Origin of the sequence: Cucumibacter marinus DSM 18995 (assembly GCF_000429865.1) — a bacterium.
GTDB lineage: Bacteria > Pseudomonadota > Alphaproteobacteria > Rhizobiales > Devosiaceae > Cucumibacter > Cucumibacter marinus.
Window position 1 is genome coordinate 56,485 of record NZ_KE386977.1, and the last position, 57,671, is coordinate 114,155.

Here is a 57,671-nt window from a genome sequence, read left to right on the forward strand (position 1 = left end):
ATGCCCGTACGGCCTGGTATCATCACTGGCTGAAACTCGGTTTCGATGCCGTCGAGACCCTTTTGAAGCGGCAAAAGGATCATGGCGGCGAAGGACCTTTTGCCCTCGGTGATACGGTCAGCATCGCCGATGTCTGCCTGATCCCGCAGGTCTACAACGCCGAACGCTTCAATTTCGATCTGACGCCCTATCCGTTGATCAGGGCGGTCAATGACCATTGTCTCGGCCTGCCGGCCTTCTCGGACACATCGCCCGACGCCGGCTGACCGGACACAACAGGGAGGAAATACACCATGAAGACCATGAAACGCCTGATCCTCGGCGCGACCGCGCTTGCGGGCCTGATGGCCGCAACGACAGCCGGTCACGCCCAGGAAATCACACTCAAGATCAGCCAGTATCTGCCTGCCGTTCACGGCTTCCAGGCCGACTTTCTCGAACCCTGGGCCGCCGAGCTCGAAGAGCGCAGCGAAGGCCGGGTCGCGGTCGAGATCTTCGACGCCTCGTCCGCCTTCGGCAAGGTCGAGCGTCAGGCCGACCAGGTCCGCGCCGGGGTGATGGACATCGCCATCGGCCTCAACGGCATTCCGCGCGACCGTTACCCGTCTGCCGCCATCATCGAAATGCCATTCCTTGTCGACCATGCCGACAGCGGCAGCCGTACCCTGTGGCAGCTCTACAAGGAAGGTGCGCTCGGCTCCGATTATGAAGGCTTCAAGGTGCTGGCGCTGTTCACCCATCATGGCGGGCTGTTCCACACCGTCGACAAGCCGGTGCGCGATCTCGGCGATCTGCAGGGGCTGCGCATGCGCACACCGAGCCCGGCGGTCTCCGCCATGCTCGAATATCTCGGCGCCTCGCCGGTCGGCATGCCCCCGGCAAATATCTATGAGAACCTCGAAAAGGGTGTCCTCGACGGCGTGGTCACCACCTGGGATCTGGTCGGCGCCATCAAGGCCAACGAAGTCCTCAAATACCACACCGATGCCGGGGCCTATGTTGCCGGGTTCCATGTCCTGATGAACCAGGCCAAATACGATTCCCTGCCCGACGATATCAAGGCGATCATCGACGACATGTCGGGCGACAATCTCGTCGCCAAGTTCGGCGACTGGTGGGACAAGTGGGAAGCACGTGGCTATGAGGACGCGGTTGCCCGCGGCAATGAGATCATCGAGATCGATGATGAAACCCGCGCCGCCTGGGAAGAGGCACTGCAGCCCATGATCGAGGCCTATCTCGACTCAATGGCCGAGCAGGGCGTTGAAAACCCGCCCGCGCTTTATGCCCGCGCCAAGGAACTGGTGGCGCAGTATGACGCCGAACGCGAAGAATAGGCGCTGATGACGCCTGCTTCCGCCAATGATCATGACGCATCGCCGCTGCGCGCAGCGGTGCGTCGGTTTGCCCGCTGGGTCAACCGGCTCACAGAGGCGCTGGCGCTGTTGGGGATCACCGCCCTGGTCGGCGCCATTGTGGTCGTCGTGCTCGATATCGTCTTGCGGCGGCTGGGCGGGCGTTCCTTCATCGGCACCGTCGATCTGACGCAGCTTTGCCTTGTCGCGGCCGCTTCCTGGTCGATCCCCTACGCCTTCTCGCGCGGGGCCCATGTGACCGTCGACCTGATCTCCGGCTGGTTGCCTCGTGGTATGCCGCAGGTACTCGATGCTATTGCGCTGGTGACGGGCGCCGCCCTCCTTGCCTTCCTTTTCTATCTTTCCTGGGGCCGCGCCATGGAACAGCTCGCCTATGGCGACGTCTCCCAGGATCTTGCCATCCCGATGATCTGGTACTGGGTGTTTCTGCTCAGCGGATTGGCTGTTTCCGTGCTCGCCGCGCTGACCGTGGCTTTCGAACACGCCACGGGTCTGAGGCACGAACCATGAGCCACCCATCATGAGTCTTGAATGGGCCGGGGTTGCCGGCTTCCTCGTCACACTGGTGCTGGCGCTGTTGCGCGTGCCGGTTGCCCTCGCCATGGCGCTGGTTGGCACTGTGGGAACATTGCTGATCATGGACTGGACCTCGGCAACCTATGTCATGGCCAGCCTGCCCTTCGAGGCGATCTATCCCTATTCGCTGTCGGTGGTGCCGCTCTTCATCTTCATGGGCGTCTTCGCCGCCCATTCCGGCCTGTCGGGCAATCTCTATCGCGGCATTGTCGCCTTTGCCGGGCATCGGCCAGGCGGGCTGGCTGTCGCCACCGTCGGCGCCTGCGCCGTGTTCGGCGCGATTTCGGGCTCATCGCTGGCAACGGCCGCTACCATGGGCCGGGTCTCCCTGCCCGAAATGCAGTCGCGCGGCTATGCCCCGAGCCTTGCCGGCGCGTCGGTCGCGGCCGGGGGCACGCTCGGTGTGCTGATCCCGCCCTCGATCATGCTGGTCATCTACGGGCTGATGACCGAGCAATCGATCGGCGCCCTGTTCGCCGGGGCCATGCTGCCCGGCCTTTTGGCGACGGCCCTTTATGTGCTCGCTATCGTCATCCAGGTGGTGCGCAAGCCCGACCTTGCCCCGCCTTCCGACCGGGTGCCCTGGCGCGAGCGGCTGGTCGCGCTCGGCGGCATGTGGGACGCCGCATTGCTGATCATTCTGGTGATTGGCGGCATCTATGCCGGCATCTTCTCGCCCACCGAGGCGGCGGCGGTCGGGGCAGGGGCCTCGATCCTGTTCACGGCCCTGCGCGGCAAGCTGAGCTTCAAGGTACTGCGCTCGGGCATGACCGAAACCGCCTCGATGACCGGAATGATCTTCCTCATCCTGATCGGCGCGGCGCTGTTCAATTTCTTCATCGAGGCCAGCGGTCTGACCCAGGCGCTCGTCGCCATGATTACCGAGGCGAACCTGTCGCCCCTGATGGTGATCGTGGTCTTGCTGATTTTCTATCTGGTGCTGGGTTGCTTCATGGACAGCCTGTCGATGATCCTTTTGACGGTGACCCCCGCCTTCGGCATCGTCACCGGGCTGGGCTATGATCCGATCTGGTTCGGCGTGCTGCTGGTCTCGGTTGCTGAAATCGGACTGATCACCCCGCCCATCGGCATGAATCTGTTCGTCATCCAGGGCGTATCGAAGGGGCTGACATTGGGCACGATTTCGCGCGGCATCCTGCCCTTCATGGCCGCCGATATCGTGCGCATCGTCATCCTCGTCGCCGCCCCGGCGCTGGTGCTGTGGCTGCCCGGCGTGCTCGGCCTCGGGCAATAGGACACCGATAAAGCCCTTGTGCCGATTGCCGAATCCCCGCTTATTGGCGGGCGATGGTTCCCGCTTGTCCGAAAAGGGCTGCGGGATGAAAAGGGAACACGGTGAGGCGTACCCAAAAGGGACCGAAACCGTGGCTGCCCCCGCAACTGTGAGCGGAGAGCCAACCCCGTTTTGACCACTGGCCGAAAGGCCGGGAAGGTCGGGCAAGGCGACGACCCGCAAGCCAGGAGACCTGCCATCGCATTTCAACTCAACCGGCCGGGGTGTGCCGAGGAGACGACGATGGCATTGATCCATTTCGGGTCACATACGACCGACATCGCTGTTCCATGCCTGTCCCGCCAAACGGGGGACGGACGCCATGGATATGGCCCTTTCGGCAGGCACAGCGCAGACCGGACTTGAAGACCTGACGGGATCGCGCCCGGCCGCCCTGACCATCGACAGCCTTGACTGGGGACCCGCACGGGACCGGCTGCTGCTGCGCGGCATCGGCGTCGATGTGAAACCCGGCGAGATGCTGGCGATCGTCGGCCCCAATGGCGCGGGCAAATCGAGCCTGTTGCGCTGCCTTTACCGGTTCCAGCGCCCGCTCTCCGGCCGGGTCTGTCTCGATGGCGAGGACATCTGGGGTCTGAACCCGCGCGCCTGCGCCAAACGCATCGCAACGGTTGTGCAGGAACCGGCCTCGGATATGGGGCTGAGCGTTGCCGAAGTCGTCGAGATGGGTCTCACCCCGCATGCGGAACGCTGGGGCAGCCGGCCCGATGACTATCGCCGGATCGAGCAGGCCCTCGATCTGATGGGGCTTGAGGTGCTGGCGCCGCGCAATTTCGCTTCGCTTTCGGGGGGCGAGAAACAGCGCGTGTTGATCGCAAGAGCACTGGCGCAAAAGCCGGACCTGTTGATCCTCGATGAGCCCACCAACCACCTCGACATCCGCCATCAGCTCGAACTGCTCGAAATGCTGTCGGCCCTGCCCGCAACCGTGATCGTCACTCTTCACGACCTCGCACTTGCCACCGCTCATGCTGACCGGGTGCTGCTGCTCGATGGCGGCGAGGCGGTGGCCCTTGGCTCGCCGAAAGAGGTGCTGACCGCCGCCCGCATCCGTCAAAGCTTTGCTGTCGAGACCACCACCGACTGCCATCCGGTCACCGGGCGGCCCCGTTTTTCATTCCACCTATCGCGCTAATCCAAAAAGGACTCCGCCATGCGACACCTTTCAATTGCCGCCATTCTTCTGGCTGCCAGTACCGCCGCTGCCGCCGGCCATGAGAGCGGCGAACATGAGAACGCCGACCACTACCCGGTCACCGTCACGAGCTGCGACCGCGAGGTCACGTTCGATGCGGCGCCGGGCCGAGCCGTCTCCAATGACGTCAATCTGACCGAGATGATGCTGGCGCTCGGTCTTGCCGACCACATGGTTGGCTATACCGGGATCTCCGACAGGCGGTCGATCGATCCGACGCTTCGCGATGCGCTCGGAGATTTGCCTGACCTCTCTCCGGACTATCCCGGCAAGGAAGTGCTGCTGGGCGCCGACGCCGATTTCTATTTCGCCGGCTGGAATTACGGCCTGCGCGTGGGTGGGGACGTCACCCCCGAGACCCTCGGTGAATTCGGCATCGCGGTCTATGAACTGACCGAGAGCTGCATCCACATCATGGAGAAGTCGAAATCCACCATCGACGACATGTATGCGGATCTTTTCAATCTCGGCGCCATCTTCGGCGTACCCGAGCGGGCCGAGGAACTCGTCGCGGGCTACAAGGCGGACCTCGCCGATTTCCAGGCGACGCTGCCGGCGCGCGAGGAGCCGGTAAAAGTCTTTGTCTATGATTCCGGCGACCAACAGCCCTATACCGCGGGCCGCTATGCCATGCCGACCGCGATGATAGAGGCCGCAGGCGGCAACAACATTCTCGACGATGTCGCGTCAAGCTGGGTGCAAATCGGCTGGGAGCCGGTCATTGAGCGCAACCCGGAAGTGATCGTCATCGTCAATTATGGCGAGGTCACCGCCGAGCAGAAGGCGGACTTCATGCGCAACAACCCCGCCTTCGCCGATATCCCGGCGGTCAAGAACAACCGTTTCGTGACCCTTCAATATGTCGAGGCCACCCCCGGTCCACGCAATATTGCGGCCATCAAGCGGCTCGCCGCTGCCTTCGCAGCCGAATAGACAGGATCAGACCGCATGTCGCACCGGCATCTCGTTTCCGGCCCCCAGCACATCATCCTGCATCACATGCCTGCCGTGATGGCGGGGCTTGGACTGGTGCTCGGTGCGGTCATGCTGATCTCGGTGGGGGTGGGCGCCGTTGCCATCCCCATCGACACGGTCTGGGGCGTCATCCAGTCAAAACTCTTGCCCGGCAGCATCGAAGGTGACTGGTCCGCCGGGCGGGAGAACATCGTCTGGGAGGTGCGCGCGCCACGCATCATCCTTGGGGCGCTGGTCGGCGCCAGTCTCGCCATTGTCGGCGCGGCCCTTCAATCGGTCACCCGCAACCCGCTTGCCGACCCCCACCTACTCGGGGTTTCGGCTGGCGCCGCCTTTGGTGCCATTCTGGCGCTCCTGCATGTGGGCATGGTGCTCGGCCCGCTTACCCTGCCGGTCTTCGCCTTTGCCGGTGCGCTCGGGGCGACAGCGCTTGTGTTGATGGCAGCCAACCTCACCCGCGCTCAATCCGCCGACCGGCTGATCCTTGCCGGCGTCGCTGTCGGCTTCATCATCACCGCGCTCGGCAATCTCTTCATCTTCCTCGGCGATCCACGCGCAACCCATACGGTCATCTTCTGGATGCTCGGCGGGCTCGGGCTGGCGAGCTGGGACCAGCTCATCTTCCCCCTCCTGGCGCTGGGGGTCGGCTCGGCTTATCTGATCGTGCGGGCGCGGGCCTTCAACGCCATGATCCTTGGTGATGAAAGCGCCACGGCCATGGGCATTCCCGCCCGCCGGTTCCGTCTCGCGGTCTTCATCGTCTGCGCGCTGCTGACCGGCTGCGCCGTCGCCTTTTCCGGCGTTATCGGCTTTGTCGGGCTGATGATCCCGCACATCGTGCGGCTGGTCGTCGGCGGCGATTATCGTCGGGTGCTGCCGCTTTCTGCCATTGGGGGCGCATTGTTCCTCGTTTTGACCGATATGGCGGCTCGCTCGCTGATGCCGCCTCAGGACATGCCGCTCGGCATCCTGACCGGGCTGATCGGCGGCGGCGCGTTCATTGTGCTGATGCGCAGGCGGGCTGGCGCGGGATCGTGATCAGGCGGTGCCGGTCTCGAGCCATTTCGCCACCCCGTCGCGCACCATTTCGCGCAGCCGGGTAAGCTTGTCGGCGAGCGCGTCACGGTCTCCGGCATCCCCGTCATCCTCGCCGGTTTCCGCCAGCACGAACTCGCCGGTGCGGATCACATCGCGCCAGCGCGGGTTGGCGGGCAAGGTGTCGACCAGCATGTATTTGTCGAGCGTGCGGGTCTGTAGCGAAGACCGGTCGAGACTGACCCGCCAGACCCCGGAGCGTTCTGCGAGATCGAACTTGTTCTTGCCCTTGGCGTGCCGCCAGATTTCGAGCGAGAGATTGACCACATCGACAACTGTCTGGCGATAGGCCTCGCGGTCGTCGCCGCTGGGCATGTCGTCGGTCAGCACGTCTGCGTCGCCCGTCTCGGGTTCGGAAAGCGGCCCGACACTGTCGAGTGCCCCGCGCACCGATTGAACCAGCTGCTCACCCTGTCCAGTAGCCTCGAGTTCCGCCCCGGCGATGATGACGGCGATGCCGCCCCCTGCCTCCGGCTCGAGTTCGAAAGCCGACAGGCTCACCTCCGGCAGACCCTCGCCAAGCGATAGCCGTTCGCCGTGATAATCGCCATCCGCCTCACAGGCTGCCAGCATCCGCTTGAACAGATCGCCCGGCAGCAGGGTGGCGATGGCCTGACCGGTTTCGACCGGCTGGCCCAGTACGGTTTCTGCCTGTTTGTTGGCGTAGCTCACCCGGCCCGAAGGCTGGACACACACAAGGCCGACCGCCAGCGTGTCGAGGAGGCTGGCCATACGGCGCTGGGACAGCCGCAAGGCATCCTCGATCTGGATGCGGCGGTCGATCTCTTCCTGCAATTCGGTGTTCTCGATGGCCTGTCGGCGCCCGCGCGCGGCTTCCAACAGCGTGGAGATGCGCGCCAGCAATTCGTCCTTGATGAAGGGTTTGACCACATAGTCGTTTGCCCCCGCCTCGAGCCCGGCGATCACGTCTCGGGTGCGCGAGCGCGCGGTGACCATGACGATCGGGAGGGAGAGCCGGTCGTGGTGTTGGCGCAGCCGGCGGGCGACATCGAGCCCGCTCATATCCGGCATCATCACATCGAGAATGATCAGGTCGGGGGCGTGCTTGTCGACCGCATCGAGAGCCGCACCGCCATTCTCCGCCACATGCACGGTATAGCCCTGCGGGATCAGCACATTGCGCAAGACCTGGATGTTGATCGGTTCATCGTCGACCACCAGAATGACCGGCGCGCTGCCATCGTCACTGGCGATCGCGGGGCGGGTATCGACTTCGAGTGTGTTGAGCGTCTCGTGATAGCCCTCATCGGTGACTTCCATCCGGCGATGGGTCTTGATCATCCCGTCCGCCCCGGTCTCGGCGACCGGCAGGGTGAGGGTGAAGCGCGAACCTTCCCCGAGCGCGCTCCTGGCGCTCAGCTTGCCGTCGAGCGCGGTGGTCAACTGCCGGGCAATGGTCAGCCCGAGCCCCGAACTGCCCGACTTGCCCGAACTGTCGATATTGTCGCCCTGTTCGAGCGGCTGGAACATGCGTTCGAGCGCATCCGGGGCGATGCCCGGCCCGGTGTCGGAAATGACGATGTCGACGAGGTCGTCATGCCGTTCGGCGAAGATCTGGATCGAGCCCTGCTCGGTATATTTGATGGCGTTGCCAACAAGGTTGTAGAGGATCTGCTCGAACCTGACGGGATCGGCCAGTACCAGCGGAATGTCCTGGGGGATATCGACCCTGAGGGTGATCGGTTCACCGCGCAGGAGCGGTTCGGCGAGCTGCAGAACGTTGCGAAGGCTGGTGGCCACATGCACCGCCTGCATGTCGAGCCGGAGCCGGCCCTGACGGATGCGGTAAAGATCGAGCAGATCGTCGACCAGCCGTGACAGCCGGCGGGCGGAGAAGGTGATGAGCTGGAGCTGGCTGCGCTGTGCCTGGCTCAACTCCCCCGCGGCACCGGCGGACAGCGTTTCGGCAATGCCGACAATGCCGTTGAGCGGGGTCCTCAGCTCATGCGAGGTGTTGGCGAGGAAAGTGTCCTTCAGCCGGTCGGCCTCTTCGAGCTGCTGGTTCTTCTCGGCAATCGCCTTGACGTTTTTTTCGAGTTCCGCCGAGTTCATCGAGATCAGGGCAAGCTGGTCGCGCACCGCATCGCGCATACGGCGGAAACTGCCTGCCAGCCGCTTGAGTTCGATAGGGCCCTGAATGTCGGGCATCGAGCGGTCGAGATCGCCGTCAGCAATGGCCTCGGCGGCATCCGTCAGGCGCACCACCGGGGCCGTCGTCGAGCGGGCGAGCGTGGCTGCCAGCAGCAGAAGCAGCGGGACGGAGACGACGGCCAGCGTCAACACGGTAACAAACAGGGCCATCGAGCTGGCATAGGCGATGGCGGCGGGCACTTCGGACACCAGCAGCCAGGGCACGCCCCAGGCATCGATCCCCGCCGTCGCCATCAGCGCCGCTTCTCCGCCCATGCCTTTTTCGGGGCGGGACATGCCCGGCCGCAAATCGTCCGGTCCGGCATGGGGGGAGGCATCGCCGGGCATTAGCCCCGAGCCTTCCGGCGCGGCGATGATCAACCCGGCCGATGACATGAGATAAATTTGCCCGGTCGATCCCGCCTCGGATTGCGAGAGGGCGTTGAGCCCGCCCGGCGGCAGCCGGAAAACGATCACCCCGCCGGCACGCCGGTAATACTGCACCCGGATCGCGACATAGGCGGCGAATTCACCGGTGACCGGGTCGCGCTCGAAATCGCGAAAATAGACGCCGGTGTCCTGCGGCGCGTCCTGCAGCGCCGCCTGGATCTGGCCGAGTGGAGACCCGGCAAGTTCTCCGGTCAGCGAGCGGGCGAAATAGGCGTCTTTGCCGACCGAATAGACCACCCGGCCCGAAGACCCGATCAGATAGAGATTGTCGAACTCGGAGGATTCGACAAAGGCTGAATAATCGTCGTGAAACTGGCCATGCATATTGGCATAGACCACGGCCTGCCTGAGCAGCGCATCGCGGTCGGCCTGGCTCGCTTCCGCATCGTCGGCGCCATAGCCCTGGCGCAGGATCGCCTCGGCCGCATCGGGCTCGGCCTCGATCTGGCGAAAGCCGTAGCTGAACCCGTAGAACTCGCCGATCGAATAGCGCACCGTGCTGGTCTGGCTGAGATTGCCCGCCTGCCGTCCCGCAAAGGTGAGATATTGCCGGATTTCGGAGCGCTTGGCCTCGGTGACGAAACCGAGCCGCGCGAAGGTTTCGCTCTCCACATTGGAGACAAGAAAGTAAAGAAAGGTCGCCCCGACAATGAAAAGCGGCGCCAGCGAAATCACGAAAAAGATCAGCAACAGCCGACCTCGCAATCCGCGCGGTTTGAGCGCCATCATTCCTCTCCTCCGTGTCGCGCTGCCCCCTTTGCGCGCTGATATAGCTCTAGCGGACCCGCAGCGCCCGGTCGAGACCTGCACTGGCTTCCGATTGGCGTTGTGATTGGTATCAGAGTGGTCCGCTTGTCGGGCCCAATGGAAACTTGCTGTTGAATCAAGTGTTTATGATCGGGATTGTACGGTTTATCGACGCTTTGGCGCGACGATTTGTCGATTTTTCAGGTGCTTTTTCAGTACGAGCCGGATGACATCAGGGGGGTGCTGCGAAATGGTCGCCCAATGCCCGGACAGCCGGAAACGGACCAATTCGGGCGGGTGGCGGTACCGTTCCCATGGCCAAATCGGCCAAAGTATTGAACAGAACCGCCGGGAGAGGACACGCTAGATAACCTTAGGGGAGGTATCCACGCCATGCGTCGATCTACCATTCTGCGCGCTGTTGCGACAGCGCTGGCTCTTGCACCCTTGGCGGTGCCCGCGGCCTACGCCCAGGAAGAGGGCGATTCCGTCCTCGTGGCCCTGCCGCAGCAGGTGACCGCCTGGACCGAGAACTTCAACCCGTTCAACCAGACCACCACCGTACCCTCGATCCGCGACTTCGCGTATGAGCAACTGGTGATCTTCAACCGCATGCAGGGCGGTACCGCCGAATACCGGCTCGCCGATTCTTACGAATATGGCGACGACCTCAAATCGGTCACCTTCCACCTGCGCGATGGGCTGAAATGGTCGGACGGCGAAGATCTCACCGCCGATGATGTGATTTTCACCTTCAACATGATCAAGGATCACCCGGCGCTCGACCTGCGCACCGTGTGGGACCGGATCGACGGCGTCGAGAAGATCGATGACCAGACCGTCAAGTTTGACTTCAAGGAAGTCGATACCGGCCTGATCTTCGACCTGGTTCGTGTTCACACCGTTCCCGAACATATCTGGGCCGACGTGGAAGACCCCGTGTCCTTCACCAACCCCAATCCGGTTGGTAATGGTGCACTGACCGAAATCGTGCGCTTTACACCGCAGGAATATGTGCAGTGCCGCAATCCCTACTTCTTCCAGGCCGACGATCTGGAAGTCGACTGCATGCGCTTCCCGCAGATCGCCAACAACGACCAGGCCCTGACCGCCGCTGCCCGCGGCGAGCTTGACTGGTTCGGCTCCTTCCTGCCCGACATTGAGAAGACCTATGTCGCTCAGGACCCCGAGCACCACAAATACTGGTTCCCGGGCGGCTCCCTCGTGATCTTCAACATGAACCTCGAGAGCGAAAATGCCGGCAACGCGGAAGCCTTTTCCGACGTTGCGTTCCGCCGCGCCTTCTCGATGGCCATGGACCGTCAGGCCATGGTGGACATCGCGGGCTATGGCTATCCGACCATCAACCAGTATCCTTCCGGCCTGGGGCAGGGCTACCACGCCTGGAACAATCCTGAAGTTGATGCTGAATACGGCCAGTACACCGAGTACAATGTCGATGGCGCCAAGGCGCTGCTCGACGAAGCCGGTTATGCCGACACCAATGGCGACGGTTTCCGCGAAACCCCCTCGGGTGAGGAAATCTCGTTCGACGTGATCGTGCCGAATGGCTGGACCGACTGGGTCAACACCGTCCAGATCGCCATCGAAGGGCTGAACGAAGCCGGCATCAACGCCCGCGTCGCCACCCCGGAAGCAGCCGCCTGGACCCAGGAACTGATCGACGGCTCCTATGACGCCGCCATCAACGCCCTGGTCGTTGGCGTGACCCCGCATATGGCATTCGACACCTTCCACTCGCGCAAGAAGGGCACCACCCGCTTCTCCGCGACGCGCTGGACCAATGCCGAACTCGATCCGCTTCTCGACAGCTTCTTCAAGACTGCCGACCGCGACGAGCAGCAGGCGATCATGGATGACATCCAGATGATCCTGGGCCGCGAGATGCCGCATGTGCCGGTGTTCAACAACCCGTACTGGTACCAGTACAACACCGCGCGCTTTGAAGGCTTCTTCTCCGCCGACAATGCCCAGGCCGTTCCGGTCGTGCATGACGGCAACCCCGAGCGTGTGCTGCACCTGCTGCAGCTGAGCCCGAAGTCCTGAGCCAGGGCCTCGTAAAGTCGAACGAAGTCCTCTGACTTCGAGACGCTAATCCGGACCGCGGGCGGCCAGCCAAGAGCCGCCCCGGTCCTCGACCCCGGGGGAGATCATGGCGTTCATCCTGAGGCGCATCGCCTTCTACCTCGTCGCCTTCCTCGTGGCGGCAATCATCAATTTTCTCTTGCCCCGCCTGATGCCGGGCAATCCCATCGACATCATGTTCGCCTCGGCCAATGTGATCATGCCGCCGGAGGCCAAGAAGGCCCTGGCGCTGACCTTCGGCTTTGTCGACAGGCCCTTGTGGGAAGAGCTGCTGATCTATTTGAGGTCGGTCTTCACCTTCGATCTGGGTGTCACCATCCGCTACTATCCGCTGACCGTCACCGAAGTGCTCGGGCGCGGATTGCTCTGGACGCTTCTTCTGGTCGGCACCTCGGCGGTGCTGTCCTTCTGCCTGGGCTCGCTGCTCGGCATTCTCGCCGCCTGGCGCCGCGGCAGCGCGGTAGACAGCACCATCTCGCCGCTGGCTCTCGCCATGCAGTCGATCCCCGCCGTGGTCGTGGCCATCACCACACTGTTCATCTTCGGGGTGGCGCTGAGATGGCTGCCCGTGGGCTATGCCTATGAGCCGAGCCTTGATCCCGAATTCTCCTGGGAGTTCATCTCCTCGGTCCTGACCCATGCGCTGATGCCGCTGTTCTCGCTGATGCTCACCTCGATCGGCGGCTATCTCATCACCATGCGCAACAACATGATCGGCCAGCTCGGCGAGGATCACGTGGTGATGGCGTCGGCCAAGGGGCTGTCGGACCGGCGCATTCGCTACAACTATGCGGCGCGCAACGCGCTGCTGCCGTCGGTCACCGCCTTCGCGTTGAGCCTTGGTTCGGTCATGGGCGGTTCGCTGATCACCGAGATCGTGTTCAACTATCCCGGGCTTGGAAACCTTCTGTTCCAGGGCATCATCAACCGCGACTACCCGCTGATCCAGGGCCAGTTGCTGATCATGACCCTCACCATGCTGACGGCCAATCTGATCATCGACTTCGCCTATGTCTTCCTCGATCCGCGGCTGAGAAAGGCCTGAGCCATGCGCAACGTTCTCAACATCATCCTGCGCAACCGCAAGGCCACCATCGGGCTCGCCATCGTGCTGTTTTACGTGGTCATCGCCATCGCTGCGCCGCTGATCACCACCCACGATCCCAACAAGCGCGTGGCCCGGCCGCACCAGCCGCCGAGCCAGGAACACGTTATGGGTTCGACCCGGATCGGGCGCGACGTCTACACCCAGGCCGTCTGGGGTACCCGCACCTCGCTGATCGTCGGCTTCTCCGCGGGCCTGATCGTGACCGTGATCGGCACGCTGATCGGTGTGACCGCCGGCTATTTCGGGGGCTGGATCGACGAGGTTCTCAACTTCATCACCAATATCGCGCTGGTGATTCCGCAATTGCCTCTCTTGCTGGTACTCGCCGCCTTCATCGGGAAGTCCGACCCCTTCATGATCGCCATGATTATCGGGTTAACGTCATGGGCCTGGGGCGCCCGCGTGACGCGGGCACAGACCCTGACCTTGAGACGAAGGGACTTTATCGAGGCCTCCGAACAGATCGGCGAGCCGAGCTGGCGCATCATCACCGTGGAATTGCTGCCGAACCTTCTCTCGATCATCGGCTTCAACTTCATCGGCTCGGTGATCTACACCATCATCACCGAGGCAACGCTCGAATTCCTCGGGCTTGGCGATCCGCTCGCAGTGAGCTGGGGCACCATGCTCTATAATGCCCAAAATTCCTCGGCCATCACCGTCGGCGCCTATTGGGAGGTCTTCGTGCCCTGTCTCGCCATCGCGGTGATCGGGGTCGGTCTGTCGCTGCTCAATTTCGGGGTCGACGAAATCTCCAATCCGCGGCTGCGCACGCTCGGGGCCATCAACCGCGCGGTCAAGGCCCAGAAGAAATACGACGCCAAGTTCCGCGCCCGTTCGACGGAGGCCGGGGCATGACCGACACAAGCATGAACACCGCCCCCCGGCGCCTTGTCGATGTGAAGAACCTCACGGTCGACTACATGACCCTTGAAGGGCCGTTTCGCGCGGTGAAGGGCGTCGACTTTCACATCAATGACGGCGAGGTGCTGGGCCTTGCAGGGGAATCCGGCTGCGGCAAGTCGACAATCGCCTATGCCCTGATGCGCCTGCATCGCCCGCCTGCCTTCATCTCCGATGGCGAAATCACCATCGATGGCGAAGACATCCTCGCCTTCGATGACAAACGCCTGTCGAAATGGCGCTGGTCGACGACTTCGCTCGTCTTCCAATCGGCCATGAACGCGCTCAATCCGGTGCTGACGATCTTCGAGCAGTTCCGCGACGTCTATGTCACCCACACCGGCAAGAGCCGGGCCGAGGCCCGCGCCCGCGCCGAGGAGCTGATGCGGCTCGTGGGTATCCCCGAAAGCCGGCTCGACGACTACCCGCACCAGCTTTCCGGCGGCATGCGCCAGCGCGTCGTGCTGGCCAATGCACTGGTCCTCGATCCCAAGCTGATCATCATGGACGAGCCGACAACCGCGCTCGATGTGGTGGTGCAGCGCGAAATCTTGCAGGAGATCGCCGGGCTCCAGAAACAGTTCGGCTTCTCGATCCTGTTCATCACCCACGACCTGGCGCTGATGGCGCAATTCGCCGACCGCATGGCGATCATGCTCGAGGGCGAAATCGTGGAGACCGGGTCGACCGCCGAGATCGTCGACAATCCCCAGCACGACTACACCGTCAAGCTGTGGCAATCGATGCCGACCCTGACCGAAGACGTCAGCTATGGCCCGACCGGAGGCGCCCAATGAGCGAGACGACCAGAACCCCGCTGCTTGAAGTGCGAGACGTCAAGAAGACCTTCGTGGTCCGCCCCATGCTCGGTCGGTCCAAGGAAGTGCACGCCCTCAAGGACATCTCCTTCACGATCGAGGCCGGCAAGGCGCTGGCGCTGGTGGGCGAATCCGGCTCCGGCAAATCGACCTGCGGTCGTGCCATCGCGCGCATGTTCTCGATCGATGACGGGCGCATCCTCTTCAAGGGCAAGGACGTGGCCGCCGCCCGCAATCCGGCGGAACGCCGATCCAATGCCCGCCATATCCAGATGGTGTTTCAGGACCCGTTCGCATCGCTCAACCCCACTCACACCATCCGCCACCACCTGTTGAGGCCCTTGCGCTTGCACAAGCGGGTCGAGGCCGGGCAGAGCGAAGACGAGGCGCTGCGCCAGGTGCTCGCCGATGTCGAACTCGATGTCGATAATACGCTCGACAAATATCCGCATCAGCTCTCCGGCGGTCAGCGCCAGCGCGTCAATCTCGCCCGTGCATTGGCCGTGGGTGCGGAATTGATCATTGCCGACGAACCGACCTCGATGCTCGATGTGTCGATACGCCGGTCGGTACTGCAGTTGATGAAACGGCTGAAGGAAGAGCGCGGCATCGCGTTTCTTTACATCACCCACGATCTGGCCACGGCCCGTTATCTGGCCGAGGACACCGCGGCGATGTTCGCGGGGCGGATCGTCGAATTCGGGCCGTCCGAAGAAGTGGTGCGCGATCCGCTGCACCCCTACACCAGATTGCTCCTCTCCTCGGTCTCCGACCCGCACGTGAAGATCAATCCCTCCATCGAGGACGCCAAGGCCTTCTCCGATTATGCCGATGGGGTGCGGGCGCAGACCGAGATGAGCGATGCGCCCATCGAGACGATCCGTCCGGGCCGGCAGGTGCGCCCGGTGGCCGTTTAGGGGCGGTCGACTTCCCCGGGTGGGTGTTACATATTCGAACAGTTTACGGGGGCTGATGCCGGATTGTTGATGTATCTCAAACGATACGTTGCAATCCGGCCGGCTGCATTCACCTCGATGACTGCCTATCTTCGCTCTTAACAGGCCCGCACCATCATGGTGGGCCGGAAAGGGGCGAACTCATGTCCATCAGACCCGTCAAACAGCTTTCCGCAGCGTCTCCGACCCTCGAAGGGGCGGGCGTCAAACTCCATCGGGCTTTCGGCTTTCACAATCCGAGCCTGCTCGATCCGTTCCTGTTGTTCGACGATTTCCGCAACGAGCACCCGGAGGACTACAAGGCCGGCTTCCCCTGGCATCCGCATCGCGGCATCGAGACCATCACTTATGTTCTCTCGGGCTCGGTCGACCATGGCGACAGCCTCGGCAATGAGGGCACGCTCGGCGCCGGCGACGTCCAGTGGATGACCGCCGGCTCCGGCATCATGCACCAGGAAATGCCCAAGGGTGACCCGAACGGGCGCATGCACGGTTTCCAGCTCTGGGCCAATCTGCCCTCCTCGCTGAAGATGACCAGCCCGCGCTACCAGGACATCAAGGGCAAGGATATCGAAGAGCTGATCGATGATGACGGCACCCGCATCAAGGTGATCGTCGGCGACTATCTCGGCAAGAAGGGCCCCGTCGACGGCATCGCCGCCGATCCGGTCTATCTCGATGTCTGGGTGCCCCCCGGACGCAAGAAGACCCTGCCGGTCGATACCTATGCCAACGCCTTCGCCTATATCTTCGAGGGGTCCGGCATCTTTGCCGACGCGTCAAAACCCTTCGGCGTTCTGACCGAAAAGGAGATCGCTGGCGAGGAAGTCCATATCCGCGATATGAGCGGGGACCGCACGCTCGTCGTTTTCGATACCGGGGATTCGATTACCGTGCAGGCGGGCGACCACGGCATCCGCTTCCTGCTGGTCTCCGGCAGGCCAATCAAGGAGCCGGTCGCCTGGCACGGGCCGATCGTGATGAACACCCGCGAAGAACTGATGACCGCGATGCGCGATCTGCAGGGTGGCACCTTCATCAAGGAAGGCGCCGACTTCAAATAGGGGAGGCTACTCCTCTGCCGGCTGCCCTCGCCCTTCGAGGGTCGTCCTTCGGCAAGCTCAGGATGTGGGCAGGACCAATGGGGCTTGGGGCGCAACCATCCCGCTGGGCTGCCCCGGACCAGATCCGGGGCCTGTTCGCATGGGGCACCTTGCCATTCGAGCATAGCTCTCATGGCCTGCTCACCTCCAATCGATCCACTGGATCGATTGGCTAGGCGGTTCGCAGTCCCGGCTCAAGGCCGGGACAGCACGGAGCGTGTGACACGCGCCACAAACCAAAAGGGCCGCCCTTTGGGGGCGGCCCTTCCGTGAGTTCATGACATCGCGTGGCGGGGGTCGAAGGACCCACCGGATGCCGGACTTATGACGAAGGCTGCTCCATCACTCGAGCGCACCATCCAAAGCCTCGCGACACCACAGAAATCTCACTCGACATTGGATCACCTCCTTTCGTCAGTTGCTGTTGGTAAAACTCTGCCGCAATTCTACTGATTTGGCAATTCACTCCGCGATGATTTTGCGAGCCCCGCAAATATCCGATCACTGCGCGCTCTTGCCTCGATTTGGCAAACCTGCATTATGCCTGTGCGGGGAAGAGTTTGTGGGACGCGATGCTCGGAAACCTGATTGTTGCAGCGCTGCTGGCGCTGGCCATTATCTTTGCCATTCCGGCGGTCAGCCCCTATGGGCTCGAGAACTGGCTTTCACTGACCGCATCGTCGCTGGCCTTCACGGCCATGGGGATCAATCTGGTTCTGGCCATGCGCCTCAAGCCCGTCGAGAAGCTGTTCGGCGGGCTCGATCGTCTCTACTTCACCCATAAATGGCTCGGCATCTCGATCATCGGCCTGATCGTCATCCACTGGTACATCAAGCCGAATTTCTCGGGCCTTGCCCTGTCGACGACGTTCAACACCACCGCAGCCTTCGTCGGCAAATGGACCTTCTACGCGCTTTTGATCCTGCTGCTTTTGAGCGCCATCAAGCGGCTGCCGCGCACACGGATCGAATTCCCGTATCACATCTGGCGCTGGACCCACCGTTTCATCGGCATCGCGTTCATTTTCCTCGCCTTTCATCAGGCCTTCATCAAGCGGCCTTTCGGCGGCGAGGCACTGCTGTCGAGCTATCTGAACCTGTGGGCGCTGATCGGCATCGCTGCCTATCTCTATGTCCAGATCGGGCCCTATCTCAAGCGGCGCGGTTACACCGTGACCGATGTCGACAAGCATGACTTCGCGACCCTGATCACCGCCAAACCGGACGGGCGTCCGGTCAAGGCCAGACCCGGCCAGTTCGCCTTCATCAAGGTAAAGGGCAAGGGGCTCGAAGAACCGCACCCTTTCACCATTGCCGGGCCGGATCCGGACGGCACGCTGCATTTCGCGATCAAGCCCCTGGGCGACTTCACGGCCCGCCTGCGCGAGCGGATCGAGCCGGGCGACAAGATGGTGATCGAGGGTGGCTATGGCGGCTTCAACCATGGCCGCGGCGGCAAGAAACAGATCTGGCTGGCCGGCGGCATCGGCATCACGCCATTCCTGGCCTGGGCCCGCCATCTCGACGCTGCGGCGCCGGGGCGCTATCATCTTATTCATTGCGTTCGTGGCCCGGCCGACGCCGTGGGGCGTCAGGAGCTTGAAGCAAAGTCTCAAGAGCTCGAGAACTTTGCATTCACCCTCCATTCATCTGAGAACGGCAATCGTCTCACGGCTGATAAGATACTGGGCTATGTGGATTTTGAACCCGCCGGCGTGGACCTCTGGTTCTGCGGTCCGCCGCCATTACGCAAGGCCATCGAGGCGGGTCTGAAACAAGCGGGGGTCAACCTCGCCAGGGTGGAGTTCGAACGCTTCGAATTCCGCTGACAATGGGAACAGCGGGTGCGGGGGGCCGCTCACGCTAGAGAGAGGGACGATGAGGACGCATCCGATCAGCAAACGCACCAGGGGGCAGGGGGGCACACTCCTGGCCCTTGCCGCCGTTCTGGGCCTTACATTCGTGGCACCGGCCACGGCCCAGGAAACCTTCGATCAGTCGGCTTTCGCCAATTACGAGGCGGATACCTCAAATGGCGAATACATGTTCAAGGCCGCCGGTTGCGCGGCCTGTCATGCGTCTGAAGCCGACGAGACGGTCATGTCCGGCGGCAAGCGGATGGATTCGGCGATCGGCGTCTTCTACGCCCCCAACATCACCGCCTCCGAGGCGGGGATCGGCGGCTGGTCCAATGCCGACTTCCTCAATGCCGTCATGCGCGGCAAGGCCCCCGACGACCGCCACTACTACCCGGTTTTCCCCTACACGGCCTATGCCGGGCTCAAGCCCGAAGACGTCCTCGACATCAAGGCCTATCTCGAAACCCTGCCCCAGTCCGATTTCCGCCCGCCCGATCACGAGATCGGCCTGCCCTGGAACCAGCAATGGTTCCTGGCGGTTTGGAAGTTCGGCAATATGGACATCACCCCGCATGTGCCGGGCGACAATTCCCAGCATGCGCGCGGCGAATATCTCGTTGAGGCCGCAGGGCATTGCGGCGAATGCCACACCCCGCGCAACCTGACCTATGGTCTCGATGAAGGCCGAGCCTTCCAGGGCGAACTGGGCCTGACCGGCGCCTTCGCCCCCGATATTTCCAAGGCGCGCCTCGACGGCACCACGGCTGAAGACTTCTGGGGCGCCGGCCTTTTGCAGGGCAAGACCCTGTCCGGCTCGCCCATCAACGACAAGGCCATGGCTCATCTCGCCGAAGGCTGGGCCGACCTGACCGATGAAGACCGCCGGGCCATGTATGCCTATCTGGCCGACAAGGAGGTGACCCCGCCACCGCCGCCGCCGGAGCCCGATCCGACCAAACCCGCCTGCGGACTTGAGGAAGAGGCTGCGCCCGCCCAGGTCGCGACAACCGATTACGCAAGGGCCGCGGACGATTTCGTTGGCACCTATTGCCGGAACTGCCACGGCCCCGGCCAGTCATCCGCCGGCAGCTTCCCGGCTGGCGACCTCGCCTCCATCGCCCGCAATCCGGCCTTTGTGACTCCGGGCGATCCGCAGAAATCGCTGCTCTATCAATCGGTGAAATCCGGTCGCATGCCGATTGGCAAGCGCCCGAGCGCCGGCGAACTCGACGACCTCGCCGCCTGGATCACCGCGCTCGGTGAAGTTGACCGCGCCGAACTGGCCGTGCCCGAGCAATCCATGGCCCGCACCCGCGACATCCTCACCTATGACGGGGAGGTTGCTGCGGCGCTGGCGGACATCAAGCAGGTCGACGAACTCGACCGGCCCTATATCCGCTACTTCTCCTATCGCAACCAGTATAACGGCGTGTTCCCCTGCGAGAGCCCCGAGACCTTCGCTGACCGCATGAAGTTCTATCGCGGCGGCTTCGTGAAGCTTCTCAACTCGCTGAGCTACGCCCCGCGCCTTGTCGATCCCGAAGTGGTCGCCAACACCAACGATACGCTGGTGCGCGTCGACCTGCGCGATCTCGAATGGGAGTTCGACGATTACGACCGGCTGGCCGTCGAGTATTTCTATGGCGTTGACCCGGACGATGATCCGTCACTCGCGGCCCTGGCGCTCGAAACCGAAACCCTGCTGCCGATCATGCGGGCGGACTTCTTCATGTCCTTTGCCAGCCGACCCGACATCTATGCCTATCTGCTCGATCTCCCCGACAATATCGAGGTGCTCGAGCGGCGGCTGGGCGTCGATGCGACCCGCAATATCGAACGCCGGGACGTGGTCCGCGCCGCCTTTGACGAAGGGGCATCGGGGGTTTCCGATCATAACCGCCTGATCGAACGGCATGACCTGCCTCAGGGTGGCTATTACTGGAAGAGCTACGACTTTGCCGGCTCGCGTGGCGAGCAGAGCCTCAGGCGATTCCCGCATGGTCCGGGCTGGATTCCGCTCAGCCTCGGGCTCGAATCCTTCAAGCATGACGGGGGCGAAATGATCTTCTCGCTGCCCAACGGCATGCAGGGCTATTACCTCTCGACCGCGCCGGGCGACGCGCTGGAAGTGGGGCCGACGCAGATCGTGTCCTTCCGCCAGCGCCCGATCGGCAAGGGGATCGAGATCCGCAATGGCCGGTCCTGCTTCGACTGTCACGCCGATGGCATTCTCGCCAAACGCGACCAGTTGCGGAACCACATCGAAACCTCGACCCTGTTCTCGCTCGATCAGCGCGACCTGTTGCTGCAGATGTACCGCAGCCAGGATGAGCTCGACGAGGTCTATGCCGAGGACAAGGAACGGTTCCTCGAGGCCCTTGACGAGATCAATGTGACCGAGGTGACCAGCGATGGCGCCGTGCGTTCACTGACCGGCCCGGGTCGGGCAGGGGGCACCGAGATCATCACCTTCTATGCCGACCTGTACGAAGAGGATCTCACCTTCGAAAAGCTCGCCGCCGAGTTCGATTTGACCCCGGAAGAGTTCGAACAGCACATCCAGCGTGTGCCGGACGAATTCGCCCGCCGTCTTGGCCAGGACTGGATCAACCAGTTTAATGCCGGATTGACAGTGCCGCGTGACGAGCTCGAGGAGCAGTATGCCTATCTCCTCGAGGCGCTGACCCAGCGGGCACCGCTGGTCTTCGCGCCTTACGACGAGCAGGGCGGCTTTGCCGACGCCGACGACTATGCCGGTGAAGACCCTGCCGATTATGAGGAGGAAGCGGCTGAGGAATATGCCGCCAAACCCTACAAGGAGCGTGTCGAGGTCAAGCACGAGCCGGTCAAGCCGGCCGAGCAGCCGGCCTATCGCGAGGACGCCTATAACGAGGCGAAGCTCAAGCTCGGCATCGAGGTTGATTCAACCAACAAATATGTCGGCGATGAGCTGCATTTCTCCATCACCACCAATCACGACTGCGAACTGCAGATGTTCTATGTCGAGACCAGCGGTAATGTGGAAGTGTTCCCCGATGCGATCCTGGGCGGCACCACGCTCAAGGCTGGCGAATCCAAGCGCATCCCTGATCCGAGTGCCGGGCGGCTGGTCTTCGACGAGCCGGGCTATGACGAAGCGCTGGTGGCCTATTGCGCCATTGGCGGTCTCGGCGACAGCCGGCTCTCGATCGACGAAGTGCGCTCCTATGTGGCCGAAAATGCCGGCCAGCCGCCGACCCGCGGCATCGCCATCGAGGTCTTCGAGAAATCGAAGGGCGAAGGCGGACGCACCGCGACCCAGATGGTGTCGTTCAACGTGCAGCCTGCCGAATAAACATGCGGCGCCGGCGGCTTCAGGCCGCCGGCATCGCCTCCGGGGGGACGGAGACGCAAGAGGAGGACGCTATGCCTGTGGCCAGAAACCAGAAACTTCTCGGATTTACCGTGGCCGGCACGCTGCTGGCGTTCACCGCCACGCCGGCCTTTGCCGTATGCTCGGCGCTGTCCGACAGCTATGCCGCGTTCGAGGCGGATGATGTCGAGGCCGGGCGCGCGGCGCTTGCGGCCGCCGAAAGCCATGATGACTGCTTTGCCGAAGACGTTGCCATGGCCCAGCGCATGATCGGTGTCATCCAGTTCAATGCCATTGCCGACCAGGTGGTGGCGGGGGCGCCACTCGAGGATTTCGCTGAAGAACTCGACGCCATCCGCAAGCAGGGCGCACCCTGGCAGGTCTATGACGCGCTCGGCGATATCGCCAAGGGCCGCAAGGACTATACGAGCGCCGGAGAATTCTATCTGATCGCGCTTGAAGAAGCATCGGACCCGGCGCGGACCCCGGATTTCATCGCGCCGGACGAGGCCTATATCCTGCATCTCGACAAGGCCGCGACCGAGATGCGGCTCGCCGCAGACACCCCGCCGCGCCTGTCGATCCGCGGCGGATGCAAGGTCAATTTCCGTGGTGTGAAGATCCAGAAAAAGACCACCCCGATCCGGTTTGAGTTCAACGACACGGCCTTCACCGAACAGGGCCTCGTTGCGGCGGACGAATTGCTGACCTGCCTCAAGACAGCGGATGCGGATTACATCACCCTGATCGGTCATACCGACCCTTCGGGTCCCGACTACTACAATCTCGACCTGTCGCTCCGGCGTGCCCAGGCCACAGCCGACTATCTCTACGAGCACGGCTTTGCCGGACACATCGATGTTGAGGGCAAGGGCGAAACCGAACTATTCCAGCCCGACGACCCTACTGCCTATACCCAGGATCAACTGTTTCAGATGCATCGCCGCGTCGATGTCATCATGAAGTAGATCGATGCGCTGGCTCCCCTCGGCATTCGCCGCCCTTTGCCTCGCCGCCAGCCCGGTGCCGGTCTGGGCTGCAACCTACGGACTGGTGATCGGTATCGACAATTACGATGCCGCGCCTGACCTCGACGGGTCGGTCGCCGATGCCGAGGACATCGCCGCCGCGCTCGATGCTTATGGCGCGGCAAGGGTGGTCAAACTCACCAATGCAGATGCCAGCCGCGCCCGCATCGTTTCCGAATTCGACAGGCTGGTGGCCGAGGCAAGCCCGGGCGATACGCTGATCTTCACCTATTCCGGCCACGGCACCCAGGCGCCTGCCTTCGTTCCTGAAGCAGAACCGGACGGTCTCGACGAATTCTTCCAGCTCGGACGGTTCGATCCGTCGCGCATGGAAGAGACCAAGAACGAACGGATCTTCGACCAGGAAATCCGCGCCTGGCTGTTGCGTGCACAGGCCAAGGGCATGCGTGTGGTTTTCGTCGCCGACAGCTGCCATTCCGGCGGCATGGACCGGGCGCTGGGGCTCAAGACCAGGCTGGCCCCGCGGGTCGAGGTTCCTTCCGAGCCGCCCAGCGCCGAAGCGCTGTCCGGCGAACGCATCAAGGAAGACGAGTTCAAATCGGTGGTGTTCCTGGCCGCCTCGCTTGAAAGCCAGCCGACCCCGGAAGTGATCATCGACGGGCAGTCGCGGGGCGCCCTGAGCTATGCATTTGCGCGCGCGCTGGAAGGCAAGGCCGATCTTGATGGCGATGGGGTGATCACCCGCATCGAGCTCGAAGACTACGTGCTGCCGATCGTCAAGCAGGAATCCGAGGCCCTGCAGACCCCTGAATTCAGGCCGCGCAATGCCGAGGCCATGCGCTCCACGGTTTTGGGGGACGTCAAACAGGCGCTCGACAATCCGCTCAAGACAGAACCGCCCGCCGATGTGCACGACCTGCCTTTCATCGTTTCGGGCGGTACACTGCCGGTCAATCTTGACGGGGTCAAAAATGGCGGCAACCGGCCCTTCCGCTACGATGTGAACGAGCAGCGGCTCTATTCGCCCTTTGGCGATGTCGCGGCCGAGCGATTGCTGCCCAACCAACTTCAACCGGCCATCGACAAATACCGCCTGTTGTCGGTGCTCAAGGACGAAAGTCGGCTCAATACCGGCGCCATCATCCTTTCCCCCGCCAGGCCGCTTTACAAAAGCGCCGAACGGCTGAGCCTCTCCGCGCGAAGCTGGACCAAGGGCTATGTGCTGATGTTCAACCTCGCCAATACCGGTGAGGTCCAGTATCTCGGCGCGTACCCGAACGGGGCCGGCGAGGCCGTCGCGCTGGGGCAGTTTGCGGTGACCCCGCCCTATGGCGCCGATCATCTGATCGTCATGTCGCTCGAAAAGGACGGCAAGGAGATCGACGACCTCCTGCAGCAGCGGGGCATCAAGCCCGGAGCCCTGATCGAGCGGTTCAAGGACCTGTTCTCCCATCAGAACGCCAAGGTGGCGATCCAGCCCTTCTATACCGAAAGTCTGTGACCATGATTGCGCGCGTCAAAGCCCCGCTTCGTTCCGCCCTTTTTGCCCTTTCGGCAACGGCCTGTCTCACCGTCCCCGCTATCGCTGCGGACCGGGCGCTGCTGGTCGGGGTTGGCGACTATGCCAACCTGCCGGCCGAACTGTTCCTGCCCGGGCCGAAAAACGACGTCGAGGCGGTGAAGGGCCTGCTCACCGGTTCGCTCGGCTATGCGCCCGAGGCGGTCAAGATCCTGCGCGGCCCAGACGCGACCAAGGCCGGCATCACCGCCGAATTCAAGAACTGGCTGGTTGCCGGCACGGAGCCGGGCGACCGCGTGTTCTTCTATTTCTCCGGCCACGGGCTTCAACTGCCCGATGATAATGGCGACGAGAACGACAATCGCGACGAAGCCATCGCGCCCTATGATATCCGCCCCACCGACACCAGCTGGGAAGATGCGCTACGCGATGATGATCTCGATGCGCTGATCAAGGACCTGCCGGGCCGGGTCGTGACCTTCCTGGTCGATGCCTGTCATTCGGGAACGGTCACCCGGTCGCTGGGCGGCGGCAATGCCGCACCTGCCGGTGCGCGGTTCCTCACCCACCCCTCGGTCGCGGGCAAGCCGGCAGCGGCCAGCCGCGGCATCCGCATCGAAATGAATGTGGTCGACAAGCCCGAGACGCTGGTGAGCTGGAGCGCCGCTGCGCCTTACCAGCTGGCCTGGGACGATCACCGCGAGCCCGAGGATCAGCGCCACGGCGTCTTCACTTCGGCCTATGTCGCCGGGATCGGCGAGGGCAAGGCCGACACCAATGGCAATGGCACGGTCAGCCATGCTGAATTGCTGACCTATCTGCGCAGCGAGTCCGACACCTATTGCGCCGACAATCCCGAATGCCAGAGCCTGACCCCGCAGCTTGAGGCGCCCGATGATGTGATCGGCTATTCGGTGGCTCCCGCCGTCTATGATGTCGAGGCGGACACCTATGTGCCCCCTGCGCCCGAAGAGGCCTATGTGCCCGCCGATCCGGCACCCGAGAAATATGAGGACCCTGCGGTCTATGAACAGGATCCGGGCTACGCGATCGAGACCTATTACGAGGACAACCACTACGAGCCCGAAGAGGCGCATGACGCGATCTCCGAGATCATCGGCAAGCCCAGCGACGGACGCGTGCGCATGACCATGACGCCGTCGACCACGCTCAATTCAGGCGATGTCTTCAAGATCGAGATCGACAGCGATGTGCCGGGCAATCTGGTGCTGTTCGACATTGCCGAGGACGGCACGGCGCTTCAGCTCTTCCCCAATGATGTGGCGCTGAAGAACACCCGCCTTACCCCGGGCTCGCTCTTCGTCTTCCCCGATGACGACTATGGTTTCGACATGGAAGCCGAAGGGCCCTCAAAGGGCTCGCTGCTGGCGATCGTCGTCGATGAGGAGTTCGACTACGATAAATACGCCCCCGCGTCGCGCGGTCTTGCGGTCGTACTCGAGGACGCCAAGCACACTGCCGCCGAAATCGTCACCGAACTCGACGACTACGTGATCGAGGAACCGCCGGCGGGCTATGATGAACTGCCGGTCGAGGATTACGTGGTGCGCGAAAAGCGCTGGAGCTATGCGCTGGTCCCCTATGTCTTCTACTAGGCCAGGTTTCTGAACACCGGCGTGATCCGCCGTTCATTCCCGTTTCACCTTGCCTGCGCACAATCGGGCGAGGCTTTGAACCGCCCCTTGCACCCGGCCCGTACCGGCGTAGGATAGCGGCCCGAAGCGGCAGGGGGACGTAACGGGAGGACGATGATGACGAAGCGGTGGGACGCTTTCGCCAATCCGGCACACACACGGGTGATCGCCGCTCTGTGGATCATCGCGGCAGCGCTGCTGATGGCCATGCCGGCGCACGCAGCGGGCGACCGCGTCGCGCTGGTGATCGGCAATTCGGCCTATGACCACGTCTCCCAGCTCCCCAACCCCTCCAACGACGCGCAGGATATGGCTGCCGCGCTCGAGCGTGTCGGCTTCGAGGTCGATGTCGCACTCGACCTTGGCTATGAGGATCTGCGCCGCAAGCTGTTGAGCTTTGCCGCCACGGCCCGCGGCGCGGAATATGCGCTTGTTTTCTATGCCGGGCACGGAATCGAGGTGGACAACCAGAACTACCTGGTGCCGGTCGATGCCGAACTCGCGACCGATATCGCGGCCCAGTTCGAGGCCGTCCCGCTCGATATGGTGCTGCAATCGGTCTCCGGTGCCACCAAGCTCTCCATGGTGCTGCTCGACGCCTGCCGCAACAATCCGTTCGCCGCCAGCATGGAACGCACCTCCGCCACCCGCTCGATCGGGCGCGGGCTCTCCCCGGTCGAGCCAGGCTCGGGCACGCTGGTCGGTTATGCGGCGGAAGGCGGCTCGGTTGCCTCGGATGGCGATGGTCGCAATTCCCCTTATACCGAAGGGCTTCTGACCTATCTCGAAAAGCCCGGTCTCGAAGTGAACATGCTGTTCCGCCAGGTCCGCGATCATGTGATGCGCGAAACCGCCAATGAGCAGCGCCCCTTCGTCTATGGCTCGCTGCCTGGCGAAAGCCTCTACCTGGTGCCGCCGGATGATAGCGGTACGGCCGATACCGAAACAACGCCGTCACCGCCCCAGGCCAACCCGGCGACCGCCGAAGCGCGGCTCGCCTGGGAGGCGATCAAGGACACCGAGTCCAAGGCCATCATCCAGGCCTATATCGACAATTACCCCGACAGCATCTACGCGGTCTTTGCCAGGGCGCGGCTGGTCGAACTCAGCCAGACCGAGCGTGAAGACGTTGCCGAAGTCACGCCTGAACCGGAGCCGGAACCCGAACCGCCGGTGACCCCGACCCCGGCCTATTCCTATCCGCCGATCGGATCGGGCGACAGTTTCGTGTTGCTCGGCGCCTTCTCGCTCGACCAGCGTGCCAAGGCCGAGGAACGCCTGTCCTTCGTTTCGGGGCGCGGAGTGCCGGCCTATATCATCGAGACCTCGAACTATTCCGGCATGACCGCCAATCTCTATGCGGTGGTGCTCGGCCCGTATTCACGCAACATCGCGGAATCGGTCCTGCCCGAGGCGCGGCGCTATATCTCCGACGCCTATGTCCGCAATGCCACGCGCAAGACGGCGTCGACCAATCCGTCTGCCAATTGCGCGGCCTATGACGGGTTGTGGCGCGTGACCGGCATCCGGTCGGATGACACGCTCAATGTGCGCTCCGGTCCCTCAACCAGTTATGCGATCCTTGGCGAACTGCCGCCCGATGCCACCGGCATCCATGCCCGCGGCTGCGTCAACGGCTGGTGCAAGGTGCAATGGGGATGCCTGTCGGGCTTTGCCTATGACAAATACCTGGCGACCGCCGGCGTGTCGCGCACCTACAAGGTGATCGATCACCGGCCCGACGACATGCTCAATGTCCGCACCGGCACCAGCACCGATTATGCGATTGTCGGCCGCATTCCCCACAATGGCACCAATATTGTGGTGCACCGTTGCGTGGAAGCGAGCGGCTACATCTATAATTGGTGCGAGGTGAGTTATGACACGGTGCGCGGCTGGGCCTATGCCCGCTATCTGCAGGATGCGGACGGCAATCATCCCCACTGAATTCGAGTGCGCCGGGGAATAGTCCAGTGATCAAGCGTTTTGCCCTGCTCGCCGCCTTTTTGGCGACTCTCGTGCCTGCAACGGCCCAGGACTTGCCCGAAGGTTTCGTCTACCTGCGCGAGATCGACCCCAGCATCGCCCAGGATATCCGCTACGCATCCTCGCATAATTTCATCGGCCGGCCGGTGAATGGCTACGAGGCGGGCGAATGCATTCTGTTGCGCAGCGCCGCCGAGGCGCTCAGCGAAGCCCAGGCCCAGTTGCGCCAGCTCGGCCTGTCTCTCAAGGTCTATGATTGTTACCGCCCGCATCGCGCGGTGGAAGATTTCACCGCCTGGTCCAAAACCCCCGAAGACGGCGTCACCAAGAACGAATTCTATGCCAGCTATGAGAAGTCCAACCTGTTCAAGGCCGGCTGGCTGGCCTCGCGCTCGAACCATTCGCTGGGTTTTGCCGTTGACCTCGGCATGATCGAGGCCGGGTCGCCCGAGGCCGAACGCCCCATGGGCAACACCTATGGCCCCTGTTCCGCCGACAAGGCCGACCGCGCGCCCGACAATTCGCTGGATTTCGGTACGGCTTATGACTGTTTCCATGAGAACAGCTACACCGCCGCCAGCGACATTCCTCCCCAGGCCAAGGACAATCGCGGGCTGCTCAAGAGCGTGATGGAAAGCGTCGGCTTCGAGAACTACCGGCGCGAATGGTGGCATTTCTCCTTGAAGGACGCGCCGAGCCGCCGTGAGCCCTATGATTTTCCCGTCGGGCCCTATGCAGGCGGCAGTGGCGAAACGGGAGAAAACGCGCCCGCAAATGTCGCGACAGGGCCGACCGTCCGCGTCGTTTGCGTGCCCGAAGACAACATGCTCAATGTTCGAGATGCACCCGACACCGAGGCCAATGTGGTGTCCCGCCTGCCGGCCGGACAGGATGGCGTGCCGCTCATTGGCTGCAATCGCGAAGTCGGGCTTGGTGCCTGGCACGAGCTTTCCCGCGCCAGCGGGGTCATCGACGATGCGCCCTGGTGCACCGTGGCCCTGCCGGACAATCCTGAAACCACCGGCTTTGTCTCCGGCGCCTATATCTTCCCTTCTTCGGGCGGAGCCGCCCGCTGCGAATAGCGGCCCGCGTTTACCGCAAGAACAAAGACCGGGCGGCACACGCGTGATGTGATTGATCTCGGCCGGTCGGCTCCATTATGATTGTATTAAGGGAGCCGGCCCGCCACCCGAAAACGGGGGCATTGGAGCCGGGGTGCAAACATGGACGCCGCGATCGCACAAAAGGCTGGCAGACTTGCCGGCGGTTTCGCCGCCATGGCCATGCTTGTGCTTGCGCTCACCCTTGTCCTGGTCGGCCGCGCCGCAGCTGCCACGGGTGACAGGGTCGCTTTGGTGATCGGCAATTCCGCCTACAGCCACGTTTCAGCCTTGCCCAATCCGGCCAATGACGCCGCCGACATGGCCTCGGCGCTCGAACGCGTCGGCTTCGAGGTCGATGTTGCGCTCGACCAGGGATATGACGCCTTGCGGCGCCGGCTGCTCGAATTCGCGGCCAAGGCCCGCGGTGCCGATTTCGCGCTCGTCTTTTATGCCGGGCACGGCATCGAGATCGACAAGCAGAACTACCTGGTACCGGTCGATGCCGAATTGGCCACCGACATTTCGGCCCAGTTCGAGGCCGTGCCCCTCGATATGGTCATGCAATCGGTTTCCGGCGCCAACAAGCTCTCCATGGTGCTGCTCGACGCCTGCCGCAACAATCCGTTCGCGGCCAGGATGGAACGCACTTCATCGACCCGTTCGATCGGGCGTGGCCTGTCGCCGGTCGAACCCAGCTCGGGCACACTGGTCGGTTACGCCTCTGAGGGGGGGTCCGTCGCCTCGGACGGGGACGGGCGCAACTCGCCCTATACCGAAGGGCTGCTGACTTTCCTCGAACAGCCGGGGCTCGAGGTGAACATGCTGTTCCGCCGCGTGCGCGATCATGTCATGCGCGAAACCGGCAACGAACAGCGCCCCTTCGTCTACGGCTCGCTGCCGGGTGAAAGCCTTTATTTCGTTCCGCCTGCCGATGGCGGCGGCGGGGTGACACCCGATCCGACGCCGACGCCTTCGCCCACCCCGGCGCCCAAGTCCCCGGACCAGCTCGCATGGGAAGGCATCAAGGATACGGAGAGCGAGGCGATCCTGCAGGCCTTCATCGATACCTATCCCGACAGCATCTACGCGGTCTTTGCCCGCGCACGGCTGGTCGAGGTCCAGCAGACCGAGGTGGCGAGCCTGCAGGATGATCCCACGCCCGAACCCGAGCCGGAGCCCGAACCGCTGCCCGAAAGCTGGTATGTGGCGATATACAACAATATGGATTTCTATGGGGGCGACCTCGTCGCCAAGGGGCTGCCCGCCAGCACCATGCAGCAATGCGCCCAGCTTTGCGCGGACAACACCTCGTGTAACCTGTTCACCTTCAACGACAGCGCCAATCGCTGTTTCGTCAAACGTGACTTTGCCTATACCCAGGCGACAGATCTCGGCACGTCGGGCTTCATGTTCCGCGACACCACTGGAGAATCCCGCCCGCGTTTCACGGTGGACTGGCAGCTTTATACCCAGACCGACATGCCTGGCGGCGATGTCGACACGCTAAGGGTCAATACGCTCGATGAGTGCTTTGCCGCCTGTGACGGCCGCTCCGAATGCAGGGCCTTCACCTTCTCGCCTTCAAGCGGCAAGGAATACTGCTTCATCAAAGGCGATTTTGCCGGTGCCCCGGTGCCCTATAACCGCACCAAGGGTGTGATCTCGGGCAAGAAGATATCGAGAGTGGTCTTTCCCGATCGGGTTTTCCCGGCCTCACGCCAGTAATCCCGGGCACAAGGCGCGCATCCGGACGCCGGGTAAGGCGATCTTCATCAAAGTTAACCGCGAATTAACCGCTGTCTCCTAACGATACATCCCAACAAGGGGATTGCGAGATGACGATTCGCGTTGCGACTGCCTTTGCCGCCACCGTGCTGGCGCTTTCGCTTTCAACGTCTGGTGGGCTGGCGGGTTCACCGCTCAGCTGCGCCGACGCCGGATTTACCGGACCGACACCGGCAAGCTGGGACGGCATGATGCGGCTGGCCGACATTGCGGGAACCGATCCGGCGACGACTGCGTCAATCCCGCCCGATGCGGGGCGCATGGGCGCCAGCTTTTCCAATTCGGAACTCATCACGCCGGGCATGCCGCTGCTCAACCGGCGCGATGTAGCCTTGACTATCGATTTCGGGGCCTGAGCAACCCCAGGGGGCAGAACGGACGGGCGCCTTTTTTCCTATTCGGGGCGCCCGTTCTCCCATTTGGCATCCGCGCCATAAAGCGGCACCGTTGAAATCGCCATCTTGGCCGAGCCTTGCTGCATTTCGCGGGTATGGGCGAGATAGATCAGCGTGTCGTTTTCCCGGTCATAGATCCGGTTGATGACCAGCGTCTTCAGGATGATCGACCGGCGCTGCTGGAACACTTCCTCGCCATTGCGGTCGAGATCGATGTCTCCGATGGTGATCGGCCCGGTCTGACGGCAGGCGATCGAGGAGTTGGACGGGTCCTCGAACCAGTTGCCCTGTTGCAGGCGATCGATCAGCCCGCGCTCGAAATAGGTCACATGACAGGTCACGCCTTCGACCTCGGGGTCACCGATGGCCTCGACAACGATATCATTGCCCAGCCAGTCGACCCCGACCTTGCCCACTTCCTCGGCGCTTGCGGTTCCGGCCCAAAGGCCTGCAATCAAAGCACCGGCCAGCGCGGCAGCCTTTGTCAGCGTCATGATATCAGCTCCTGTGCAGTCTCGACCGCTGATATGGGGCCCTGCGGCGGCGATACAAGCGCGAGAAGACTATTCGCTGTCGCTGCAATGGCTCATGAAGTGCCGCGCCGGCGAGACAATGCTGTCATCGATATTGTTGACGAGATCGCCGTCGCGCCCGGGATAATCGAGCTTTGAAAGCACCACCTGCATCGCCGCCAGCCGGGCTCGGCGCTTGTCATTGGCCCGGATGACGGTCCAGGGCGCAAAGTCGGTGTCAGTGGTCTCGAACATCACGTTGCGCGCTGCGGTGTAGTCGTCCCATTTCTCCAAGGCCTTCAGATCGACCGGTGACAGTTTCCAGACCTTCAGGGGGTCGTGGCGGCGGTCATGAAACCGCTTGAGCTGGGTTTCGCGTCCGATGTTGAGCCAGATCTTGAACAGGTGCACGCCATCGTCGGTCAGCATGCGTTCGAACTTCGGCGTCTCGTCGAGGAAGTTCGCCGTCTGCGCCGCGGTGCAGAACCCCATGACCGGCTCGACCACGGCCCGGTTGTACCATGACCGGTCGAACAACACCTGTTCACCGCCGGCGGGCAGGGTGGGCACATAGCGCTGGAAATACCATTGGCTCTTTTCGCGGTCGGTCGGCTTGTCGAGCGCCACCACGCGATTGTGCCGGTGATTGAGATTGCGCAGATAACGCGAGATCGTGCCGCCCTTGCCCGCGGCGTCGCGGCCCTCGAAGACAACAGCAACACGCTCGCCGCTGTCGAGCAGATGGTGCTGGAGCTTGACCAGTTCGATCTGCAGCGCCCTCAATTTCCGCTTGTAGTGCTTCGACCCCATGCGCTTGTCATAGGGGTAATTGCCACTGGTGATGGCGGCATCCTCGACCCATTCGGGCAGATCGGGATTGTCGAGCTCAAAGCGCGGTTCAGACATCTGTTTCTCCACATCGCGGCGGGAACCTGCGAGCCTATCGCAGCCGGCAGTCGGCGAAAACAGCGCGCGGCCAACAGGGTAACCAGATCTTGCGTTTTTGCGCAGTTGTGAACTCGACAGTGACAGCGAACAGCGAAATCGGTTATGACCCGGCCAATATCAGCGGCCGGAGCAGGCCCCCTTCCGGGCCGGGGCGAAGGGTCAAGAGACCGAAGTGAACGACAAGCCAGTCGACAAGGACGTCATCACAGGTGCCCCGGCTCGCGCCAATCGCTGGCGCGAGCGCCTTTATGCCGGGCGTTGGGTACTAATCGCCACCGCCGCGGTCATGGCCGGTTTTGTCTATTATGGCCGGTTGTCCGTGCTCGAAGCACTGCTGGGCTTTGCGCTCATCTTTCTGGCCGCGCTGGTGGTGCCGCGCCGCGCCCGCATCATCCTGCCCCAGTCGGGCGACATGCAGCGCTCGCCGGAACGCGCCGACAATTCGACCCAGCGCTTTGCAGATGCGCTGCGCGATCCCTGCATCATCATCGACAGGCGCCGCAACGTCGTCCACATCAACCCCGCGGCGCGGCGCGACTTTCCCTCGGTCCAGAACGATACCCCGCTCGCCTTCGCCATGCGCAACCCGGCCTTCCTCTCGGTTGTCGAAAAGGCCGTCACCGGCGGGGCCACGGCCGATGGAGAATTCTCGGTCACCGTGCCGACCGAAACCTGGTACGGCGTCACTGTTGCACCGCTGGCCTTCAGGGCCGGCAGCGAGGCACAGGCCCCCGATCTGTTTGTCATCTCGCTGACCAACCAGTCCGAGCAGCGTCGTCTCAACCAGATGCGCGCCGACTTCGTCGCCAATGCCAGCCACGAACTGCGCACACCGCTGACCTCGCTGATGGGCTTCCTCGATACGCTGATGGGGCCGGCGGCCAACGATCCCGAGGCGCGCGAGAAATTCCTCGGCATCATGCGAGCACAGTCCGAGCGCATGGCGCGCCTGATCGACGATCTCCTGTCGCTGTCGCGCATCGAACTGCGCCAGCATATGCGGCCTTCCGGCACGGTGGACCTTGTCAGCCTTGTGGGCGAGGTCACCGAACAGATGCAGCCCCAGGCCCGGGATGCGGAAGTCGAGCTGAAGGCCACGATCGCTGTCGATGCCGCCGAAATCACTGGCGACCACAATGAACTGGTGCAGGTGTTCGAGAACCTCATCGACAACGCCATGAAATATGGCGGTTCCGGCGGCGTGGTCGAGATTATCCTCGACAGGGCCACCGATCGGCGCAATGCGGCCTTTGTCGTCACCGTCCGCGACAAGGGGCCGGGCATCGCTCCGGAAAACGTGCCGCGCCTCACCGAGCGCTTCTACCGCGTCGATGTGGAATCGAGCCGCCGCAAGAAGGGCACGGGGCTCGGACTGGCGATCGTCAAGCACATCGTCAACCGTCATCGCGGCGAGCTTTCGATCTCCTCAGAACCGGGCAAGGGCACAGCCGTTTCGGTCTATTTGCCGGCCTGAGTCTCCCTGCGTACCGGTCCCTATTGGCCAATGACTGTCACCTCAGTGTGGCATGTCCACAGTATGATTGCCGTTTCAGCCTGGAAAGTTTCGTTTTTTCAAGGTGTTAGGCTGTCATGCAAGTGTCATTTCAGTGACATAAAACCATTAGCACAACGCTTTAAGGCTCCCTGCGTCCGGGCAAAAGGAGCGGGACTTTCAAGGCGCATCCCTGCCGCCGTCGCGCTGCCGGACAGGTTAAAAACCAAGATTTCTGAGCTCTGAAAGGGAGACATCATGAAATTCGCTTCTTACGCCAGCGCCGCAGTGCTGCTGGTCGCCGGCGCCCTCGTTGCCACCGGTGCGCAGGCCCAGTCTCGGGATACCATCCAGATTGCCGGTTCCTCGACCGTTCTGCCTTTCGCCAGCATCGTGGCCGAAGAGTTCGGCAACGCTTTCCCTGAATACAACACCCCGGTCGTGGGTTCGGGCGGCTCCTCTGGCGGCCTGCGCCAGTTCTGCGAAGGCGTCGGTGAATCCACCATCGATATCGCCAACGCGTCGCGCCGCATCCGCGCCTCGGAAATCGAAGCCTGCGCCGAAGCCGGTGTGAAGGACATCCGCGAAATCCGCATCGGTTACGACGGGATCGTGTTTGCTGCTGACGCCTCCAAGGCGGACTTCGCTCTCGAGCCGGTCCATGTCTACAAGGCAATCGCCGCTGAAGTTCCGGTCGATGGCGAAATGGTCGCCAACCCCTACACCAACTGGAACGAAATCGACGCCTCGCTCCCCGATCAGGCCATCTCGCTCGCGATCCCGGCTTCGAACCACGGCACGCGTGAAGTGTTCGAGGAAAAGGTCGTTCTTCCCGGTTGTGAAGAAGCCGGCCTGCCGGAAATGGACGAAGACGCCATGGAAGCGTCCTGCCTGACCTTCCGTCAGGACGTGGTGGTCGAGATCGCCGGTGACTACACCGAGACCCTGGCCCGCCTGCAGTCCAACGCTGACACCATCGGCGTGTTTGGCCTGTCCTTCTATGACCAGAACCGCGACACCCTGAAGGTTGCCACCGTTTCCGGTGTCACCCCCTCGCTCGAAACCGTCGCCTCCGGCGAATACCCGGTTTCCCGCCCGCTGTTCTTCTACGTCAAGGGCGAGCACATCGGCGTCATCCCCGGCATTGAAGACTATGTTGCCTTCTTCCTGTCCGACGCGATCGCCGGCAATGGCGGCACCCTGGAAGACGCCGGCATGATCCCGGCTCCGGATGCCGAACGTGAAGCCGTCATGGCGGCCTTCGACGAAGGCAAGGCCATCATGGCTTCCGACCTCTAAGGTCAGTACCAGGATCGGGGGCTCCTTGCGGAGCCCCCGGACCTTTCAAGGCGGCCCTGTTTCGACCAGAGAAGCCGTCACCCAGTTTTCTTCCGGCGCGGAGGCGCAGACGCCGTGAACAGTACCTTGATCATCGCAGCTCTGCTGTTGATCCTGCTCTCGCTGGCCTATCAGATCGGCTGGTCGAAGAGCCGGACGATCTCGTCCTCCAAGCAGGAAAAGCTTCATTCAAGGCCGGTTTATCACGGTGCGCTGGTCGCCATCTGGGCGCTGGTGCCGGCCCTTCTGATTCTCGGGCTATGGGTTCTGCTGGGCGACACTGCCACCCGCCAGTTCATCATGGCGCAACTTCCGCAAGAGATCGTCACCGAGGGCGGTTCAGGGCTTGTCACCGCCATCCAGCGCGTGCGCTCGATCGCCTCGGGCTTTGGTGTTGCCGGCGAGATCCAGCCCTTTGAGCAGGCTGCCGCCGACGCCCTGCGCTATTTCACCTTCATCACATTCATGGTTGTTATTGCCGCTGCTGCCGGCACCGGGTTGCTGGCGCTGCTCTATGCACGCCGCCGCATCCGGGCCCGCCTTCGCGCCCGCAACGAAGTCGAGACGGTGCTCCGCATCGGCCTGATCGCCTGTTCGGCGGTTGCCATCCTGACCACCCTTGGCATCGTCGCCTCGCTCCTGACCGAGGCGATCCGCTTTTTCTCCTTCATCAATCCCCTGTCGTTCTTCTTCGGCACGGTGTGGAACCCGCGCTTTGCGACGGTCGGCACGGGCGGGGAAGGGGACTATGGTCTGCTGCCGCTCCTGTGGGGCACCATCATGGTTTCGGCTATCGCCATGCTGGTCGCGGTGCCTGTCGGGCTGATGTCGGCAGTCTATCTCTCGCAGTACGCGTCCAAGCGCGTGCGCGACATCGTCAAGCCGATCATCGAGGTGCTGGCCGGCATCCCGACCATTGTCTACGGCTTCTTTGCCCTTGTGACAGTCGGCCCGTTCCTGTCTCAGCTCGGCGGCTTCATCGGCATCGAGATCCGCGCCACCAGCGCGCTGACGGCCGGGCTCGTGATGGGGATCATGATCATCCCCTTCATCTCGTCGCTTTCCGAAGACATTCTGCAGCAGGTGCCGCGCGCGATGCGCGACGGTTCGCTCGGCCTTGGCGCCACCCAGTCGGAGACGATCCGGCGGGTTCTTTTGCCTGCCGCCTTGCCGGGGATTGTCGGGGCGTTCCTCTTGGCGGTCAGCCGCGCCATCGGCGAGACCATGATCGTGGTGCTCGCCGCCGGCAACAGCCCGGTGTTGCGCGCCAATCCTGCCGAGCCGATTTCCACGGTGACGGTAACGATCGTCAATCAGCTGACCGGTGACACGGACTTTGCCGGTCCCCAGTCTCTGGTCGCTTTTGCCCTCGGGCTTACCCTGTTCGCGATGACCCTGCTGCTTAACGTGGCCGCGCTGTTCATCGTCCGCAAATATCGGGAGCAATACGAATAGTCATGACTGACACAACCGCATCTCCCGGGACCGGCACCGTCTCCGCCGAAGAAAACCGCGCCCGTATCCGCAAGGGTCTGGCCCGCCGCCACCGCCAGGAAGCCATCTTCCGCGGAATGGGGGTCGCCGCCATCGCCGCTGCGCTGGGCTTTGTCGCCATCCTGTTCGGCATGATCATCTTCAAGGGCGCCCCCGCCTTCTGGCAGGCGACCCTGACCGCCGAGGTCTATTTCGACCCCGAGGTCATCGAGAGCGATCCGCGCCCCGTGCAACAGGAAGGCCAGTCACCCGCCGACTACCGGGCAGAGTTGCTGCGCTGGGAACGTGCGGTGACCTTGTCGAACTGGAACGCGGTCGTCGCCGACAGCATCCGCAAGCTGGCGCCCGATATGGAACTCGAGCGCAAGGACGCGCTTGAGCTGGTGACCAGCTCGGTGCGTTACAAGCTCCGCGACATGTTCGTCGAAAACCCCGACCTGCTCGGCCAGACCGTTTCGGTCAGCATGCTCGGCTCGGCGAACACCGATGTCTGGCTCAAAGGCAATATCGACCGCAGTCTGGCCGATGACAGGCAACAGCTCTCGGCTGCGACCCGCGAACTCGCAGACCGGCTGGCCGAAGAGGGCGTGATCCGCTCCGCATTCGCCTGGCACATCTTCACCAACGTGGACTCCCGCTCCGCACCGGCCTCTGCGGGTCTCGCCGGGGCCTTTGTCGGCTCGCTTTACATGATGCTGGTCGTCATCGCCCTGGCGGTGCCGATCGGGGTGGCAAGCGCCGTCTATCTCGAGGAATTCGCGCCCAAAAACCGCCTGACCGACCTGATCGAAGTCAACATCAACAACCTCGCCGCAGTGCCCTCGATCGTCTTCGGCCTGCTCGGCGCGGCGGTGTTCATCAACTATTTCAAGCTGCCTTTGTCGGCCCCGCTGGTCGGCGGCATGGTGCTCACACTGATGACCCTGCCCACGATCATCATTGCAACGCGATCGTCGTTGCGGGCCGTGCCGCCCTCGCTGCGCCAGGCCGCGCTCGGGCTCGGTGCGTCCCAGACCCAGACCGTGTTCCATCACGTTCTGCCCCTGACCTTTCCTGGCATCCTGACCGCGACCATCATCGGTGTCGCCCAGGCTCTGGGGGAGACCGCGCCGCTCCTGCTGATCGGGATGAATGCCTTTGTGGCCAATGTTCCCGCCACGCCGATGGACCAGGCGACCGCACTGCCGGTCCAGATCTATCTGTGGCAAGGCAACGAGAACCGCAATTTCTTCGAGGCCCGTACCTCTGCCGCCATTATGGTGCTGTTGGGACTGATGATCATGCTCAACGCACTCGCCATTTTCCTCAGAACCCGGCTCGAGAAGCGCCAGTAGGCGCCCCTTGCCCAAAGGAGGCTGATCCATGGATACCACCTCTCAGGAACAGACCAAGAAGTTCGAGCCGCCCGCCGCGACCGCTGCCGCCGCCGTCGAGACGGCCACGCAAACCGGTTCAAAAACCCGGGTTTCCGCCCGCGATGTCAATGTGCACTACGGTGAGAAGCAGGCGCTTTTCGACGTCTCCATCGACATTCCGGATCGTGGCGTGACCGCCTTTATCGGCCCCTCGGGCTGCGGCAAGTCGACTTTCCTGCGCTGCCTCAATCGCATGAACGACACCATCGAGGGCTGCCGGGTGACCGGCAAGATCTTGCTCGACGATGTCGATATCGCCAATCCGGACCTCGACGTCGTTGAGCTGCGGGCCCGTGTCGGCATGGTGTTCCAGAAGCCGAACCCGTTCCCCAAATCAATCTATGAGAACGTGGCTTACGGCCCGCGCATCCACGGCATGACCAGCTCCAAGGACGAACTCGACGAGATCGTCTATTCATCGCTGCGCCGCGCCGGCCTCTACGAAGAGGTCAAGGACCGGCTCGACCAGCCCGGCACCGGGCTCTCCGGCGGCCAGCAGCAGCGCCTTTGTATTGCTCGCGCCATCGCCACCAAGCCTGAAGTGCTGCTGATGGACGAGCCCTGCTCGGCGCTCGACCCGATCGCGACCGCGATCATCGAGGAACTGATCGACGAACTGCGTGAGAACTTCACTATCGTCATCGTGACCCACTCCATGCAGCAGGCCGCGCGTGTGAGCCAGAAGACGGCGTTCTTCCACCTCGGTAAACTGATCGAGGAAGGGCCGACCGAGCAGATCTTCACCAATCCCCTGGACAAGAAGACCCAGGATTACATCACCGGCCGTATCGGCTGATCATTGTCCCCTTTGCGGAGCCTGAGCGATGGTTGAACCCTCATCCGAACACATCGTCTCGTCCTATGAAGACGAATTGAAGGAACTCGCGCGCCTCATCTCCGAGATGGGCGGGCTTGTCGAACAGGCGGTCACCAATTCGGTGAATGGCCTTGTGCGCATGGACGACGAACTGGCGCGTGGCGTCGTGAAATCCGATCAGGAAGTCGACGACATGCAGCGCCGGATCGATGACCTGGCCGTCTCCATGATCGCGCGCCGGCAACCCATGGCCTCTGACCTTCGCCAGATCATCTCGACCATTCACGTGGCGACCGATCTCGAGCGTATCGGCGACATGGCCAAGAATATCGGCCGTCGCACCATCGAGATCGGTGACCGGCAAATGTCGGCCCAGCTTTATTCGGGCCTCAAGCACATGTCGGAACTGGCCTTGCGGCAGATCGACCGTGCGCTCGATGTCTTCAACGCCCGCGACGAGATCGGCGCGGTTGAGGTTTGCCGGCGCGATGACGAACTCGACAGCCTCTACATGTCGCTGTTCCGCGAATTCCTAACCTATATGATGGAAGATCCGCGCAACATCTCGGACTGTACGCATCTGCTGTTCTGCGCCAAGAACCTCGAGCGGGCCGGCGACCACGCCACCAACATTGCCGAGGCAGCCTATTATCTCAAGACCGGCAAGAGCCTGGTGCTTGAAAGCGACAGCATGGGAACGGTCGGCTGAACGGCCGGCGTCGGACACCCGATTGCGCAAATCTGCTAGCATGCCGCTGGTTCGGACCCCGGAAGGGGTCCGGCCTGCCGGCGCGATGGAGACCTGAGCCGTGGCTCCCCTTGTCCTGATCGTCGAAGACGAAACCGATCTCGCCTTGATGATGCGCTACAATCTCGAGGCCGAAGGCTATCGCGTGCAATGTGTGGAGAGCGGCGACGAGGCCGATCTCCAGATGCGCGAGGCCGTGCCCGATATCATCCTGCTCGACTGGATGCTGCCGGGCCTCTCCGGGATCGAACTGTGCCGCCGCTGGCGCACGCGAGAGGCAACGGCCCGCGTGCCGATCATCATGCTGACGGCCCGCAGCGAAGAAGAAGAACGGGTACGGGGTCTCGCCACCGGGGCCGATGACTACATGGTCAAACCCTTCTCGGTCCCCGAACTGGTCGCCCGTATCCGGGCGCTGCTGCGCCGCACCAATCCGACCCTTTTGAGCGTGACCCTCAAGGCCGGCGATATCGAACTCGATCGTGAGACCCATCGGGTCCGGCGCGGGGGCAGGGAGGTTCATCTCGGCCCGACCGAATATCGCCTGCTTGAATATCTCATGCAGAACCCGGGCCGGGTCTATTCGCGCGAGCAATTGCTCGACGGGGTGTGGGGCCATGACGTCTATGTCGACGAACGGACCGTCGATGTTCATGTGGGGCGGTTGCGCAAGGCCATCAATCGCGGCCGTGTGCGCGACCCGATCCGCACCGTGCGGGGCGCCGGCTACGCGTTCGACGAGAACTTCACGGTTGTGAGCTGAGCGCAGCACCACCCGCCGGACAAACAAAACCCCGCTGAATGGCGGGGTTTTTCATCTCCGGTGGCGGTCTCAAAAAAGAGAGGCCGCGATCGTCAGCGGCCCCAGGACGCCACAGGGAGAAGCCTACTTTTTCTTGCGTTCAACCGCGTGATAGGCGCGGCGGGAGTGGAATTCGCAATAGGGGCGGCCTTCATCCGAGTGCCGGCCGCAGAAATAGAAATCCTCGCTCATCGGATCGCCGATCGGCCATTTGCAGGTGTGCTCGTTGAGCCCCATCAGATCGACCCGCTTTTCCGGCTCGATGTAAAGTTCGGCCGAAGTATCCGCGACCGCCAGGGTCTCGGCATCGGTCTCCGCGTCATATTTGAGGGCCGTGGCCCCGATCATCGGCGCGCTGGTCATCTGCCGGCGCTTGGCGATGGCGCTCGCCGCGCTCGAGGAGGAGGCGCCGCTTGGCCGCCGGGGCGCCGGATTGGACGCACGCGGCTTGCGGGCACGCGATGCGGTCGAGGCGGGCTTGGCCCGGCCAGACAGCTTGAGCCGGTGGACTTTGCCGATGACAGCGTTGCGGGTGACCCCCTCGCCAAGCTCGGCGGCGATCTGGCTGGCGCTCAGACCTTCCATCCAGAGCTTTTTGAGAAGTTCAACTCTTTCGTCTGTCCACGCCATGGTGATCCCCTAAAGTGTTCGTCTGGAGGATTCCTGGATAGAATCCCGGACCCCTCCGGATGTCGAAATCCGGAAAAACACAATCTGTCGTGTGCTTAGTGGGTCCGCCGCACGAGATGTCGTGCTCCCATACCCTTACTGTACATGAGCGCCGGAATCCGTGACAAGAGTCGCTCTCCAATATCCCCGCAAAATGTTGCGAGGGGGCAACGTCGGTAGTTGCCGGGTTGAAATGCCCGGGCAGACCGGCTATTCCGCCCGCCTTTTGCCCCTTTGGCCGGGGCAATTGACATGCTCACGGCTTGCCGCCATACAGAAACGGACAAATGAACGTGCCGTCGCGTGGGAAAAGCCCTAGACGGCGCGTTTTTGGTTTTAGGCCCCCGTTTTGCCGTGCCCCGTGCTGTGGTCGGCAAACACAGCTAGGATAGTCGACATGTCAGCGCTTTATGGCTCGTATGCCCGGTCCGAACTCGCTTTCGAGCGGGGCGAGGGCGTGCGACTGTTCACCGCTGACGGCTCGGACTATCTCGATTTCGCGGGCGGCATCGCCGTCACCGCGCTGGGCCACGCACATCCGCATCTCGTCGAACGGCTGAAGACACAGGGCGAAAAGCTCTGGCACGTCTCCAATATCTTCCAGATCCCCCAGCAGGAGGAACTGGGAAGGCGCCTCGCCGAGGCGACTTTCGCCGACCGGGTGTTCTTCACAAATTCGGGTGCCGAGGCGATGGAATGCGCGATCAAGACCGCGCGCCGCTATTTCCACGACAAGGGCGAGCCCGGCCGCTACGAGGTCATCACCTTCAAGGGGGCCTTCCATGGCCGGACCCTCGGCACGATCGCGGCAGGCGGCAACCCGTCCTATCTCGAAGGCTTCGGTCCCGCGCTTCCCGGCTTCGTCCAGGTCGAGCCTGGCGATCTGGCCCTCGTCAAGAACGCAATCAGCGACAAGACCTGCGCCATCCTGATCGAGCCCGTTCAGGGGGAGGGTGGGGTCACCGCATTCCCGGATGAATTCCTGCGGGGCCTGCGCAAGCTGTGCGACGAGAACGGGCTCTTGTTGATCCTTGACGAGATCCAGTGCGGCTATGGCCGTACGGGCAAGTTCTTCGCTCATGAATGGGCCGGTATCACTCCGGATCTGATGGCCGTTGCCAAGGGCATTGGCGGCGGCTTCCCGCTTGGTGCTTGCCTGGCGACCGAGGAAGTCGGCAAGGTCATGGTGCCCGGCACTCATGGCTCGACCTATGGCGGCAATCCGCTTGCCTGTTCGATCGGCAATGCGGTGCTCGACGTGGTGCTGGAACCCGGCTTCATTCCGCATGTCGAGGAAATGGGGAAATATCTCGCATGGCAGCTGCAGCAGCTCATGCAGAAATATCCCGATCACATCACCGAAATTCGCGGACGCGGCCTGATCGCCGGCTTCCGCCTGAGCCCGGAAATCGCGACCCGGGACTTCGTCGCCCGCCTGCGTCAGCACCATCTGCTGACCGTGGCTGCCGGCGAAAACGTGGTGCGGCTCCTGCCGCCCCTGATCGTTGAGAAGGCCGATATCGACGAGGCGATCGAAAAGATCACCCAGGCCTTCGACGAACTCGACGCGTAAGGCAGCACCCTGCCCGAATGCCCTGACTGAAAGGACAGTCTGAGATGACTGCGACCCCGAGACATTTTCTGACGCTCAGCGATTTCACCGCAGACGAGCTCCGCGCCCTGCTCGAGCTCTCCAAGCGCCTCAAACAGGCCTATGCCGAGGGCGACCGCCCGCGCCCGCTCGCCGACAAGGTGCTGGCCATGATCTTCGAGCGCCAGTCGACCCGGACCCGTGTTTCTTTCGATGTCGGTATGCGCCAGCTCGGCGGCCAGACCCTGATGCTGACCGGGCACGAGATGCAACTCGCCCGCGAAGAAACGATTGCCGACACCGCACGGGTGATGTCGCGCTATGTCGATGCGATCATGATCCGCATCCTCGAGCATGACGACCTGATGGAACTGGCCGGCGCCTCTTCGGTGCCCGTCATCAACGGCCTGACCCGCCGGGTGCACCCTTGCCAGGTGATGGCCGACATCCAGACTTTCGAAGAGCATCGCGGCCCGATCAACCAGGCCCGCGTCGCCTGGGTCGGCGACAGCAACAATGTGCTCGCCTCCTGGGTCAAGGCGGCGCGTATCATGGGCATCAAGCTCTCGATCGCGCACCCTGAGGAATACGGACCGGACCAGTATCTCGCCGCGGAGATCGCCGAAGCCGGCGACCTGGTGGCGACGACCACGGATCCCCACGCGGCTGTCGAAGGCGCCGACCTGGTGCTGACCGACACCTGGGTGTCGATGGGCGACGAGGACGCGGACGAACGCCGCCAGATCCTCGCTCCCTATCAAGTGAACGCCCGTTTGCTTGAAAACGCCGCCAAAGATGCGATCTTTATGCATTGCCTGCCCGCTCACCGCGGCGACGAAGTGACCAATGAGGTCATGGACGGTCCCCGATCGGTGGTGTTCGACGAAGCGGAGAACAGGCTGCATGCCCAAAAAGCGATACTGTGCTGGGCACTAGGGGTTGAAGACATCTGATGACCGGACTGCTCGAGGCCGTGGGGCTCAACCGCCCCGAAAGCGGCGATGATATGCTTGTTCCTTTTTCCCTCGACCAGCTCGATGCGCGTGGCCGCATCGTGCGGCTCGGGGATTCGCTCGACGAGATCCTGTCCCGGCACGATTATCCGGTGCCGGTGGCAAGGCTGCTTGGTGAGGCGATGACCCTGACCGCCTTGATCGGCTCCTCGCTCAAATTCGAGGGGAAGTTCATTCTCCAGACCCAGACGGACGGGCCGGTCAGCCTGCTGGTGGCCGACTTCCAGGCGCCTGACGGCATGCGCGCCTATGCGCGGCACGATTCCGAGGCGCTGAAAAAGGCTGCCGAGGAAGGCCGCACTGCGCCGGCTGATCTGCTTGGAAAGGGCGCGCTGGTCATGACCATCGACCAGGGGCCGCATATGGATCGCTATCAGGGCGTGGTCGAACTCGACGGTTCCTCGCTCGAGGAAATCGCGCATCGCTATTTCGCCCAGTCCGAGCAGATCCCGACCCAGGTCCGCCTGGCAGTGGCCCAGCTCTCGACAAGGGGCGAAGACGGTCCGCGGTGGCGCTCGGGCGGCATTCTCCTGCAACACCTGCCGGAGGGCGAGACCGGCCGTTCGATGCCTGACCTGCCCGGCGACGGCGATTTCGACAATGACGAGACTGCCGACAAGAGCTTTGTCGAGGCGGACAACTGGACAGAGGCGAAATCGCACCTGTCGACCGTCGACGACCTCGAACTGGTCGACCCCGAGATCTCGCCCGAACGACTGTTGTTCCGGCTTTATCACGAAACCGGCGTGCGCGTGTTCGAACCGAACCCGCTCGAAGCCCGGTGCTCATGCTCGGCAGAGCGGGTCGAGACCATGCTGATGGGGTTCGACGCCGAACAGCGGGCCTCGATGGTGGTCGATGGCGAGATCGAGGTGACCTGCGATTTCTGCTCGACGGTCTACAAGTTCAATCCGAACCAGTTCGGGTTCGAGGACGATTGAGGCCTCGGGGAAGAAAAACAACAAGAAAGCCGGTAGCGATACCGGCTTTTTTGTTGTCTGGCAGGCCATTGCCTCAAATCCGCCGGGGAACCTTTCCAAAGTTTCATTTGTGGCCGATTCCGGGCTCACTTAAACTGATGCGACCACTTGAAAGGACGCGATTTGGACAAGACGCCGCAATCCGCAAGCGCGGGAGACGACTTTGCCCATGACCGCCATCACGCCGCATCGCGCCGGGCGAAGCCGCGCGCGAGCTTTTTCGCCGTGTCCGCTCGCCTGCTGGTTGCCGTTGCAATCCTCGCAGGGGCCTGGTTCGCCGCCAACCAGATGATCGCTTCGCGCCCGGAACCGGTCGAGCGGCGCGCTTTCGAGCGCAGCTTCACTGTGACGGCGGTGGATGCGCAACCCGTCACCGTACGCCCTTCGATCACCGCCTTTGGCGAAGTTCTGGCATCGCGCGCCGTGGATATTCGCGCCCAGGTCGGCGGGCAGATCCAGTCGGTGTCGCCGAACCTTCTGCCCGGTGGCGAGGTCGAGACCGGCGAGGAACTGGTGACCGTCGATCGCTTCGATTATGAAAGCACCCTCGCCGACGCGGAAGCCGGACTGGCACAAGCCAGGCTCGGGCTCGTTGAAAGCCGCGAGGCCTTGAGCCGCGAGCAGGTCAATCTCGAACTGGCGCAAACCCAGCTCGATGCGGCGGAGGCCGATCTGCAGCGCGCCGAGACCCTGCTTGAAGGGGGCTCGATCACCGAGCAGGCCCTTCAGGAATCCCGCCTTATCGTGGCCCAGCGCCGCCAGGCCGTGCGCCAGAGCCAGAGCGCGGTTGCGACACAGGAAACCGCGATCGAGCGCCAGCAAAGCGCCATCCGTACCGCCCAGCTTGTCGCTGAGCGTGCCCAGCGTTCCCTCGATAATACCACCATCACCGCACCTTTCGACGGCGTGGTCGTGTCAGCCAATGCAGCGATGGGTGGGGCCGTCACCACCAACGAGGTGATCGGCCGGATCTATGACCGCGACGCGCTCGAAGTGCGGTTCACCCTCTCGGACGATGAATATGGCCGGCTGACCCGCGACGGGCTGATCGGACGGACCATCGAGGCTCGTTGGGACATCGAACCCGACCCCGTGGTGCTGACCGGCGCCATCACCCGCACCGGCGCAGAGATCGATGCCGCGACCGGCGGCGTTACCGTGTTCGCCAGCCTTGAAGGCGAGGCCGATGCCGGGATCCGCCCGGGCACCTTCGTGGCGATCTCGGTCGAGGGACCGGCGCTCGAAGGCGTACTGCGCCTGCCCGAAATGGCGGTCTATGACAATGACCACGTCTTCATCATCGTCGATGGGGCCCTGCAATCCGTGCCGGCCACCGTCGTGGCCCGCGATGCCGGCCAGGTGCTGATCCGCGCCGATATCGAGCCGGGTACCCGCATTGCCACGACCCGGCTGGCCCAGGCCGGCGATGGCGTGAAGGTTCGCGTTGAAGGCGATGAACCACAATTCGGGCGTGAAGGCGGACCCGGCAGGCCGGGCGCTGAAGGTGGTGATGCGGGCGAGGGGTCCGAAGCCAGCGACGGCGGGAATGCGACGACCAACAGCACTGGCGACCGTGCCTCGCGCCGTCCGCAGAACAACAATGCCGGCTCGGTCAGGGGCGGCACGCGAGCCATGACCGGCTCCAGCGGCGGACCGGGGAGGCGCGGCTGATGCGCCCCGCCATCGAGCGCAGCACCGGGCTGCTGGCGCGCTTCGTGCGCCACCGCAATGCGGCCAACCTCCTGATGATCCTCATGATCCTGTTCGGCACCTGGGGGGTCGCGCAGCTCAACCGTCAGATTATGCCCACGGTCGAGACCCAGATGGTCAATATCTCGATCTCCTGGAGCGGGGCCAGCGCGTCGGATGTGACCGAGAATATCCTGCAACCGATCGAACCGGCGGTGCGCTTCCTCGACGGGGTAACGCGCATGAGTTCGCGTGCTTTTGAGGGCCGGGCGCAGATCCAGCTCTTCTTCCAGAGCAGCACCAACATGCAGGATGCGGTCGATCGCGTTCAGCAGGCGGTGGATGCGGTGCCCAACCTGCCCGAAAGCGCCGAGGATCCCTCGGTCCAGGAGCAGAAATTCTTCGATCCCGTGGCGTCCGTAGGCATTTCCGGTCCGTTCTCCGAGACGGTTCTGCGCCGTTATGCGCGCACCATCCGCGACGGCCTGCTCGACAAGGGCGTCGACCGGGTGGAAATGACAGGCTATCGCGACCGCGAGATCTTGATCACCGCCGACGACGCGCGGCTGCGTCAGCTCGATCTGACGCTCAACGACATTTCGACCGCCATCAATGCCAATATCGCCGACCAGCCCTCGGGCTCGCTGCCGGGTGAATTCAACGCTCAGATCCGTGCCGTTGCCCGCGATGTGACGGCTCATGATCTTGCCGCGACCGAGATCCGCTCGGATGCCGCCGGCAACGCGCTGACGCTGGGTGATGTGGCCACCGTCGAAGACACCTATGCCGAAGGGCAGGGGGTCGGCTATCTGCGCGGTGAACCGGGAATACGCCTGCGGGTTTCCCGCTCCGCTGAAGACGACACCATCGAGGTCTATGAGACCATCAAGTCCTATGTCGAGGAGGTTCGGCCCACCCTGCCGGCCACCCTCAATATCGTGGTCTTCGACGCGGCCGCCGAACTGGTCGACGACCGGCTCTGGCTGCTGATCTCCAACGGCGCACTGGGCCTCATACTGGTTCTGGTGATCCTGTTCGCCTTCCTCGACTTCCGCATCGCCTTCTGGGTGGCGGTCGGCATACCGGTCTCGATCCTGGCGACGCTGGGCATCATGTTCCTGACCGGGCAGACCCTCGACATGATCTCGATGTTCGCCCTGATGATGACGCTGGGGATCATTGTCGATGATGCCATTGTGGTGGGCGAACACACGGCGACCCGATACGCCATGGGCGACAGCCGGTCGGACGCTGCGATCAACGGCGCCGGACGCATGGCCGCGCCGGTCATCGCCGCCAGCCTGACCACCATGGCCGCCTTTGGCCCCTTGCTGATGATCGAAGGATTTGTCGGCGCTTTCATGAGTGCCATTCCGATGGTCGTCATGGCGGTCCTGGTGGCGAGCCTTGTCGAGTGTTTCCTCATCCTGCCCGGGCATCTGGCTCACACCCTGCCCAAGGAGCGCCGGCGGCCCTGGTGGTTCCGTCGCCATTTCGACCGCGGCTTTGCCTTTTTCCGGGACCGGATATTCGGCTGGTTCTCCGATCTCACCTATCGGTGGCGCTATGTGACCGTATCCGCCGCACTCGGCGTGGCGATGGTCGTGGGCGCCTTGTTGCCCTCGGGCATGATCGGCTTTCAGTTCTTCCCCTCGGTCGAGGGCGAGGTGATCCGGTTGTCTGCGCAGTTCCAGCCGGGCATTCCTGAAGAGCGCATGGCCGGCATCATGACCGATTTTGAAGGTGTCGTGTCCGGCATCGAAAGCGATCTCGCCCCTGAAGGCGAGAAGCTGTTCGTCACCACCTATGCCAGCCTCGATGTGGCGGATTCCAACGCCTGGCTCGAAGTTTATCTGACCCCCAGCGAAGAACGCAGCGTGCGCTCGGATGCGATCCGCGCTGCGATCGAAGAGGCCGTGCCCAACATTGCCGGGGTCGAGCGCATGAATGTGCGCGAGTTCCGTGGCGGCCCGCCGAGCCGCGCCATCGATATTGCTTTGTCGGGCGGTGATATCGCCACCCTCAAACAGGCCTCCGAGGACGTGCAGGAAGTGCTTGAGGGCTTTCCCGGCATCAACTCACTATCCGACACCTTGTCCTATGGCAGCCCCGAGATGACCATGACGCTCACCGATCGGGGCGCGGCGCTGGGATTCGATCTCAACTCGCTTGGTACCCAGATCCGCGATGCCTTCGAAGGCCGCACCGTGCGCCGGGTCGCTGCCGGCGAAGAAGAAATCGCAATTCGCCTGCAGCGCGGATCGGAGGCTTCGGGCTCCGATGCCCTGCGCGGCCTTTGGGTGCGGGCGCCCTCGGGCGGCTTCGTGCCGATCTCCTCGGTCGTCAGCTTCGACGAGGAACAGACCTTCCGCCGCATCTTCCGAGAAGACGGCAAGACCACGATCAATGTGCAGGCCGATGTCGATGAAGGCGCCGCCGACACCGATGAATTGGTTGCCCAGCTCGACGCCAGCTACCTGCCCGAAATCGCGGGCCGCTACGGCATCACCTATTCCTTCGAGGGGACGCAGGCCGATCAGGAGGACGCCTTCGCCGATCTGCGGCTTGGCGCGTTCGTGGCGCTCGGGGTGATGTACATCATCATCGCCTGGATCTTCGCCTCTTACACCGCCCCGCTGGCGGTGATGCTGATCATTCCGTTCGGGGTCGTCGGGGCGATCTGGGGCCACTATGTCATGGGCTTCGATCTGACCTTTATCTCGGCCATGGGCCTGCTGGGCCTGTCCGGCATCCTGGTCAACGACTCGATCGTGCTCATTTCCCGGCTGCAGGACCGTCTGGCCGAGGGCGACAGTCTGCGTGAGGCGGCAACCGGCGCCGCGCGGGACCGGCTTCGCGCCGTGCTTCTGACCTCCCTGACAACAATCGGCGGGCTGACCCCGATCCTGTTCGAGACCAGCCTGCAGGCGCAATTGCTGATCCCCATGGCGATCACCATTGTCTTCGGGCTGGGTGTGGCAACCGCGCTGGTGCTGTTCATCGTGCCGGCCTTCATGGGCATCGGTGCCGATGTCGGTGCGCTGTTGCGCTGGATCTTCCTCACCCCTGGTGCGCCGAGCTTCCGCGAGCTCATTGCCGGCGCCCATCACGACCGGCCGCGCAGCCCCGAGGCAGCGGAATAGTTCCGAGGTCTGTCAGGCCCGCCAGAAGCGCGGCATGAACACGACCAGCACCGTGAAGAGTTCGAGCCGCCCGAGCAGCATCCCGGCGGTCAGGATCCATTTCGCCGTATCATTGACGCTCTGGAAGGTGCCCGCCGGCCCGATCCGCTCGCCCAGCCCCGGCCCGACATTGGAGATCGAGGTGGCCGCACCCGAAAGCGATTCCAGTGGATTGAGCCCGGTGAGGCTGAGCGCCAAAGCCAACAGGAAGAACGCAACGAAATAGACAAAGACGAAGCTCATCACCGAGGCGGCGACGCTGTCGGGCAAGACCCGGCCATTGTATCGCCTGACGAAGACCCCGGAGGGGAACAGGATCTGCCGCACATGCTGGCGCAGTTCGATATAGAGCACCTGCAACCGGAAGGTTTTGATGCCGCAGCTCGTCGACCCGGCGCAGCCGCCAAGAAAGGTCAGGACGAACATCAGCGCGATCGCGTGATGCCCCCAATTGTCATAATCCTCGGTGGCGTAGCCGGTGCCGGTGATCACCGAAACGGAGTTGAACAGGGCCTGCCGGAAGGCCGGCTCTCCGGTGTGTTCGGTATTGGTGAGCTGGATATAGAACAGCACCAGCGTCGCCACCGCCACGATGCCAAGAAAGGCCCGAACCTGGCTGTCGCGGAAAAGCGGCATCAGCGAGCCCTGGGTGGCGCGGATATAGAGCAGGAAGGGCAGCGAACCCAAGATCATGAAGGTAACCCCGACATAATCGATCGGCCCTGAATCATAGTGCCCGATCGAGGCATCATGGGTTGAATAGCCCCCGGTCGCCACAGTGGTCATCGCATGCACAACCGCATCGAACAAACCCATCCCGGCAGCCCAGTAGGCAGCGGCGCATACCCCGGTGAGCACCAGGTAGATCGCAGTCATCGTTCCGGCGATCTGGGCAGCGCGGGGCAGGATCTTTTCCGGCGTGTCGAAGGCCTCGGCCTTGAACATCTGCATGCCGCCGATCTGCAACATCGGCAGGACGGCAATCGCCATGACGACGATCCCCAACCCTCCGAACCATTGCAGCAACCCGCGCCATAACAGGATCCCCGGTGGCGCCACATCAAGCCCCGTGATCACCGTCGAGCCGGTGGTGGTGAGCCCCGACATGGCCTCGAAATAGGCATCGGTGAAGGACAGGCTGAGTTCGGAAAAATACAGCGGCAGCGCGGCAAAGAAAGCGAGAACGATCCACAGCGTCGCGGTCAGAAGGAATGCCTGGCGCGCATTCATCGTCTGCTCACCGCCCGAAGAGGCGGTCCACACACCGGCACCGACAAAGGAGGTGATCAGCCCCGCGGACACGAACACCATCCAGTCCGGATGCCCGACCATGGCATCTGCGATCGCCGGCAGAAACATCGAGCAGCCGAGCGTGGCGGTCAACGCGCCGGTGATCATGAGGACAGGCCGGAGTTCCATATCCCAAGCCTATAGCCGGTTGGCGAAGCGCTGGCGAGACGCTTTGTTAGGGCTCGCACAACCGGTTGCGCTCGCGTATCCGTCACGAACAAATGACGCGCAGCGCCGTCTGGCTGTGCTAGTCAGATTGCGGGAGAAACCATGTTCGACAAGCATTTACGCCCCTATATCGACCCGCCCCTGAACCGGGCCGGTGCTGCGCTGGCCAGGCTCGGCATCACCGCGGACGCCATCACGGCGCTGGGCCTGCTCCTGGGCCTGGCGGCGGCCGTGAGCATCTCGGTGAGCTGGATGGCACTGGCGCTGGTGCTGATTCTACTGTCGCGCATCGCCGACGGGCTCGACGGGGCGGTGGCCCGCGCCACACGCAAGACCGACTTTGGTGGCTATTTCGATATCCTCGCCGATTTCCTGTTCTACGGCGCGGTGCCGCTGGGATTCATCCTTGCCGATCCGGCGCGCAACGGGGTGGCGGGAGGCTTTCTGCTGCTCTCGTTCTATGTGAACGGGGCGAGCTTTCTCGGCTATGCGGTGCTGGCCGAACGCCATGGGGAAGAGACCGAGGAGCGCGGATCGAAATCGCTCTATTTCACCGGTGGCCTGCTCGAGGGCACCGAGACCATCGCCTTCTTCGTGCTGTTGTGCCTGATGCCGGCCTACTTCCCGCTCCTGGCTATTTTGTTCGGCATCGGATGCTTCATCACCGCCGGCGCACGGCTGATGCTCGCGCGCCAGCGTTTCTCGGATACTGGACCCGAAAGCGGCCTAGACCGCTGACAGGGCGAAATCGAGATCCTTCAACAGATCGTTCGTGTCCTCGAGCCCGACCGACAGGCGCAGTAGTCCAGGCGTGATCCCCTGCTCGAGCCGCACCTCTTCCTCGAACCGCTGATGGGTCGTGGTGGTGGGGTGGGTGATGATCGATTTGGCATCCCCGAGATTGTTCGAAATGCGGATCACCGCCAGCCCGTCGGCAGCGGCAAAGGCGCCCGCCTGACCGCCCTTCACCTCGAAGGCGATCATGGACGAGCCGGCCTCCATCTGCCTTTTCGCAAGCTCGTATTGCGGGTGGCTCTTGTGATGCGGGTAATAGACCCGCTCGATCTTGGGATGGTCGGCAAGGAATTCGGCAAGCCTGGCAGCCGAGTCGGTCATGGCGCGAACGCGCACCGGCAGGGTCTCGACGCCCTTGGCCAGCACCCAGGCGTTGAACGGGCTCATCGAGGGGCCGGTCTGCCGGATGAAGGCGTGAATGTCGCCGCCGATCAACTCCTGAGATCCCAGCACCACGCCGCCGAGAACCCGGCCCTGCCCATCGATGTGCTTGGTCGCCGAATAAACGACGAGATCGGCCCCGAGCTCGAGCGGGTGCTGCCACAGCGCGGTGGCGAATACATTGTCGACGATCAGCACGGCGTTGTGGGCATGGGCGATATCGGCCACAGCCGCGATATCGACCAGGGACAGGGTGGGGTTGGTCGGGCTTTCGATAAACACGGCCTTTGTATTCGGCTTCATCGCCCGGGCGAAATTCTGCGGATCTTCGCCATCCACCAGCGTGGTCTCGACGCCCCAGCGCGGCAGGAAGTCCTCGACCACATAGCGGCACGACCCGAACAATGCCCGCGCTGCCACGACGTGATCGCCGGCCCTGACCTGGCTCATCAGAGAGACCGTGACCGCCGCCATGCCGGTGGCGGTGCCGCGCGCTGATTCCGCCCCTTCCAGCATGGCCATGCGGTCCTGAAAGGTCTCGACCGTGGGATTGGAGAAACGCGAATAGATGTGACCCGGGCTGTCGCCCTTGAACCGCGCCGCCGCATCATCTGAATCCGGATAGACATAACCCGAATTCAAATAGATCGGTTCGGCGGTTTCTCCATGCTGGCTTCTCTCGACGCCGCCATGCACCAGCCGCGTGCTGGCCGACCAGTTGGCCGGAGAGGAAAGGGGGTTCTTGTCGCGCGCGCTCATCTCGGTCTCCAAACAAAAATACCGGCCGCGTGGGCCGGTACAGACGGTCCTTTAGCAGTTTGTTTTAGGAGCGGTTTTCAACGAACCCGGTCCATGGTGGCTGCAATCGGCCGGCCAAATCGCCACCAGGCTGTGATCTAAGGCCAATTGCGCCTTGGCGTCAATCGCTCGGATTGCTAGGGGTGAGCACCACACAGCTGAAGGGCTCCCGATGGGCGACACTTCACCCAAGGGCATTTTCTCCGCCCGCATGATCGACGATCTCGCCAGCCAGGGCGCCATATTCGATGGCGGAGGCTTCGATGCAGATCAGGTGCAGCCCGCCAGCCTGGATCTGCGCCTGGACGACCGCGCCTATCGCGTGCGCGCCAGTTTTCTGCCAGGACCGGACCACAAGGTGACCGACCGCATCGCGGATCTGCTGCTTCACGAGATTGATCTGACTGCCGGCGCCGTGCTGGAGCGCGGCTGCGTTTATATCGTGCCGCTGATCGAGGCATTGGCCCTGCCCGAAGATGTGAGCGCGACGACCAACCCCAAATCCTCGACCGGGCGCCTCGATATCTTCACCCGTGTGATCGCGGATAATGCCCGCTCCTTCGACACCATCGAGCCCGGCTATAAGGGACCGCTCTATCTCGAGATCAGCCCACGCACCTTCCCGGTGCTGGTTCGGCGCGGCTCGCGGCTGAGCCAGATCCGCTTTCGGCGTGGCCATACCGTGCTCGATGCTGACGAGCATCGCGCGCTCAATGAGAGCGAAACGCTGGTCTTCTCCGACAATCCGCAGATCGGGGACGGCGTGTCCCTTTCGATCGATCTCAACGGCGAAGGCCGGGGTGGCCTGATCGGCTTCCGTTCCAAGCGCCATACCGGGGTTGTCGATGTCGACAAGAAGGCTGCGCTCGACGTGCTCGATTATTGGGAACCGCTCTACGATCGCGGCAACCACGCCCTGACCTTCGATCCGGATGAGTTCTACATCCTCGTCAGCCGTGAGGCGGTGCACGTGCCGCCCGACTATGCCGCGGAGATGGTGCCTTTCGATCCGCTGGTCGGTGAATTCCGAGTGCACTATGCGGGCTTCTTCGACCCGGGCTTCGGCCATGACGCGGCCGGCGGCCGCGGCAGCCGCGCGGTCCTCGAGGTCAGAAGCCGCGAAGTGCCCTTCCTCGTCGAAGACGGCCAGACCATCGGACGGCTGGTTTACGAACGCATGGCCGAGCGCCCGAGGCTGCTCTATGGCAGCGATCTGGGCTCGAATTACCAGGCCCAGAGCCTCAAGCTCTCCAAGCACTTCAAACCCTTCGATACGGCATCTTGACCGCCGCCGCGCTTTGACGCACATAAGGCCCCGGCGCATCGCGCTGCGGCCATGCGGGTGTAGCTCAATGGTAGAGCAGGAGCTTCCCAAGCTTAAGACGAGGGTTCGATTCCCTTCACCCGCTCCATCTCATTGCTCGAAATAGGCCGGTATCGCGTAGCTGTCGTGGCAGAACAGGCTGCCCAGCTCGATATTGTGCAAGCAATTCCCGAGCTGCTCGGGCTCGTCGATCCAGCCGACATAGTCACCGGGCTTGCCGTTGACCAAGGTGCGTTCCGGTCCGTGCTCGAAAGAGGTCACGGCGCCTGACGGCCAGGTGAAACGACCGAAACGCGTGCGTCCCTCCATGTTGAGATCGGCACTCAGGCGGGTGACGATAATGGCGTCACAAACTTCCTGGTCGGTGACCTGGCCATCACGAACGACTGTGCAGGTTGCCTCCCGCCGTTCACGGACCTGCCAGTCGCCTTCTTCTGGCCGGCGCCCGGCGGCGAGATCCGCGAGACGCATTCCGCCGGGATAGAACATGTAACCCGAGACTTCGACGGGCTCTGGGAGCCGCACATAGTTGGCATCGACCATTCTGCGTTCGTTCTGGAACGGATAGAAATCCAGCGAACAATTGGTGTCGCCTTCATCGCCGAACCCGAAATAGACGCTCGTCAAAGTCCTGGCACCGTCATACGCATCCCTGGTGATAGCCTTGAATTCCGTCGACACATCAGTGTCAGAAAGACTGGCCGTGGTGCTGTTTGTGGCCCGCCTGAGATCGTTGACCTGCTGAAGCGCATTCTGGCAGGCGAACACGACATGCCGCGGGGTAATCGTCTCCGGCCAGTCGATGCCGGCCACCTCGATGTCCCACCGCGCCGCATCTTCAACGGTTTCGATCATCCGCATGTCGCTGAATGAAGTGGCGAGCATCTCGGTCAGCCGGTCATTGGGGAAATGCCAGTTGGCCGCGGTGGAAATGAGTTGTGCGATCGCTTCGGTGGAGACGTCATAGGCCTCGGCGACTGTGTCGGCGGAATAATTGCCCTCCGCGATGCTGAGCGCCGGCGCATGAAAGCCGAGACCCGCAGTGGCGTGCATGACCCGGTCGGGAAGAGTTACGTCCTCGCTGTCGATATGCCAGCGCCCCGCCATGAACAGAACCGCGCAGGCCGAAACACATCGGCGACCGGCCTCTATGCGGGTGCTGACACCTTGCAGCAGCGCGCCCATGCGCACCGCCTCGGCAAGTGACCCGCCCGGACTGTCAAGGCACAGCGTGCGCCAGCCCCAGGACACCTGGTCCATGGCCTCCTTGAGCTTGAGCCGGTCACCCGGTTCGATCAGGCCCTCAAGGGAGAGTGTGCAGCCTTCTTCCCGGTCAGGAAATGTCTTGATCTCCGCTGCTCCCGCGCTCCCGGGCGCCGCAAGCAGCCACAGTGCAACTGGCGCGGCCAGCGCCAAGCGAATAATCCGGATCATCCCCTCGTCCCTTCTCGCCCGTCCCGCGCTGCGTATTTGGACAAGACAGCGGGAGAACGGTCAAGCAGGGCCTGTCATTTGGCGTCGGAAGTGGGTGCCATCCGCTCAAACCCCTGCCGCGGCAAACGCGTCATGGCGTGGCGGGTCTTTTCCCATTCAAAGGGATTGGCAAACAGCTGATAGGCGGCGCGCAGCCCGGCAATGCTCGACAGGATCCAGTAGAGCGGCAAAAGCGCAAGCCAGCCGGCATGGCGCTGCCGGCCAAAGCGCCTGAGCCCGAGATAGAGGGTGACGGCATTGCAGGCATATCCAAGGAGCAGGATTGCGCCATGGATGGCGATCCATGGGTCGGCAGGCCAGATATTGAGCACCCCGAAGGTGAAGCTCTTGATGAGGATAATCGCCAGAAATGCCGCATGCACAGGGGCGGTCAACGCCATCCCGCCGACATAGATCTGGAACGCCAGAAATCCGGCCGGGCCGAGCTGGCGGAACAGCGCACCGGTGTTGCGGTTGTGAACGAGAAGGGTCTGCATCCAGCCCTTCATCCAGCGTGTGCGCTGGCGCACCCAGCCATTGATGGTGACCGGCGCCTCCTCGAAGGTGGCCGAGACCAGCGTTTCGCACCGCATGCCGAGCCGCGCCAGCCGAACCCCGAGATCAGCATCCTCGGTCACGTTGTGGCTGTCCCAGCCTCCAGCCTTCATGAGGCTTTCGGCCCGCAGATGATTGGAAGAACCGCCCAACGGAACCGGCAGGCCCGCCCCTGCGATGGCCGGCAGGATCAGGCCGAACTGGGCCGCATATTCGCTCGCGAACATCTTGGTGAGGAAGTTCTCCGCCGCATTGTCGACGACCAGTTCCGCCTGCAGGCAGTCGAGCCCGGGATCGGCCTCGAACCGGTCGACGGCCAGGCGGAGTTGGTCCGGTTCAGGGACATCCTCGGCATCGAAGACCACGAGATACTCCCCGCGGACAAAGGGCAGGGCATAATTGAGCGCTTTGGGCTTGGTGCGAGGCGCTGAATCCTGAACCACGATCAGCTCGAAAGGGCCTCTGTCGAGATGCGCCTCGACGGCCGCGATGGTCTTCGGGCTTTCCGCCTCGACCACAAACTTGATGTCCAGCTTGTCGCGCGGGTAATCGAGAGCGTTGAGCGCCTGACACAGCTGGGGCACCAGCGCCGCCTCGTCATAGAGCGGAACCAGAATTGAATACACCGGCAATCGCCCCGGATTCCGCGGCCGGACTTTCGGGCGGTTGAAGCCCCTGGT

The 57,671-nt window shown here is 63.0% G+C and carries 44 protein-coding genes, 1 tRNA gene and 1 riboswitch (2 of these 46 only partly in view); of the genes, 37 read left to right on the plus strand and 8 right to left on the minus strand.

Features of this window, described 5'->3' with window-relative positions:
• From maiA to G489_RS0111210, 7 genes are all read left to right on the plus strand, one after another.
• On the plus strand, window positions 1-266 hold the 3' portion of the coding sequence (gene maiA / locus G489_RS0111180) for a maleylacetoacetate isomerase (protein WP_029041603.1). Its footprint begins 391 nt before the window's first position; the window shows 266 of its 657 coding nt (coding positions 392-657); the start codon falls outside the window, past its left edge; the stop codon is at window positions 264-266.
• Between the two features lie 27 nt (window positions 267-293).
• Window positions 294-1,337 (plus strand): TRAP transporter substrate-binding protein, encoded by a 1,044-nt coding sequence (gene dctP / locus G489_RS0111185; RefSeq protein ID WP_051332556.1) that lies wholly within the window; start codon window positions 294-296, stop codon window positions 1,335-1,337.
• Window positions 1,338-1,343: 6 nt separating this feature from the next.
• Complete coding sequence (locus tag G489_RS20215) at window positions 1,344-1,886, plus strand: TRAP transporter small permease (protein WP_051332557.1); 543 nt, start codon at window positions 1,344-1,346, stop codon at window positions 1,884-1,886.
• Window positions 1,887-1,896: 10 nt separating this feature from the next.
• Complete coding sequence (locus G489_RS0111195) at window positions 1,897-3,207, plus strand: TRAP transporter large permease (RefSeq protein WP_029041605.1); 1,311 nt, start codon at window positions 1,897-1,899, stop codon at window positions 3,205-3,207.
• Window positions 3,208-3,244: 37 nt separating this feature from the next.
• Window positions 3,245-3,461: riboswitch (cobalamin riboswitch) on the plus strand.
• Window positions 3,462-3,568: 107 nt separating this feature from the next.
• Window positions 3,569-4,402 (plus strand): ABC transporter ATP-binding protein, encoded by an 834-nt coding sequence (locus G489_RS0111200; RefSeq protein ID WP_245578892.1) that lies wholly within the window; start codon window positions 3,569-3,571, stop codon window positions 4,400-4,402.
• An 18-nt stretch (window positions 4,403-4,420) separates the two neighbouring features.
• Complete coding sequence (locus G489_RS0111205; protein ID WP_029041607.1) at window positions 4,421-5,395, plus strand: ABC transporter substrate-binding protein; 975 nt, start codon at window positions 4,421-4,423, stop codon at window positions 5,393-5,395.
• 15 nt (window positions 5,396-5,410) lie between these two features.
• Complete coding sequence (locus G489_RS0111210; RefSeq protein WP_029041608.1) at window positions 5,411-6,475, plus strand: FecCD family ABC transporter permease; 1,065 nt, start codon at window positions 5,411-5,413, stop codon at window positions 6,473-6,475.
• Here G489_RS0111210 and G489_RS20220 read toward each other — a convergent pair whose 3' ends face one another.
• Complete coding sequence (locus tag G489_RS20220; protein WP_051332558.1) at window positions 6,476-9,862, minus strand: hybrid sensor histidine kinase/response regulator; 3,387 nt, start codon at window positions 9,860-9,862, stop codon at window positions 6,476-6,478.
• A gap of 411 nt (window positions 9,863-10,273) precedes the next feature.
• Here G489_RS20220 and G489_RS0111220 point away from each other — a divergent pair, with 411 nt between their 5' ends.
• The 15 genes from G489_RS0111220 to G489_RS0111290 all read left to right on the plus strand — a co-directional run bounded on the left by G489_RS0111220 (window position 10,274) and on the right by G489_RS0111290 (window position 31,478).
• Window positions 10,274-11,947, plus strand: coding sequence for an ABC transporter substrate-binding protein (locus G489_RS0111220; RefSeq protein ID WP_210162604.1), 1,674 nt, complete (start codon window positions 10,274-10,276; stop codon window positions 11,945-11,947).
• Window positions 11,948-12,053: 106 nt separating this feature from the next.
• Entirely contained in the window at window positions 12,054-13,031 is a 978-nt protein-coding gene (locus G489_RS0111225; RefSeq protein WP_029041610.1) for an ABC transporter permease, read from the plus strand.
• 3 nt (window positions 13,032-13,034) lie between these two features.
• Entirely contained in the window at window positions 13,035-13,952 is a 918-nt protein-coding gene (locus tag G489_RS20225; protein WP_035872509.1) for an ABC transporter permease, read from the plus strand.
• A complete protein-coding gene (locus G489_RS0111235) occupies window positions 13,949-14,794 on the plus strand; it encodes an ABC transporter ATP-binding protein (protein ID WP_245578894.1) in 846 nt (281 codons plus the stop codon). The genes G489_RS20225 and G489_RS0111235 overlap by 4 nt, the downstream gene beginning before the upstream one ends.
• Window positions 14,791-15,732 carry an ABC transporter ATP-binding protein gene (locus G489_RS20230; RefSeq protein ID WP_035872510.1) on the plus strand — a complete coding sequence of 314 codons (942 nt, stop codon included), beginning with the start codon at window positions 14,791-14,793 and terminating at the stop codon, window positions 15,730-15,732. Before G489_RS0111235 ends, G489_RS20230 begins: the two co-directional genes overlap by 4 nt.
• A 182-nt stretch (window positions 15,733-15,914) precedes the next feature.
• Window positions 15,915-16,835, plus strand: a complete 921-nt coding sequence (locus G489_RS0111245; RefSeq protein WP_029041612.1) for a pirin family protein — start codon at window positions 15,915-15,917, stop codon at window positions 16,833-16,835.
• A 611-nt stretch (window positions 16,836-17,446) separates the two neighbouring features.
• Entirely contained in the window at window positions 17,447-18,703 is a 1,257-nt protein-coding gene (locus G489_RS0111250; protein ID WP_029041613.1) for a ferredoxin reductase family protein, read from the plus strand.
• Between the two features lie 49 nt (window positions 18,704-18,752).
• The gene (locus G489_RS21885; RefSeq protein WP_051332559.1) at window positions 18,753-22,067 is read left to right on the plus strand and encodes a c-type cytochrome; all 3,315 of its coding nucleotides are present in this window, start codon (window positions 18,753-18,755) and stop codon (window positions 22,065-22,067) included.
• Window positions 22,068-22,138: 71 nt separating this feature from the next.
• Entirely contained in the window at window positions 22,139-23,053 is a 915-nt protein-coding gene (locus G489_RS0111260; protein WP_029041614.1) for an OmpA family protein, read from the plus strand.
• A gap of 4 nt (window positions 23,054-23,057) precedes the next feature.
• A complete protein-coding gene (locus G489_RS0111265; protein ID WP_029041615.1) occupies window positions 23,058-24,575 on the plus strand; it encodes a caspase family protein in 1,518 nt (505 codons plus the stop codon).
• A 2-nt stretch (window positions 24,576-24,577) separates the two neighbouring features.
• Window positions 24,578-26,209: a caspase family protein gene (locus G489_RS0111270; RefSeq protein ID WP_035872513.1), complete on the plus strand. Its 1,632-nt coding sequence runs from the start codon at window positions 24,578-24,580 to the stop codon at window positions 26,207-26,209.
• A 153-nt stretch (window positions 26,210-26,362) separates the two neighbouring features.
• Complete coding sequence (locus tag G489_RS21890) at window positions 26,363-28,195, plus strand: caspase family protein (RefSeq protein WP_051332560.1); 1,833 nt, start codon at window positions 26,363-26,365, stop codon at window positions 28,193-28,195.
• Between the two features lie 26 nt (window positions 28,196-28,221).
• Window positions 28,222-29,316 (plus strand): M15 family metallopeptidase, encoded by a 1,095-nt coding sequence (locus G489_RS20245; protein WP_051332561.1) that lies wholly within the window; start codon window positions 28,222-28,224, stop codon window positions 29,314-29,316.
• Window positions 29,317-29,457: 141 nt separating this feature from the next.
• Window positions 29,458-31,062 carry a caspase family protein gene (locus G489_RS21895; protein ID WP_051332562.1) on the plus strand — a complete coding sequence of 535 codons (1,605 nt, stop codon included), beginning with the start codon at window positions 29,458-29,460 and terminating at the stop codon, window positions 31,060-31,062.
• Window positions 31,063-31,172: 110 nt separating this feature from the next.
• The gene (locus G489_RS0111290) at window positions 31,173-31,478 is read left to right on the plus strand and encodes a hypothetical protein (protein WP_029041617.1); all 306 of its coding nucleotides are present in this window, start codon (window positions 31,173-31,175) and stop codon (window positions 31,476-31,478) included.
• 38 nt (window positions 31,479-31,516) lie between these two features.
• Here the strand turns inward: G489_RS0111290 and G489_RS0111295 are convergent, their stop codons facing one another.
• Complete coding sequence (locus tag G489_RS0111295) at window positions 31,517-32,011, minus strand: CreA family protein (protein WP_029041618.1); 495 nt, start codon at window positions 32,009-32,011, stop codon at window positions 31,517-31,519.
• 69 nt (window positions 32,012-32,080) lie between these two features.
• The gene (gene ppk2, locus G489_RS20255) at window positions 32,081-32,935 is read right to left on the minus strand and encodes a polyphosphate kinase 2 (RefSeq protein WP_081691538.1); all 855 of its coding nucleotides are present in this window, start codon (window positions 32,933-32,935) and stop codon (window positions 32,081-32,083) included.
• Between the two features lie 214 nt (window positions 32,936-33,149).
• On the opposite strand from ppk2, the gene G489_RS0111305 reads away from it, so the two are divergent.
• From G489_RS0111305 to phoB, 7 genes are all read left to right on the plus strand, one after another.
• On the plus strand, window positions 33,150-34,451 hold the full coding sequence (locus G489_RS0111305; protein WP_029041619.1) for a sensor histidine kinase: 1,302 nt from the start codon (window positions 33,150-33,152) through the stop codon (window positions 34,449-34,451).
• A gap of 276 nt (window positions 34,452-34,727) precedes the next feature.
• Window positions 34,728-35,768 carry a PstS family phosphate ABC transporter substrate-binding protein gene (locus tag G489_RS0111310; RefSeq protein WP_029041620.1) on the plus strand — a complete coding sequence of 347 codons (1,041 nt, stop codon included), beginning with the start codon at window positions 34,728-34,730 and terminating at the stop codon, window positions 35,766-35,768.
• A gap of 114 nt (window positions 35,769-35,882) precedes the next feature.
• Entirely contained in the window at window positions 35,883-37,262 is a 1,380-nt protein-coding gene (gene pstC / locus G489_RS0111315; protein WP_029041621.1) for a phosphate ABC transporter permease subunit PstC, read from the plus strand.
• 2 nt (window positions 37,263-37,264) lie between these two features.
• Window positions 37,265-38,635: a phosphate ABC transporter permease PstA gene (gene pstA / locus G489_RS0111320; protein ID WP_029041622.1), complete on the plus strand. Its 1,371-nt coding sequence runs from the start codon at window positions 37,265-37,267 to the stop codon at window positions 38,633-38,635.
• Window positions 38,636-38,663: 28 nt separating this feature from the next.
• Window positions 38,664-39,512: a phosphate ABC transporter ATP-binding protein PstB gene (gene pstB, locus G489_RS20260; protein ID WP_051332564.1), complete on the plus strand. Its 849-nt coding sequence runs from the start codon at window positions 38,664-38,666 to the stop codon at window positions 39,510-39,512.
• A gap of 28 nt (window positions 39,513-39,540) precedes the next feature.
• Window positions 39,541-40,242 (plus strand): phosphate signaling complex protein PhoU, encoded by a 702-nt coding sequence (gene phoU / locus G489_RS20265; RefSeq protein WP_035872514.1) that lies wholly within the window; start codon window positions 39,541-39,543, stop codon window positions 40,240-40,242.
• Window positions 40,243-40,342: 100 nt separating this feature from the next.
• A complete protein-coding gene (gene phoB / locus G489_RS0111335; RefSeq protein ID WP_029041623.1) occupies window positions 40,343-41,044 on the plus strand; it encodes a phosphate regulon transcriptional regulator PhoB in 702 nt (233 codons plus the stop codon).
• A gap of 123 nt (window positions 41,045-41,167) precedes the next feature.
• On the opposite strand, the gene G489_RS0111340 is transcribed toward phoB, so the two are convergent.
• Window positions 41,168-41,713, minus strand: a complete 546-nt coding sequence (locus G489_RS0111340) for a GcrA family cell cycle regulator (RefSeq protein WP_029041624.1) — start codon at window positions 41,711-41,713, stop codon at window positions 41,168-41,170.
• A 436-nt stretch (window positions 41,714-42,149) separates the two neighbouring features.
• On the opposite strand from G489_RS0111340, the gene G489_RS0111345 reads away from it, so the two are divergent.
• From G489_RS0111345 to G489_RS20270, 5 genes are all read left to right on the plus strand, one after another.
• Complete coding sequence (locus G489_RS0111345; RefSeq protein WP_035872516.1) at window positions 42,150-43,325, plus strand: aspartate aminotransferase family protein; 1,176 nt, start codon at window positions 42,150-42,152, stop codon at window positions 43,323-43,325.
• A gap of 44 nt (window positions 43,326-43,369) precedes the next feature.
• Complete coding sequence (argF, locus tag G489_RS0111350) at window positions 43,370-44,296, plus strand: ornithine carbamoyltransferase (RefSeq protein WP_029041626.1); 927 nt, start codon at window positions 43,370-43,372, stop codon at window positions 44,294-44,296.
• Window positions 44,296-45,297: an Hsp33 family molecular chaperone gene (locus G489_RS0111355; protein WP_051332565.1), complete on the plus strand. Its 1,002-nt coding sequence runs from the start codon at window positions 44,296-44,298 to the stop codon at window positions 45,295-45,297. Before argF ends, G489_RS0111355 begins: the two co-directional genes overlap by 1 nt.
• Before the next feature lie 162 nt (window positions 45,298-45,459).
• Window positions 45,460-47,007 carry an efflux RND transporter periplasmic adaptor subunit gene (locus tag G489_RS0111360; RefSeq protein ID WP_029041628.1) on the plus strand — a complete coding sequence of 516 codons (1,548 nt, stop codon included), beginning with the start codon at window positions 45,460-45,462 and terminating at the stop codon, window positions 47,005-47,007.
• Window positions 47,007-50,168 (plus strand): efflux RND transporter permease subunit, encoded by a 3,162-nt coding sequence (locus tag G489_RS20270; RefSeq protein ID WP_051332566.1) that lies wholly within the window; start codon window positions 47,007-47,009, stop codon window positions 50,166-50,168. Before G489_RS0111360 ends, G489_RS20270 begins: the two co-directional genes overlap by 1 nt.
• A gap of 12 nt (window positions 50,169-50,180) precedes the next feature.
• Here the strand turns inward: G489_RS20270 and G489_RS0111370 are convergent, their stop codons facing one another.
• A complete protein-coding gene (locus G489_RS0111370; protein ID WP_029041629.1) occupies window positions 50,181-51,626 on the minus strand; it encodes a TrkH family potassium uptake protein in 1,446 nt (481 codons plus the stop codon).
• A gap of 141 nt (window positions 51,627-51,767) precedes the next feature.
• Here G489_RS0111370 and G489_RS0111375 point away from each other — a divergent pair, with 141 nt between their 5' ends.
• Window positions 51,768-52,403 carry a CDP-alcohol phosphatidyltransferase family protein gene (locus tag G489_RS0111375; RefSeq protein ID WP_029041630.1) on the plus strand — a complete coding sequence of 212 codons (636 nt, stop codon included), beginning with the start codon at window positions 51,768-51,770 and terminating at the stop codon, window positions 52,401-52,403.
• Here G489_RS0111375 and metZ read toward each other — a convergent pair.
• The gene (metZ, locus tag G489_RS0111380) at window positions 52,392-53,600 is read right to left on the minus strand and encodes an O-succinylhomoserine sulfhydrylase (RefSeq protein ID WP_029041631.1); all 1,209 of its coding nucleotides are present in this window, start codon (window positions 53,598-53,600) and stop codon (window positions 52,392-52,394) included. The genes G489_RS0111375 and metZ overlap by 12 nt on opposite strands.
• Before the next feature lie 211 nt (window positions 53,601-53,811).
• On the opposite strand from metZ, the gene G489_RS0111385 reads away from it, so the two are divergent.
• Both G489_RS0111385 and G489_RS0111390 read left to right on the plus strand, forming a co-directional pair.
• Window positions 53,812-54,924 (plus strand): 2'-deoxycytidine 5'-triphosphate deaminase, encoded by a 1,113-nt coding sequence (locus tag G489_RS0111385; protein WP_029041632.1) that lies wholly within the window; start codon window positions 53,812-53,814, stop codon window positions 54,922-54,924.
• A gap of 53 nt (window positions 54,925-54,977) precedes the next feature.
• Window positions 54,978-55,051: transfer RNA gene (locus G489_RS0111390), tRNA-Gly, on the plus strand.
• Between the two features lie 2 nt (window positions 55,052-55,053).
• Here the strand turns inward: G489_RS0111390 and G489_RS0111395 are convergent.
• Both G489_RS0111395 and G489_RS20275 read right to left on the minus strand, forming a co-directional pair.
• Complete coding sequence (locus G489_RS0111395) at window positions 55,054-56,397, minus strand: COG3904 family protein (RefSeq protein ID WP_029041633.1); 1,344 nt, start codon at window positions 56,395-56,397, stop codon at window positions 55,054-55,056.
• A gap of 74 nt (window positions 56,398-56,471) precedes the next feature.
• A protein-coding gene (locus G489_RS20275) for a glycosyltransferase family 2 protein (RefSeq protein WP_051332567.1) crosses the window boundary here: on the minus strand, window positions 56,472-57,671 show its 3' portion. 705 nt of this gene lie beyond the right edge of the window; the window shows 1,200 of its 1,905 coding nt (coding positions 706-1,905); its start codon lies beyond the right edge, outside the window — the gene reads right to left on this strand; its stop codon occupies window positions 56,472-56,474.

What these genes read in the sequence shown, in the direction of transcription:
- dctP (WP_051332556.1), top strand. Translation starts at nt 294, where the DNA reads ATGAAGACCATGAAACGCCTGATCCTCGGCGCGACCGCGCTTGCGGGC.
- G489_RS20215 (WP_051332557.1), top strand. Translation starts at nt 1,344, where the DNA reads ATGACGCCTGCTTCCGCCAATGATCATGACGCATCGCCGCTGCGCGCA.
- G489_RS0111195 (WP_029041605.1), top strand. Translation starts at nt 1,897, where the DNA reads ATGAGTCTTGAATGGGCCGGGGTTGCCGGCTTCCTCGTCACACTGGTG.
- G489_RS0111200 (WP_245578892.1), top strand. Translation starts at nt 3,569, where the DNA reads ATGGATATGGCCCTTTCGGCAGGCACAGCGCAGACCGGACTTGAAGAC.
- G489_RS0111205 (WP_029041607.1), top strand. Translation starts at nt 4,421, where the DNA reads ATGCGACACCTTTCAATTGCCGCCATTCTTCTGGCTGCCAGTACCGCC.
- G489_RS0111210 (WP_029041608.1), top strand. Translation starts at nt 5,411, where the DNA reads ATGTCGCACCGGCATCTCGTTTCCGGCCCCCAGCACATCATCCTGCAT.
- G489_RS20220 (WP_051332558.1), bottom strand. Translation starts at nt 9,862, where the DNA reads ATGATGGCGCTCAAACCGCGCGGATTGCGAGGTCGGCTGTTGCTGATC.
- G489_RS0111220 (WP_210162604.1), top strand. Translation starts at nt 10,274, where the DNA reads ATGCGTCGATCTACCATTCTGCGCGCTGTTGCGACAGCGCTGGCTCTT.
- G489_RS0111225 (WP_029041610.1), top strand. Translation starts at nt 12,054, where the DNA reads ATGGCGTTCATCCTGAGGCGCATCGCCTTCTACCTCGTCGCCTTCCTC.
- G489_RS20225 (WP_035872509.1), top strand. Translation starts at nt 13,035, where the DNA reads ATGCGCAACGTTCTCAACATCATCCTGCGCAACCGCAAGGCCACCATC.
- G489_RS0111235 (WP_245578894.1), top strand. Translation starts at nt 13,949, where the DNA reads ATGACCGACACAAGCATGAACACCGCCCCCCGGCGCCTTGTCGATGTG.
- G489_RS20230 (WP_035872510.1), top strand. Translation starts at nt 14,791, where the DNA reads ATGAGCGAGACGACCAGAACCCCGCTGCTTGAAGTGCGAGACGTCAAG.
- G489_RS0111245 (WP_029041612.1), top strand. Translation starts at nt 15,915, where the DNA reads ATGTCCATCAGACCCGTCAAACAGCTTTCCGCAGCGTCTCCGACCCTC.
- G489_RS0111250 (WP_029041613.1), top strand. Translation starts at nt 17,447, where the DNA reads ATGCTCGGAAACCTGATTGTTGCAGCGCTGCTGGCGCTGGCCATTATC.
- G489_RS21885 (WP_051332559.1), top strand. Translation starts at nt 18,753, where the DNA reads ATGAGGACGCATCCGATCAGCAAACGCACCAGGGGGCAGGGGGGCACA.
- G489_RS0111260 (WP_029041614.1), top strand. Translation starts at nt 22,139, where the DNA reads ATGCCTGTGGCCAGAAACCAGAAACTTCTCGGATTTACCGTGGCCGGC.
- G489_RS0111265 (WP_029041615.1), top strand. Translation starts at nt 23,058, where the DNA reads ATGCGCTGGCTCCCCTCGGCATTCGCCGCCCTTTGCCTCGCCGCCAGC.
- G489_RS0111270 (WP_035872513.1), top strand. Translation starts at nt 24,578, where the DNA reads ATGATTGCGCGCGTCAAAGCCCCGCTTCGTTCCGCCCTTTTTGCCCTT.
- G489_RS21890 (WP_051332560.1), top strand. Translation starts at nt 26,363, where the DNA reads ATGATGACGAAGCGGTGGGACGCTTTCGCCAATCCGGCACACACACGG.
- G489_RS21895 (WP_051332562.1), top strand. Translation starts at nt 29,458, where the DNA reads ATGGACGCCGCGATCGCACAAAAGGCTGGCAGACTTGCCGGCGGTTTC.
- G489_RS0111290 (WP_029041617.1), top strand. Translation starts at nt 31,173, where the DNA reads ATGACGATTCGCGTTGCGACTGCCTTTGCCGCCACCGTGCTGGCGCTT.
- G489_RS0111295 (WP_029041618.1), bottom strand. Translation starts at nt 32,011, where the DNA reads ATGACGCTGACAAAGGCTGCCGCGCTGGCCGGTGCTTTGATTGCAGGC.
- ppk2 (WP_081691538.1), bottom strand. Translation starts at nt 32,935, where the DNA reads ATGTCTGAACCGCGCTTTGAGCTCGACAATCCCGATCTGCCCGAATGG.
- G489_RS0111310 (WP_029041620.1), top strand. Translation starts at nt 34,728, where the DNA reads ATGAAATTCGCTTCTTACGCCAGCGCCGCAGTGCTGCTGGTCGCCGGC.
- pstA (WP_029041622.1), top strand. Translation starts at nt 37,265, where the DNA reads ATGACTGACACAACCGCATCTCCCGGGACCGGCACCGTCTCCGCCGAA.
- pstB (WP_051332564.1), top strand. Translation starts at nt 38,664, where the DNA reads ATGGATACCACCTCTCAGGAACAGACCAAGAAGTTCGAGCCGCCCGCC.
- phoU (WP_035872514.1), top strand. Translation starts at nt 39,541, where the DNA reads ATGGTTGAACCCTCATCCGAACACATCGTCTCGTCCTATGAAGACGAA.
- G489_RS0111340 (WP_029041624.1), bottom strand. Translation starts at nt 41,713, where the DNA reads ATGGCGTGGACAGACGAAAGAGTTGAACTTCTCAAAAAGCTCTGGATG.
- G489_RS0111345 (WP_035872516.1), top strand. Translation starts at nt 42,150, where the DNA reads ATGTCAGCGCTTTATGGCTCGTATGCCCGGTCCGAACTCGCTTTCGAG.
- argF (WP_029041626.1), top strand. Translation starts at nt 43,370, where the DNA reads ATGACTGCGACCCCGAGACATTTTCTGACGCTCAGCGATTTCACCGCA.
- G489_RS0111355 (WP_051332565.1), top strand. Translation starts at nt 44,296, where the DNA reads ATGACCGGACTGCTCGAGGCCGTGGGGCTCAACCGCCCCGAAAGCGGC.
- G489_RS20270 (WP_051332566.1), top strand. Translation starts at nt 47,007, where the DNA reads ATGCGCCCCGCCATCGAGCGCAGCACCGGGCTGCTGGCGCGCTTCGTG.
- G489_RS0111370 (WP_029041629.1), bottom strand. Translation starts at nt 51,626, where the DNA reads ATGGAACTCCGGCCTGTCCTCATGATCACCGGCGCGTTGACCGCCACG.
- G489_RS0111375 (WP_029041630.1), top strand. Translation starts at nt 51,768, where the DNA reads ATGTTCGACAAGCATTTACGCCCCTATATCGACCCGCCCCTGAACCGG.
- metZ (WP_029041631.1), bottom strand. Translation starts at nt 53,600, where the DNA reads ATGAGCGCGCGCGACAAGAACCCCCTTTCCTCTCCGGCCAACTGGTCG.
- G489_RS0111385 (WP_029041632.1), top strand. Translation starts at nt 53,812, where the DNA reads ATGGGCGACACTTCACCCAAGGGCATTTTCTCCGCCCGCATGATCGAC.
- G489_RS0111395 (WP_029041633.1), bottom strand. Translation starts at nt 56,397, where the DNA reads ATGATCCGGATTATTCGCTTGGCGCTGGCCGCGCCAGTTGCACTGTGG.